At 62.5% G+C, this 56747-nt stretch carries 54 protein-coding genes and 1 tRNA gene (2 of these 55 running past the window's edge); 32 read left to right on the top strand and 23 right to left on the bottom strand.

Annotation, left to right across the window (positions count from 1 at the left end; translation table 11 throughout):
• From AB0O81_RS04485 to AB0O81_RS04475, 3 genes are all read right to left on the bottom strand, one after another.
• On the bottom strand, nt 1-521 hold the 5' portion of the coding sequence (locus AB0O81_RS04485) for a DUF1684 domain-containing protein (RefSeq protein WP_363581649.1). 175 nt of this gene lie to the left of the window's left edge; 521 of the gene's 696 nt are visible here — the first part of the coding sequence; the start codon lies at nt 519-521; its stop codon lies beyond the left edge, outside the window.
• Between the two features lie 314 nt (nt 522-835).
• Nucleotides 836-1222 (bottom strand): hypothetical protein, encoded by a 387-nt coding sequence (locus AB0O81_RS04480; RefSeq protein ID WP_363581647.1) that lies wholly within the window; start codon nt 1220-1222, stop codon nt 836-838.
• Nucleotides 1223-1285: 63 nt separating this feature from the next.
• Entirely contained in the window at nt 1286-1807 is a 522-nt protein-coding gene (locus AB0O81_RS04475; protein WP_363581645.1) for a TetR-like C-terminal domain-containing protein, read from the bottom strand.
• Between the two features lie 345 nt (nt 1808-2152).
• Here AB0O81_RS04475 and AB0O81_RS04470 point away from each other — a divergent pair, with 345 nt between their 5' ends.
• Nucleotides 2153-4888: an AAA family ATPase gene (locus tag AB0O81_RS04470; RefSeq protein ID WP_363581643.1), complete on the top strand. Its 2736-nt coding sequence runs from the start codon at nt 2153-2155 to the stop codon at nt 4886-4888.
• 379 nt (nt 4889-5267) lie between these two features.
• Here the strand turns inward: AB0O81_RS04470 and AB0O81_RS04465 are convergent, their stop codons facing one another.
• From AB0O81_RS04465 to AB0O81_RS04455, 3 genes are all read right to left on the bottom strand, one after another.
• The gene (locus AB0O81_RS04465; protein WP_363581641.1) at nt 5268-6539 is read right to left on the bottom strand and encodes a DUF4143 domain-containing protein; all 1272 of its coding nucleotides are present in this window, start codon (nt 6537-6539) and stop codon (nt 5268-5270) included.
• A 245-nt stretch (nt 6540-6784) separates the two neighbouring features.
• Nucleotides 6785-7792: an Abi family protein gene (locus AB0O81_RS04460; protein ID WP_363581639.1), complete on the bottom strand. Its 1008-nt coding sequence runs from the start codon at nt 7790-7792 to the stop codon at nt 6785-6787.
• Between the two features lie 394 nt (nt 7793-8186).
• Nucleotides 8187-8702, bottom strand: a complete 516-nt coding sequence (locus AB0O81_RS04455; RefSeq protein ID WP_363581637.1) for a class IV adenylate cyclase — start codon at nt 8700-8702, stop codon at nt 8187-8189.
• Between the two features lie 156 nt (nt 8703-8858).
• Between AB0O81_RS04455 and AB0O81_RS04450 the strand changes: the two genes are divergently transcribed.
• From AB0O81_RS04450 to AB0O81_RS04435, 4 genes are all read left to right on the top strand, one after another.
• Nucleotides 8859-9344: a tetratricopeptide repeat protein gene (locus AB0O81_RS04450; protein ID WP_363581635.1), complete on the top strand. Its 486-nt coding sequence runs from the start codon at nt 8859-8861 to the stop codon at nt 9342-9344.
• Nucleotides 9345-9414: 70 nt separating this feature from the next.
• On the top strand, nt 9415-10080 hold the full coding sequence (locus AB0O81_RS04445; RefSeq protein ID WP_363581633.1) for an SDR family oxidoreductase: 666 nt from the start codon (nt 9415-9417) through the stop codon (nt 10078-10080).
• A 530-nt stretch (nt 10081-10610) separates the two neighbouring features.
• Nucleotides 10611-11126 (top strand): winged helix-turn-helix domain-containing protein, encoded by a 516-nt coding sequence (locus AB0O81_RS04440; protein WP_363581631.1) that lies wholly within the window; start codon nt 10611-10613, stop codon nt 11124-11126.
• The gene (locus tag AB0O81_RS04435; RefSeq protein WP_363581630.1) at nt 11119-12381 is read left to right on the top strand and encodes an MFS transporter; all 1263 of its coding nucleotides are present in this window, start codon (nt 11119-11121) and stop codon (nt 12379-12381) included. The genes AB0O81_RS04440 and AB0O81_RS04435 overlap by 8 nt, the downstream gene beginning before the upstream one ends.
• A gap of 883 nt (nt 12382-13264) precedes the next feature.
• On the opposite strand, the gene AB0O81_RS04430 is transcribed toward AB0O81_RS04435, so the two are convergent.
• The 3 genes from AB0O81_RS04430 to AB0O81_RS04420 form a co-directional block, all read right to left on the bottom strand.
• The gene (locus tag AB0O81_RS04430; RefSeq protein ID WP_363581628.1) at nt 13265-13675 is read right to left on the bottom strand and encodes a hypothetical protein; all 411 of its coding nucleotides are present in this window, start codon (nt 13673-13675) and stop codon (nt 13265-13267) included.
• 94 nt (nt 13676-13769) lie between these two features.
• On the bottom strand, nt 13770-14129 hold the full coding sequence (locus tag AB0O81_RS04425) for a hypothetical protein (RefSeq protein ID WP_363581626.1): 360 nt from the start codon (nt 14127-14129) through the stop codon (nt 13770-13772).
• 81 nt (nt 14130-14210) lie between these two features.
• Nucleotides 14211-14726, bottom strand: a complete 516-nt coding sequence (locus tag AB0O81_RS04420; RefSeq protein ID WP_363581624.1) for a hypothetical protein — start codon at nt 14724-14726, stop codon at nt 14211-14213.
• A gap of 243 nt (nt 14727-14969) precedes the next feature.
• On the opposite strand from AB0O81_RS04420, the gene AB0O81_RS04415 reads away from it, so the two are divergent.
• Nucleotides 14970-15236 carry a hypothetical protein gene (locus AB0O81_RS04415; protein WP_363581623.1) on the top strand — a complete coding sequence of 89 codons (267 nt, stop codon included), beginning with the start codon at nt 14970-14972 and terminating at the stop codon, nt 15234-15236.
• Between the two features lie 403 nt (nt 15237-15639).
• On the opposite strand, the gene AB0O81_RS04410 is transcribed toward AB0O81_RS04415, so the two are convergent.
• A complete protein-coding gene (locus AB0O81_RS04410) occupies nt 15640-15798 on the bottom strand; it encodes a hypothetical protein (protein ID WP_363581621.1) in 159 nt (52 codons plus the stop codon).
• A gap of 211 nt (nt 15799-16009) precedes the next feature.
• Complete coding sequence (locus tag AB0O81_RS04405; RefSeq protein WP_363581619.1) at nt 16010-16180, bottom strand: hypothetical protein; 171 nt, start codon at nt 16178-16180, stop codon at nt 16010-16012.
• Between the two features lie 142 nt (nt 16181-16322).
• On the opposite strand from AB0O81_RS04405, the gene AB0O81_RS04400 reads away from it, so the two are divergent.
• The 3 genes from AB0O81_RS04400 (at nt 16323) to AB0O81_RS04390 (ending at nt 18694) form a co-directional block, all read left to right on the top strand.
• Nucleotides 16323-16541: a hypothetical protein gene (locus tag AB0O81_RS04400; RefSeq protein WP_363581617.1), complete on the top strand. Its 219-nt coding sequence runs from the start codon at nt 16323-16325 to the stop codon at nt 16539-16541.
• Between the two features lie 698 nt (nt 16542-17239).
• Entirely contained in the window at nt 17240-17776 is a 537-nt protein-coding gene (locus tag AB0O81_RS04395) for a helix-turn-helix transcriptional regulator (protein ID WP_363581615.1), read from the top strand.
• A 375-nt stretch (nt 17777-18151) separates the two neighbouring features.
• Nucleotides 18152-18694: a GrpB family protein gene (locus AB0O81_RS04390; protein ID WP_363581613.1), complete on the top strand. Its 543-nt coding sequence runs from the start codon at nt 18152-18154 to the stop codon at nt 18692-18694.
• Between the two features lie 97 nt (nt 18695-18791).
• Here AB0O81_RS04390 and AB0O81_RS04385 read toward each other — a convergent pair whose 3' ends face one another.
• Together AB0O81_RS04385 and AB0O81_RS04380 are read right to left on the bottom strand one after the other, a co-directional pair.
• A complete protein-coding gene (locus AB0O81_RS04385; RefSeq protein WP_363581611.1) occupies nt 18792-19346 on the bottom strand; it encodes an adenylyl-sulfate kinase in 555 nt (184 codons plus the stop codon).
• 421 nt (nt 19347-19767) lie between these two features.
• The gene (locus AB0O81_RS04380; protein ID WP_363581609.1) at nt 19768-19980 is read right to left on the bottom strand and encodes a helix-turn-helix domain-containing protein; all 213 of its coding nucleotides are present in this window, start codon (nt 19978-19980) and stop codon (nt 19768-19770) included.
• A 94-nt stretch (nt 19981-20074) separates the two neighbouring features.
• Between AB0O81_RS04380 and AB0O81_RS04375 the strand changes: the two genes are divergently transcribed.
• Both AB0O81_RS04375 and AB0O81_RS04370 read left to right on the top strand, forming a co-directional pair.
• A complete protein-coding gene (locus AB0O81_RS04375; protein ID WP_363581607.1) occupies nt 20075-20743 on the top strand; it encodes a hypothetical protein in 669 nt (222 codons plus the stop codon).
• A complete protein-coding gene (locus AB0O81_RS04370; protein ID WP_363581605.1) occupies nt 20730-21878 on the top strand; it encodes a tyrosine-type recombinase/integrase in 1149 nt (382 codons plus the stop codon). Before AB0O81_RS04375 ends, AB0O81_RS04370 begins: the two co-directional genes overlap by 14 nt.
• Nucleotides 21879-21891: 13 nt before the next feature.
• On the opposite strand, the gene AB0O81_RS04365 is transcribed toward AB0O81_RS04370, so the two are convergent.
• Both AB0O81_RS04365 and AB0O81_RS04360 read right to left on the bottom strand, forming a co-directional pair.
• Complete coding sequence (locus AB0O81_RS04365) at nt 21892-22329, bottom strand: hypothetical protein (protein WP_363581603.1); 438 nt, start codon at nt 22327-22329, stop codon at nt 21892-21894.
• 209 nt (nt 22330-22538) lie between these two features.
• Nucleotides 22539-22614 (bottom strand) — tRNA-Met (locus AB0O81_RS04360).
• A 137-nt stretch (nt 22615-22751) separates the two neighbouring features.
• Here AB0O81_RS04360 and AB0O81_RS04355 point away from each other — a divergent pair.
• From AB0O81_RS04355 to AB0O81_RS04330, 6 genes are all read left to right on the top strand, one after another.
• Nucleotides 22752-25772 carry a hypothetical protein gene (locus AB0O81_RS04355; RefSeq protein WP_363581601.1) on the top strand — a complete coding sequence of 1007 codons (3021 nt, stop codon included), beginning with the start codon at nt 22752-22754 and terminating at the stop codon, nt 25770-25772.
• Nucleotides 25773-26028: 256 nt separating this feature from the next.
• Nucleotides 26029-28707: an ABC transporter substrate-binding protein gene (locus AB0O81_RS04350; RefSeq protein WP_363581599.1), complete on the top strand. Its 2679-nt coding sequence runs from the start codon at nt 26029-26031 to the stop codon at nt 28705-28707.
• A complete protein-coding gene (locus tag AB0O81_RS04345) occupies nt 28707-29699 on the top strand; it encodes an ABC transporter permease (RefSeq protein ID WP_363581597.1) in 993 nt (330 codons plus the stop codon). Before AB0O81_RS04350 ends, AB0O81_RS04345 begins: the two co-directional genes overlap by 1 nt.
• Nucleotides 29696-30556, top strand: a complete 861-nt coding sequence (locus tag AB0O81_RS04340; protein ID WP_363581595.1) for an ABC transporter permease — start codon at nt 29696-29698, stop codon at nt 30554-30556. The genes AB0O81_RS04345 and AB0O81_RS04340 overlap by 4 nt, the downstream gene beginning before the upstream one ends.
• On the top strand, nt 30553-32139 hold the full coding sequence (locus tag AB0O81_RS04335; RefSeq protein WP_363581593.1) for an ABC transporter ATP-binding protein: 1587 nt from the start codon (nt 30553-30555) through the stop codon (nt 32137-32139). Before AB0O81_RS04340 ends, AB0O81_RS04335 begins: the two co-directional genes overlap by 4 nt.
• Entirely contained in the window at nt 32132-33193 is a 1062-nt protein-coding gene (locus AB0O81_RS04330) for a peptidase C39 family protein (protein WP_363581591.1), read from the top strand. The genes AB0O81_RS04335 and AB0O81_RS04330 overlap by 8 nt, the downstream gene beginning before the upstream one ends.
• On the opposite strand, the gene AB0O81_RS04325 is transcribed toward AB0O81_RS04330, so the two are convergent.
• Complete coding sequence (locus tag AB0O81_RS04325; protein ID WP_363581589.1) at nt 33190-33582, bottom strand: YccF domain-containing protein; 393 nt, start codon at nt 33580-33582, stop codon at nt 33190-33192. The genes AB0O81_RS04330 and AB0O81_RS04325 overlap by 4 nt on opposite strands.
• A 108-nt stretch (nt 33583-33690) precedes the next feature.
• On the opposite strand from AB0O81_RS04325, the gene AB0O81_RS04320 reads away from it, so the two are divergent.
• The 4 genes from AB0O81_RS04320 to AB0O81_RS04305 all read left to right on the top strand — a co-directional run bounded on the left by AB0O81_RS04320 (nt 33691) and on the right by AB0O81_RS04305 (nt 38943).
• On the top strand, nt 33691-36174 hold the full coding sequence (locus AB0O81_RS04320) for a UvrD-helicase domain-containing protein (RefSeq protein WP_363581587.1): 2484 nt from the start codon (nt 33691-33693) through the stop codon (nt 36172-36174).
• Between the two features lie 87 nt (nt 36175-36261).
• The gene (locus tag AB0O81_RS04315; protein ID WP_363581585.1) at nt 36262-37389 is read left to right on the top strand and encodes an SseB family protein; all 1128 of its coding nucleotides are present in this window, start codon (nt 36262-36264) and stop codon (nt 37387-37389) included.
• 47 nt (nt 37390-37436) lie between these two features.
• Nucleotides 37437-38462, top strand: coding sequence for a non-homologous end-joining DNA ligase (ligD, locus tag AB0O81_RS04310; protein WP_363581583.1), 1026 nt, complete (start codon nt 37437-37439; stop codon nt 38460-38462).
• The gene (locus AB0O81_RS04305; protein WP_363581581.1) at nt 38455-38943 is read left to right on the top strand and encodes a nitroreductase family deazaflavin-dependent oxidoreductase; all 489 of its coding nucleotides are present in this window, start codon (nt 38455-38457) and stop codon (nt 38941-38943) included. Before ligD ends, AB0O81_RS04305 begins: the two co-directional genes overlap by 8 nt.
• Here the strand turns inward: AB0O81_RS04305 and AB0O81_RS04300 are convergent.
• Together AB0O81_RS04300 and AB0O81_RS04295 are read right to left on the bottom strand one after the other, a co-directional pair.
• Nucleotides 38940-39983 carry an ATP-dependent DNA ligase gene (locus tag AB0O81_RS04300; protein ID WP_363581579.1) on the bottom strand — a complete coding sequence of 348 codons (1044 nt, stop codon included), beginning with the start codon at nt 39981-39983 and terminating at the stop codon, nt 38940-38942. The two genes, AB0O81_RS04305 and AB0O81_RS04300, sit on opposite strands and share 4 nt — an antisense overlap.
• A gap of 51 nt (nt 39984-40034) precedes the next feature.
• Nucleotides 40035-41210, bottom strand: a complete 1176-nt coding sequence (locus tag AB0O81_RS04295) for an AI-2E family transporter (RefSeq protein WP_363581577.1) — start codon at nt 41208-41210, stop codon at nt 40035-40037.
• 159 nt (nt 41211-41369) lie between these two features.
• On the opposite strand from AB0O81_RS04295, the gene AB0O81_RS04290 reads away from it, so the two are divergent.
• From AB0O81_RS04290 to AB0O81_RS04275, 4 genes are read left to right on the top strand one after another with little or no spacing between them, the layout of a single operon-like run.
• Nucleotides 41370-42140 carry an SDR family oxidoreductase gene (locus tag AB0O81_RS04290; protein WP_363581575.1) on the top strand — a complete coding sequence of 257 codons (771 nt, stop codon included), beginning with the start codon at nt 41370-41372 and terminating at the stop codon, nt 42138-42140.
• 27 nt (nt 42141-42167) lie between these two features.
• Complete coding sequence (locus tag AB0O81_RS04285; protein ID WP_363581573.1) at nt 42168-42752, top strand: TetR/AcrR family transcriptional regulator; 585 nt, start codon at nt 42168-42170, stop codon at nt 42750-42752.
• A gap of 34 nt (nt 42753-42786) precedes the next feature.
• Entirely contained in the window at nt 42787-43785 is a 999-nt protein-coding gene (locus AB0O81_RS04280) for an NADPH:quinone oxidoreductase family protein (protein WP_363581571.1), read from the top strand.
• A gap of 10 nt (nt 43786-43795) precedes the next feature.
• Nucleotides 43796-44539 carry a glucose 1-dehydrogenase gene (locus AB0O81_RS04275; protein WP_363581569.1) on the top strand — a complete coding sequence of 248 codons (744 nt, stop codon included), beginning with the start codon at nt 43796-43798 and terminating at the stop codon, nt 44537-44539.
• A 10-nt stretch (nt 44540-44549) separates the two neighbouring features.
• Here AB0O81_RS04275 and AB0O81_RS04270 read toward each other — a convergent pair whose 3' ends face one another.
• From AB0O81_RS04270 to AB0O81_RS04250, 5 genes are all read right to left on the bottom strand, one after another.
• Nucleotides 44550-45764: an acyl-CoA dehydrogenase family protein gene (locus AB0O81_RS04270; RefSeq protein WP_363581567.1), complete on the bottom strand. Its 1215-nt coding sequence runs from the start codon at nt 45762-45764 to the stop codon at nt 44550-44552.
• A complete protein-coding gene (locus AB0O81_RS04265; protein ID WP_363581565.1) occupies nt 45764-46798 on the bottom strand; it encodes a phosphotransferase family protein in 1035 nt (344 codons plus the stop codon). Before AB0O81_RS04265 ends, AB0O81_RS04270 begins: the two co-directional genes overlap by 1 nt.
• A gap of 95 nt (nt 46799-46893) precedes the next feature.
• Nucleotides 46894-47352 (bottom strand): MaoC family dehydratase, encoded by a 459-nt coding sequence (locus AB0O81_RS04260; protein ID WP_363581563.1) that lies wholly within the window; start codon nt 47350-47352, stop codon nt 46894-46896.
• Nucleotides 47349-48098, bottom strand: a complete 750-nt coding sequence (locus AB0O81_RS04255; protein ID WP_363581561.1) for an SDR family oxidoreductase — start codon at nt 48096-48098, stop codon at nt 47349-47351. The genes AB0O81_RS04260 and AB0O81_RS04255 overlap by 4 nt, the downstream gene beginning before the upstream one ends.
• 84 nt (nt 48099-48182) lie before the next feature.
• The gene (locus tag AB0O81_RS04250; RefSeq protein WP_363581559.1) at nt 48183-48857 is read right to left on the bottom strand and encodes a TetR family transcriptional regulator; all 675 of its coding nucleotides are present in this window, start codon (nt 48855-48857) and stop codon (nt 48183-48185) included.
• Nucleotides 48858-49032: 175 nt separating this feature from the next.
• Here AB0O81_RS04250 and sucC point away from each other — a divergent pair, with 175 nt between their 5' ends.
• From sucC to AB0O81_RS04215, 7 genes are all read left to right on the top strand, one after another.
• Nucleotides 49033-50196: an ADP-forming succinate--CoA ligase subunit beta gene (gene sucC, locus AB0O81_RS04245; protein WP_363581557.1), complete on the top strand. Its 1164-nt coding sequence runs from the start codon at nt 49033-49035 to the stop codon at nt 50194-50196.
• A gap of 30 nt (nt 50197-50226) precedes the next feature.
• Nucleotides 50227-51129, top strand: a complete 903-nt coding sequence (gene sucD / locus AB0O81_RS04240) for a succinate--CoA ligase subunit alpha (RefSeq protein WP_363581555.1) — start codon at nt 50227-50229, stop codon at nt 51127-51129.
• Between the two features lie 91 nt (nt 51130-51220).
• Complete coding sequence (locus AB0O81_RS04235; protein WP_363581553.1) at nt 51221-51661, top strand: nitroreductase family deazaflavin-dependent oxidoreductase; 441 nt, start codon at nt 51221-51223, stop codon at nt 51659-51661.
• Between the two features lie 89 nt (nt 51662-51750).
• Entirely contained in the window at nt 51751-53028 is a 1278-nt protein-coding gene (locus tag AB0O81_RS04230) for a DUF6350 family protein (RefSeq protein WP_363581551.1), read from the top strand.
• 4 nt (nt 53029-53032) lie between these two features.
• Nucleotides 53033-53632 (top strand): phosphoribosylglycinamide formyltransferase, encoded by a 600-nt coding sequence (gene purN / locus AB0O81_RS04225; protein ID WP_363581549.1) that lies wholly within the window; start codon nt 53033-53035, stop codon nt 53630-53632.
• Nucleotides 53633-53663: 31 nt separating this feature from the next.
• Entirely contained in the window at nt 53664-55268 is a 1605-nt protein-coding gene (gene purH, locus AB0O81_RS04220) for a bifunctional phosphoribosylaminoimidazolecarboxamide formyltransferase/IMP cyclohydrolase (RefSeq protein ID WP_363581547.1), read from the top strand.
• A 114-nt stretch (nt 55269-55382) separates the two neighbouring features.
• Nucleotides 55383-56747: the 5' portion of an AlkA N-terminal domain-containing protein gene (locus AB0O81_RS04215; RefSeq protein ID WP_363581787.1), read on the top strand. Its footprint extends 141 nt past the window's final position; only the first 1365 of its 1506 coding nucleotides appear in the window; the start codon lies at nt 55383-55385; its stop codon lies off the right edge, out of view.

Below are 56747 nucleotides of genomic sequence, written 5' to 3'. Positions count from 1 at the left end.
GCGGGTCGCTCCACGAACAGAAAACGCCCGGGCCCGTAGGTCTCGGAGCCGTTGGTCGCATCGCCGAACACGAGCAACAGCTTTCCGCCGTCGTCGAAGGCGGCGACGGTGAAGCGCTCGCCGTCGATCGTGACGGTGATGTCGCCGGGAACGATGAGATCGCGAGTGCTGCCGTTGTCGCGGATGTGCTCGAACGGAACGGTGCGGTCGCCGTTGACGGGGGCAAAGTGGCCGCTGATCACCCAGGCAGGGTCGTAGTCGTACGTGTCGATGTGTTCAAACGCGCGGATCGCTGGTGAGTCAGCATCCCAGCGACGCAGGCCGTGCTCGACCTCGCCGTTCTCGATGGAGGTGCGCTTGAGTTCGGTGATCGCGACACCGGCGACAGCATTTGCGCGCTCGGTGGCGATGTCGGCTGGCGCGCCTGTCCATCGGGTCTCTATGAGTGCCAGGTTCCCGGTCGGGGCTGTGACAGCGCGTGCACGCGTTGCGCGCCAGGAGGCGTGATCGGTTGCAGACATGGTGGAAGCAATCTTGTCGCGGACGGGGGGGAGTGCAGCGCGTTGGCTACCACCGAAGAAAAGGCGTTGTCGCGCGCCGGTATTCCCGCGCACCCGCGTTGTGTTTCGTTGTGTTGCACGCACCGACAACACAAGAGCCGTTTTCTTCATCAGAAAGCGGTGCATCGACCAGCCCGATGCCGACTGCCTCGTGACTTGGTTCTGGCTCGTTCGTGTCAGTTTTCTGCGGCGTGATGATTGAAAGCAGAACAGCGTCGCACCGACGGAACAAACTGCGCCGGCCGCCTCACGAGTGAGGGCCAGCGACGCGGGAGCTATTCGGAGACGTTCACAGTGAAAACGAGGTCTTGAATTCCGCCCCCGCTGTTCTGCATCGTGACTTCAGTTTCGCCGACGCCGACACCTTCGACGCCAGGGTTCATCTCGGCGCTTCCGCCCGATTCGCCGGCAATGAACACTGCGACGGAATCATCTGCGGTTTCGCCCGAATAGCTGTCTGTGGCGAGAGAGCCGGTGTTGATGTTGAGAAACTGCCCGACAACGAGGTCTACGGTCGCGCCCTGCAAATCGTTGGCTTCCATCGTCACCGGCGCGATCACATCTCCACCAATCGGGTCGTCCGAACTACTTGAGGTGCACGCACCGAGTGAGACTGCGAGGGTCGCGATAGCGGCAGCGGAAAGCAACTTTGCAAGTTTCATGCGGCCAGTATCGCAGACAAGCCGTGCGCGCTCGTGAAATCTGCCGGCTGCGAATCGCCTTGCTTACGTTGCGCTCCAGCTTGCGAGTGCCGTCACGACGCTGTCGGTAAGCAGGCTGTAGCTCTGGTCGACATCGACGGCTAGTTCGAATCCGCCAGTCGTTTCCAGCGCGATGAATCCGTGCAGCGCGGAGCGCAGGAACCGCGTGGCGTGAACGGCGTCGTCGCCATGAAGGTCGTAGCCAGACAGGACGTTGTAGATGACGTCGGCGATGGCGGTGGATGCTTCGAGATCCTCGTCGTCGTCGGCTTGGGCGGCGCGCATGGTCAGCGAGTACTGTCCCGGGTGAGCGCGTGCCCAGTCGCGGTAGGCCAACGCCATGCGCTTGACGGCGTCGTCACGGGAGCGCCCGATGGCAGCGTGGCCAAGCGCCTGGGCAAGGCGGGATTTCGCGTGGATCATCACTCCGCGCCGGATGCCGGGCATCCCATCGACGTGTTTGTACAGCGATGGCGCCCGCAGCCCGAGGCTCTCGGCGATCGCAGCGAGGTTGTGTTCGAGTCGGGCGCACGCTTGCCGCCGCATCGCTACCGGCTAGTGCGATTCTCTTGGCTTAGTACCACCTGACTCCCGGAGGTCCGCAGCGCCCGCAGACCGGTCGCTCTGCGCACACCTTTGACTCGCACCGATTGGGCTCTGCAAGACCCACTAACGACGGATCGGGCCGTCTCAATAGACCGGCACTAGTTCAAGCACGGTGAACCCACGACATATGCACGCTCAAACAACCGCCGCCGCGGCCCGTGAACGCTAGGTGCAAGGAGCGCCGACATGACTCGGCACGACAAGAAAAACAATGCACGACAAGAAAAACAATGCACGTAGGCACCATGCCTGGTGGTGACACGAGTACGCATGTATCCTGGTCGCATGCGCGGCGGACTGCGGAGCTGGAAGCGGGGAGTCGACTCCCGCGGCATCCGCAATGCCATCTCATACGCATTCGACGGAACCTGCGACGCTCACCTTTCCGAATCTGCCGGCGCGGCTGCGGCGGCGACCTACAGCGAGGGCGGCTCGGTCACGCGATTCACCGTCGTACACGGAATGATCGCGCGCGACAGTCTCGACCCTGTCCGCCTGCGTCGATGGATTGAAGGAGCTGAGCCCATCACGGGAACGCAGCGCGGCAGGCCGCACTGCACCGACAACGCGGACCTGCTTCTCGACGGCACGATCAATTTTCCAAAGTCGTACAGCATCGCGGCTCTGCTGGACCCTGCGCTTGCGGCTGAGTTCGAAGCGTTCCAGGATCGCATGCGCGATCAGACGATCACACTGTGGCAACGTGAGCTAAATGCGCGGCGTGGGCATGGCGGCAGCATCCGCGAAGATATTGCACGGCTCGAGGTCGTCGAGCTACAGCATCGACGCTCGCGCGCGCTCGACCCTCACATCCATCGACACTTGTGGCTGAACATGAAGGTGCAGGGCGTCGACGGCAAGTGGTCGAGCCTAGACTCACGCGTCGCGATGAAATTCCACACAGTCGTCAACGCCGAAGGCGAACTCGCAGCCAGAACCGATCCGCGATGGATCGCCGCGCTCGCGACTCACGGATACACCCTCGATGACGACGGTGAGATCGCCCAACTTGCGCACGTGGTGCGCCCGCTCTCTCGTCGCTCCAACAAGATCGAGGCCAACCGCACTCGCCTCATCGCGACTTGGCGAAACGAGCACCCTGGTAGCGACCCAAGCATTCATGACCTTCACCACATCGACGCCCTCGCATGGGCGCAAGAACGCCCGGCCAAACCCGCCCACCTCGATGAGGGGGAGTGGCAAGACCGAGTGCGCAGTGAACTTGCCGACATCGACCCCATCCTGCTCTGGCATCGCCACAATGCACTCCTTCAGTCAACGCCACTCGCCGACCTCGACCGTGATCACCTGGCGCAGATGGCAATTGTGGATGCTGATGCGCGGTCTGTCTCGAGCAGTGGGCGTTTCTCACCCTGGGACATTCGCGCGGGAGCGATCCGCGCCATCTCACGCAGCGGTATAGCTGCGGATCGCGCATCGCTCGATGAACTGATCGATGACGTCGTTGCGCGGGCGCTCGACGACACCTTCGACCTCGTGCCCGCGGATCCCGCCAAGCCGCCGCACATCAAGGCGCTAATGGCCTCGGAGACCGTGATGCTCAAGCTTCGCGTCGGCAACCGCTTCGCGAGCCTCGCGGCACCCGGCGCGTTACCAAACCAGAAACAGATGAGACAGATCGCGGGGGAGCACAGCCAACTCGACGCTGCGCAGCTAGCGGCAGCATCCACCATTGCAAGCACAAGCCGACTTGTCTCGGTGACCGGCCCCGCCGGATCTGGAAAGACGACGCTGCTCCGCGTCGCGCGTGACGCGCTCGCCCGCCAGCGCAGGACCATGATTCTCGTCGCCCCGACGAAGAAGGCGGCGGTCGTCGCCGAGCGAGAGGTGGGCGTTGCAGCATCAAGTCTGCACGCATTGCTCGCGGACTACGGATGGCGCTGGGGAGATGATCCAGTAGCCGGTCAGCGATGGTCGCGCCTGGGCGTTGGTGAAATCGACGAGGTCACCGGGCGTCGCTACGTCGGACCACAACGTTTTGCGCTGCGTGCTGGCGACCGCGTCATCGTCGATGAGGCCGGCATGGTCGACTTGCAGAGCGCGGACGCACTCGGGTTGGTTCTTGCGGAGACCGGCGCGGGGATGGCGATGATTGGTGACCCGCGTCAAGCTGCGCCGGTTGGCCACCTCGGGGCGATGGCGCTACTCACACGTCACGCCGACCATGTCGTCGAGCTGCATGCCGTGCATCGCTTTGCGAATCCGGAATATGGAAAGCTCACGCTGAAGCTACGGCAGGTTTCGACTCCGGCGGAAGCTACTGAGGTCGCCGAGATGCTCGAGGCAGGCGGTCACGTCGCGCGGGTCACAAGCACAGACGCCGCGCACGACGCGATGGTCGACGCATGGTTCGAACGAGCCGGTCGCGGTGAGCGCGTGGCGCTCGTGGTGGCGACCAACGACGACGCCAACGCGATCAGCGCCGCCATCCAACAGCGCCGGATCGACGCTGGAGAGCTGGTGATGGATGCTGTCGCGCTCGGTCGCGACGGACAACGGCTGTTCGTGGGTGATGTGATCCAGACCCGCCGGAACGACAGCGTGGCCGCTGTGCAGAACCGCGCGAGTTGGATCATCACCGGGATCGATGGCGACCGTCTCGCCGTCGCAAATCTGGCAGACTCGACGGAGACGCGCACGATCCGCGCCGAGTATGCGGCCGATCACGTTCAGCTTGCCTACGCTTCGACCGTGCACGGGATTCAGGGTGAGACTGTCGATACATCCATCGTGGGCCCGGGCGTCGACGCAGCGGGGCTCTACGTCGGGCTCACTCGCGGTCGCCGCTGGAACGAGACAATCGTCGTTGCGGGGTCTGCCCGCGCAGCGCGCGAAGAGTTGGCCGACGCGATGCGGCGGGGCGTCCCGGAGCCAACGATCGAGGAGTCTCGGAAGGGCGCTCAGGTCGATCTCAGCAGGGCGGCACTCCGGGTTGCGCCACCAGCAACCACGGCGCCGATCTCTCAGCCAGCAGTTTGCTCTGGTGGGATCGGCGTATGAAATCCCACGGCACACAAACGATGATGCCACGCTCAAAGAAATCCAGCCCACACCGGAGGGTTCCGGGCGGGCTGAACGATTGACAGCAATCTAGCACGCTCAGACGACATTGGGATCGGAGCAATAGCCTCAGCCGCTAGTCAACCAGGCCACGACCTACTCCGCCGCTGTGACCGTGGCGCCGGACATGATCAGGCTAATCATGGGTGTGGAGTTCCGCGCTCTTAAACGGTGTTCTGTGATCGCCGGTGTCTCGCAACCCATGGGATTCGAGACAGTTGCCCTGCCCCGTGGGATCGGCTGATGCACACGAGTGTTGAGGACTTCGGGCAGAAGTGTCGACGACTTCGGACATCGACACCTGCGGCGCGGGGCGTTCTCAGGAGGTGAGCAACGCGAGCGGGACAACCGCCACGCCATCCTGTCGACGATAGGCGTGGGCGCCCGTGTTGATGACGACGAGGTCGACGATCTGGTCGGGGAGCGACTTCTTCAGCCAGAGCAGGTGGCGAACGTCGTGGTCGGTGATCGCGGTTTTTAGCTTCACTTCAACACCGACAGCTTCTGCGTGTCCTCGGTGGATGATGAAGTCAATCTCGTGCCGCCCATCATGGTCACGGAAGTGGGACACCTGCGCGTCGTTCGCTGCCGCATAGGTCTGGAGGCTGAGGGCGACGAGTGCTTCGAAGAAATCGCCGAGGCGAGTTCGATCCCGGTTGTTGGTCACCGGTTGGGCGGCCGACAACAGTTTGACCTCATTGAGATTGAGTAGGCGCGCGGAGAGTGCCGGATCTGCGAGAAAGTGCTTCGGCGCGAGGGCAGTTCGCGACAGGAGCTTTTGACTGGGTGACCAGGCGTCGACTTGGTCGAGCAGGTAGAGGCTGCTGAGGACGTCGCGGTAGGCGATCGACGTCTTCTTCGTCGGTCCAGTTGGTTCACCTGGGTCGAGACTGGCACCGATCTTCGCGAACGTGGTTGCGGAGGCCGTGGCCGCGGCGTAACCCCGCAACCAGCCGCGCAGCAGTTCAGGCCGACGGATGCGGTGCCCCTGTTCCGTGAAGTCATGAGTGATGACTCGCTCGATGTAATCATCCAGCCAAACTCCGCGGGCACGATCACTCATTTGCCGGGGTTGCGGGAATCCTGAGGTGACGATTTCGCGGACGTAGTCGCGCAGTTCGACGTCACTGGACCCGTGGATGTCCGGGACGTCTGCGCTGAGCAGATCGCGGACTCGGACGGTGGGTATTACCAAGTTACGTTCCGCGATGGAGAGAGGTCGCATCCGGAATCTGATGATGCGGCCGGCGCCGGAGTGGAGGTGGGTGCCAACGGGGGCGGCGCTGCCGGCCAAGATGAACCGTTCGCCGGTCGAGTCACTGTCGACAAGGCGGCGGACACGGTCCCAGACCTCGGGGACATGTTGCCATTCATCGATGAGGACGGGAGTGTCTACTCGGTTCAAGTGCTTTGGATCCGCTTGGATCAACTCCCGCGTTTCGGGGAGATCCAAATCAAGAATTGTCTTCGCTCGCTGCCTCCCAGTGGAGGTCTTCCCGATCGCGCGAGCTCCATCGATGGAGATTGCAGCGAACGAAGGAAAAAGCTCGTCGATTGAGTCATCGATGATCCGTCTCTTGTACCCGTCCATAGTGATGAATCTCCCACCCACCTCGACTAGTACACCATCTTGATCGTTTCCAAGCTACCATTATGGGCACGCTTAGTCCACCGTTTTGAGCCTTCCTAGTACACTAATTTGATCCCGCTCCAGCCATAAACGACTGCGACAAATCGACGCCTCAAGGGAACCGCGTCGGCCGACTGCGTGTCTCGCAACCAAGGTGTCTCGAAATCCATGGGATGCGAGACCCAGCCGCAACGGCCTGACGACCACTAGTGCGTAGTATCTCCGGGGAGGTTCCAGAGCGGCTCGCCCTCCCAGCCAGCAGGGAATCCCATGCTGTCGATGTTGAGGTGTGGCGAGACGGGGAAAGTCGGGATGAGTGCTCGGAGCTGTGCGACCCATTCCGAGTATCCCGAGATGCCGCGTAGGAGGTACGCCATGATCGATAGTGCGTTGTAGAGGCCGAAGTCTTGCTTCGGGGCCGATTCGTGGCGAAGGTGATTCAGGAGCTGGATGGCACCTTCCTTGGGCCGGGTGGGGGCGACGACCAATTTCCTGTTGAACAGCCGCGCTTGGTGGGCTGCGACGTTCCGAACGTAGTTGATGCTCGAGATCCAGCTCGCCAGTATGGTCTTGGTCGGCACCTCGTAGTGACGTGCGATCCGAGTGGCGAGGTCGTTCTGCAAGCCGCCATACAGCGTGGCCAAGTTTCCCAGTTCCAGAATCTCGGTAAGAGCCCAGATCGGCATCTGATTGTCGTACTTCGTTCGGAAGTGTTCGACGAACGCTTCCTTCGAACTTGTGCGTCTCTCGTCCACTCGTGAGATCCACTCAGCGTGCTTGCTTGTCTCGATGTCCGTCTTCGGATTGAGATATGGTGCGACGAAACTGGGAACGAAGTTACGCTCGTTGAGATGCGCAAACGCTGATTCCGCGCCCAGGATGTAGCCGACCTGAGTTCGCAAGGAGACTTCGATGCGTTCGACGGCGTCGAGGACGAGAAGGCGAAGTTCGCGGTCGAATGCAATCAAGGCAGCTGCATGCTCGATGTAGGTATCCGCGCGATACGTGTTCAGTATTTTCGTGCGTGTGCGGCCCTGCGCGTCTACATATTGTTCAGACTGCCGGGCTGGGTACAGATAGCCGGTGAGTCGGTAGTAGCCGACCTCTTGTAGCAGGTTGGACGCGCTGGTGACGTCGCCGATCAACAAGCCGCGGTCGCGCAACTGTGCGATCTGTTGATCGATGGACAGCCACGGCTTTGTGTAGTCGACCACGTGTCTCCTAAAAGAAAATCAGCCCGAGCCGTGAGGCGAGCGGGCTGATCGTGATGAATCTAGGATACCACGCTCATCCCATGAGAGCACCGGCGGTGCCGGCGCTGTCCGCAGAGTTTCTGGGTCCAACCCGGCTGACACGTTTGATCCTTTGAACGGATCGTCACATCACTCCAGTAGGCGGGCCGCCGAGGTGTCTCGTAACCTCCGTGTCTCGAATCCCATGGGTTTCGAGACGCTTGGGTTCCGAGACAGTTTGACGCGGCGAATCGTCCCTGCGCGGATCGGTCAGTGAGATGGCCCTGTGATCGAATAGCGACGCTCGATTGACGCCGTCATCCGGCCCCACTCGCTGCTTACGACACGCTCTTAACGCGCCCGGAAAATGTACGGCCTATCGGGAGTCTTTGGCGAGGTCGACGTAAGCGGTCGAGACGAGCTGGGACGACTCGATGCCGAGAGTCGCCATGATTGACTGCGCCTCACTAGTTGCACCGTCGATGTCTGCAGGGTCGTCGATCGCCACTTCTAGTTCGATGAAGTCACCAAGGTCTTCGACGCGATCCAAATGGATACGGGTTCGACCGGCGACAAACGCAACGCGGTGCTTACGAACTCGGCCAGCCGAGCCGTACGCGAGGGTGAGCGTTTTGCGAAGCCCGTCAGGATCACTGGTCTCGGTTGCCGTGTAAAAGGAAGTGCGGGGTCCCGCCTCGTTGGGGCGTTGGTAGAAGATGAGCTCGCCGCGATTCTCATGGAGTGTTCGGAGCTTTAACCGACCGGCGCCGCAGCGGAAGAACGTATCGTCTTGCGCGATGTCGATGCGGGGCGATGTGGCAAACCGTGCAACCCGGTCGATGAGTGCGTCCCGATCGACGACGCGTGCTTTGATCTCGATGTTCGAAGGCATCAGACGATCAAAGCAGAATCCGAAGCGCTCGCATCTCACTGGATTCGGACTTTCGCTGACGGATCCGCATAGGTGCAGTGTCCGTGGGTGGGCATGGTGCGCGTGAACACTGCGATCACGCCGGTATGAGTGAGTGCGGTCAACCATCATTGCCACGTGAATGAGAAGGCTGAGTGGGATTCCCGGGTTGCGGCGTTCTGGGAGACTTTCGATGACAGCAAGCCTCAGGACATGCTGGCCGGCATGCGAGCGCTCGTTGAAGAGCGCCCCGAGGGAGGCGCACGAGCGCTGGCCGAGTGGGGCGGCGTTCATGATGCGCTCGATCTCGGCGCCCAAGCTGTCGAGCCATATCGCCGTGCGCTGGACGCTGGTTTGGGGCTTGAGGAACAACACCAGGTCACGCTCCAACTCGCGAGCACGCTGCGAAACCTCGGCTTCGTCGACGAGTCGATCGGCCTGCTCGAGCAGCTCGATGCTCCCGAGCTCGGTGATGCACCTGCCGCATTCCTTGCTCTTGCGCTTCACATCGCGGGTCGGCCCAACGACGCGTTGCGGACCGCGCTGACAGCCCTTGCCCCGCATCTGCCGATGTACGGTCGCGCTGCTAGCGACTACGCCGCGGAACTGGCGCCCGACGTATAGTCCGAGGCTGTCGACGATCCGCTTGCGCGCGTGAAACACCGGCGCAGGAAGCTGAGGATAGAGTGCGGTCATGGTCCTTGTTCTCGTTACCGGCGCGGCACGCGCCAACAGCATCGCCGCCGGCGTAGTCCCACGCCTTATCGCCGACGGATGGGAAGTCGTGACCAGCGACCTCCACGCCGGAGACTACCCATGCGATCTATCAACTTCTGAGGGCCCATCCGAACTCATCAAACGGGTAACCGAAGAGCGTGGCAAACTGAGCGGCCTCGTACTCAGCCACGCCCATGACGTCGAGTCAGGCATCCTTGACACGACGGCAGCGAGCTTCGATGCCCACGTCGCCGTGAACGCCCGAGCATCCCTCCTCCTGATCGCCGCCTTCGCACGACAGGCCTCACAGAGCGGCGGAGCCATCGTGGCGTTCACGAGCGATCACACAACCGGCAACCTGCCCTACGGCGCCTCCAAGGGTGCACTCGACCGGATCGTCATCTCCGCCGCGCGGGAGCTTGGACCGATCGGCATCTCCGCGAATGTGGTCAACCCCGGGCCGATCGATACGGGATGGATGGATGACGACCTGCGCGACGGCATGACTTCCCATCACCCGCTCGGCAGGATCGGCACTCCCAAAGACATTGCCGCGGTGACATCGTTCCTTCTCTCGGAGGAGGGCCGATGGGTCTCAGGCCAGCTACTCAAAACGGACGGCGGTTTCTCCGCCAGATACTGACGCCGAGTATTCTGAGCCTGCGATGAGGGATCCCTCGGTGATCGGACTTCAAAGTTTCCGTGACCAACCAGGTCAGGTCGATCGGTTGAGTGACAGGGAGGTCGATGTCAGTGGGGTCTGGCTCATGCATCCCGTTGCCCCGCCTCCCTGTTTGACTCGATCGTCGCTCGAATCGCCCCCCTCGCCATTACCAGCGGTGAGCGCGAGGTAGACGGCTTCCTCACGTTGGAACTGTGCGCCTCGCATTCCGTCTGTTTCCCGCTTGACCCGCCCGGTTCGGATTCGCTCACCCTGCGTTACACGCGACACTGAGTTTGTCTTGCAACCCTAGGGATATGGGGCGTCTCGCCAGTCCCTGCGGTGGCACACCGCTGGGACGCGACTGTGCTGCATCTCATGGGTTTCGAGACGCATAGGTTACGGGACACCCATTTCACTCGACGATCCCTCCCCGGACCACCTCAGTACGTGAACCGCGCCGGGCTTCCTCCTGGCTTGCTTAAGTGTCGGGATTAATCGACACTTAAGCGGTGACGGAAGAAGAGAGCGACACAGGCAACCGCGCGGCGCCCGTTCAGTTGAAGGCCTTGGCCAGCGAGCGGCGGCGGCGAATCATGTTCGTCTTGGCGACGGGGTCAGCTAGTGCCGCGGCTCTGGCCGAACAGCTTCGCGCCCCGAAAGGGAGTGTGATCTACCACCTCGAGGTGCTCGAGCGGGCGGGAATGGTCGTCCGAAATGGAACGCGCACCGTTCGCGGTGGGACTCAGGTGACGTGGCGTGTGGCCGCTCCGGCCTTCGAAGGGGAGACGGGCGAGGCAGGGATCCGTGCGCGGGTCGCAGTGCTGCACTCTTTGGCGACGCAGCTGGGCCAATCGAGCACCCCCCGGCTCTTCATCGGGCAGATGAGGCTCCACAATGCCGGGCGGGAGGAAGCGGCCGCGATCTTGAAGCGCGCGCTCGCGGAGATCCGAACGCTGGAGGACCCAACGGGGACCATGACGACAGTGTCTTCCTTCGTGTTCGGGGAATCCCCCGACGATGCCTGAACCGCGCCTTGGCCGCAACTTCCGACGCCTCTGGGCGTCATCCACTCTGACCGCTCTAGGGGACGGTATTCGACTGGTCGCGCTTCCCCTGCTCGCGACCCGTCTCACGGATGACACATCGCTGATAGCCCTGGTGACCGTGTGCACCTTCCTGTCGGCGCTCGTGTTTGGACCGATCGCTGGCGTGATCGTGGATGCCACGCGCCCTGTGGCGATCATCGTCACAGGGCACCTCATCCGCGCGGCGACCCTGGTCATCCTCGCCGCCACGATCCTCACCGGTGCGGCCTCCATCGCCACTCTCTGCGTCGCCGCCGTGGTGTACGGCATCGCCGAAGCCTTCGCCGACCCCGCTACCCAGACGCTCATCCCGCGCGCTGTCCCCAGGGATTCCCTGTCGCGCGCGAACTCGGATATTCAGACGGGGATGATCGTTGGGGAGATGTTCCTTGGCCGCGCTTTGGGAGGCGTGCTTTTCGCCCTCGCGACGGGCCTACCCTTGGCCGTCAACGCTTTTCTCCTCCTCGCCGCGACTCCGTTCGCCATCGGGATCCGCGTCACCAATACGCCCGCCCGCGACAAGATCGGAACCCGTGTTGGCCGGTTCTTCCGCCAACTACGTGAAGGGATCACCATCGTCCTCGACTCACGGCTCCTTGCGCGCATGTCGATCCTGTTGGCCGTGTGGGGTGCAGCCGCAGGCTCCTTCTGGGGCATCGCCGCGGTCTACGCCGCGACGATTCTCGACTCGGGCCCCTCCGGTTTCGGAATCATGCTCGCAATCGCCGCAATCGGATCACTTCTGGGCGCCCGTCTTGCCGTCCCCTTCACCCGCAAGTTCGGCGGGGCCAGCAGCGCACTCGTCGCACTGATCCTGAGTTCCTGCGCCATTGCCGGGCTGGGCCTCACGAACGAGCTCTGGATCGCGTCCGCCCTCTTGGCCATCAACGGGTTCGCAAACACGACTTGGAACGTGATGAGCGTCACAGTTCGACAGGCCAACATCCCCGAGCATGCCCTAGGCCGAGTGACGAGCACATACCAGGTAGTTGCCCGCGCCGCGGCACCTCTCGGCGTGGCCGTAGCTGGCGTGCTGGCACTGACCATCCCCGTCGGGGCCGTGTTCCAGATCGGTGCCGTGACCTACGGCCTGGTTGGCACTGTGATGTGTGTTCTGCTGTGGCGCGACCTGCAGGCAACATGGCCCGCTGGTCAGCGCAGCGCTCAACTCGTACCTGCCCAGGTGGTCCGGTAGGGGATCCGCTTGCGCGACTGAAAGCGTCGCGATCAGGGATCGGCTTCCGGAGCGGCCTATCGTTGTTTCGTGAGCGACAGCACCAAGGTGATTGTTCGAGAGGCGGTGGTCTCGGATGCCGAAGGCGTTGCCCGTGCTCACGTGGAGAGTTGGCGCGAGACGTATTCCGGGATTCTGGACGATCGTTTCTTCTCAGAGGAGGTCTTCGCGCAGCGGCTGACGTTCTGGAGTCGCTACTTGTCGCGGCAGCCAGGGCCCGACCGAATTTCTGTGGCGTTGCAGAATGAGAGGGTTGTCGGCTTCGCCAACGCTGGCGACGCGAGCGGCCCCGATGCCGAACACGGGTTCGCACCCGCACGTCCGCTTCACCTGTTTCCCTCTACCTCCTTGCTGCCGCTCACGGCAGCGGCGCGGGCCAGGCCCTTCACGACGCAGTGCTGGGCGAGGAACCCGCGCAACTCTGGGTGCTCCGCGGCAACGCCAGAGCTATCGCGTTCTACGCGCGCAATGGATTCGCCTTCGACGGGACCGAGTACACAAACCCCGCAGACCCGAACCTCGTCGAGCTCCGGATGTTGCGCTGAATCGAACCGCCTCCGACGAGCGGGGCTGGCACTGTCCGAAAGGCGGTCACCCAGCGGACACTCCCGCACGGTCTCTGGGATCTAAAGGTCGATGTGCCGGAAGGTGTCGCGTATACCCCGCCCGTTGAAGATTCGCGCTCAGGTACCTCTTACGCAACACCAGCTCGCGGCTGCCGGCAGTCTCATAACCCTAGGGATATGGGACGTCTCGCCAGTCCCTGCGGTGACAGACCGCTGGGACGCGACTGTGCTGCATCGTATGCGTTACGAGACAAAAAAGTTACGAGACAGCGGAACGCTCAGCGGGACGACTCAGGAGGAGTCTCAGGGAAGTTGAGCCAGCGCCACGATCGATCCCGGAATAGGAGGAAGCGATGCCAGTAGTTGGACCAGAACCACAAGGCGTCTATGTCGTCGAAGCCCTGGGGCGGAAGTTGAGGCGTCTCGAAGTCGTCGGTGAAGAACCGGCCAGGTAGTACTTCATCGAGCGGGACCAAGAACAGATGCCGCTCGGAAACGTCAGAAGTCTTCCTGACCTTCTCGATGTGCGACGCGATGTGAGCTTGGCCGTGCCAGCTCTCCACAACCTTCGAGAAATCAGCTGGTGCGGAATCCAGAAACTCGCTACGGATGCTCGGGTAGACCGCAACTCCCGCACTGAACAGCGACCGCCGCAGAGTTCCCGTTCCATTGGCAAGGAACGTGTTCACATCGGTCTCTGTCGCTAAGACTTCCGCTGGGAGGTTTTCAGGGGTGTCGACTGACCATTCAGACCGGGCTGAGTGCTCAATAGCAGATCGAGGTCTAGCTACGTTTGGGCAGCAGCTGCAGCACTGAAACCATCACCATGACGGCGCCCACGATCACAGGGTAGGCGGTGACCGCGCCATAGGGAATCGTGTTCAGCGGGTCCAGCCAGTCAGACGGCGCAGACGACCATCTCACTCGCATTGCGGCCATTACGATGACCACGAGAATGATGAGAATTCCGGCAGACAGACCGACGATGGGCCAGCGCCACGCGATGACGACCGCGCCGGCGCCGACGAGGGCGGTCAAGGCGAGAGCCAGGGGACTGAATATGAAGTTCTCTGGGACTCGCACCGTCGAAGCCACGGTAACGAGGTAGTACATGACGGCCCCCGTTACGAGACCGATCACCACCGACAAGCCAACCTTGGAACCACTCGCTCGTGCTTTCCCCAATTCAGTCGGGGATACCGATCCGGACATCATCTACGTCCCTCAGACGCTGCAGGCCAGGTTCACGCTTGGTGACGACGCGACCAAGGATGAGCCGATGGCATTTTCTCCGAACCAACCCGTGCTCGCGGTGCCCGTGCAGGTTCTGGACGTTTGCCAGTAAGTGGTGTACCCAGGATTCACCGTCACCGAAATACACGCCCGCTGGGCAGGCCAAGGCCATGCGGAGGAGTAGAGGATGCCGTTGACCCGTGTAGCGGAGCAACCTGCACTGAGCCCATGAGAATGGGACACCCGCGCCTTGCCAGTGGCGACGTACGCGTTACTGACGGTCGATGTCGCAGTGCATGCAAGCGTGACGGCCTCTTGTACCACCACCCCGTCACTGTAGATCAGCTTCGCAGTTTCTCCGGCTGCCAGCTTGACGCCGGCCGGCAGCGCGGCTGGGGTATAGACCCCGACCGTCTCTCCCGATGATTTCAGCGATGCCGTGTCGGGTGCGCCGATCGGCATCTTTTCTGAGGTCAGGTAAAAGACACGGACCGAGCCGGCATCCACAGTGCCACCACCATCCTGGTCGCCGGTAGCTGCGTTCGCTGGAGTTGCAGCGAACGCCAGCGTGCCTGCTACCAATACGGCAGCGGATATCGCAGCAAGCCCACTTCTTACAGTTTGCAGTTTCTTCCTTCCCGGGGCCACGCGAGTCAGCCTTGACTCGGTCACGCGACACCCATTTGATCAAGGGATTTCAACCGTATATAGATTGCGCCTTTGTGCACAAGACATCCGAAAGGACGACTCGTGTTTGGTGTAGGCCTCCCGCTCATCGGACTGGACCGAGTCGATGTTCGAGCTCGACGCGAGTTGCCGCGCGACACCGCGATCAGCCGCGGCCCCGAGCAGCCAATCATCCCAGTCGATGTGGACCTGGTCGGACTTATCGAGCGCGTCTACGTAGCGCCCGATGCACCCGAATGGATCACGAGCGTCGTAGACAACGTCACGCGACGCTACGGGTTCGAGTTCCCGGTCTTGCAGTGGGATCTCGCGACCGACCCGATTGCTTGAGAAGTGACATCGAACGGATCGGTCGCGAGACGAGCCTGCGAGCCGATCGGTCACCAGCGACCACGTCGATGAGGTCTTCGGATACCTTTTGAGCTATGTGGAATTCAGTGAAAGTCGTCAGACGAATTCAGTTCGTCACGCTCGGTCTGTGGGTGGTCGGGCTGGCACTTTCGCTGCTACCTGTCTCGGAGGGCCTTTCTCGCGCAGGGCTCGCTGTGTGGATCGTCAGTATGACCATCTTTTTCATTGCGTTCGGCCGGGCGATGTGGTTGTCGTCGACGGAGAGTGAGCGATCGTAGACGGTTCTCGGCGCAGCCCGTAGCTTTGATGGAAGCCCGGAAGCCGCTCCCTAGACGGACAGCCTCATCGGGCGTGCGCGCGCCGAATTGTGAAGCGTTGCCCGCTAGCGGAGGTCTTGCACTGGCGCCTCTGGGCGCCAGTACCGTGCGCCGACTGCGAAAGTGACACAGAGCGCCACAAGTCCTGCGACGACCAACGGGTGGACTTCGGCTCCGGACGGGAACAACGAGGGAATGAGCAAGATGACGATGCTCGCGCTCACGGAGAATCCAATGATGCACAAAACACTCAGTGCGGTCACACTCGGCCACCAACGATTTCTGGAACGGTCCATATCAACGACCACCTACGGGCCCAGCAGCTCAAGTACCACCAGTCGTGCTAAAACACCCCACGACTACAAGGAACTTGAATGCTGCTGTGCCGCTTCGACGCGATGGCCGGATAAGCACCTGACGCCTGAGGAGCCTGCCCTAGGCGCTTCCACCGATGTTGCGACCCCAAGGAATATCGAAGCGCTTTCTCGTAGTGGGATCCTTGTCGCCAGCGGCGCGTGCGGCACGAATTTCTTCATCGCTCATCGGCCGACCGGTGAGCAACCACTTCAAGCGCGTCCGCAGCGAGGGCTTCTCTTGGTTATCCATAGCAACCTCCATATTCAGGTCTTATCCCACAGTGCCTTAGCTCCACTCACCTGTCCAGATCGACGTATCCATCCAATTCGTCGAGCGTCTCAAGTGCATGCGTGAGCGTGCGAGATGGGGGCGCAGGTGAGAGCATGGCATCGTGACCGCACCAGTTCGATTTGTCGTCGACGGCGAGGCGTTTGACGTGGTGAAAGATGGCGACTCAATTCACCACACCTGGGTCAGTGGCCCGAACGCGAATTACGGGTTCTCGGTTGGCGGATCGGGCGCTGCTTCGCTCACGGACGACGACATCCGCTCCGAGATCCGTGCGTTCCTCGCTGAGATCGATCCGCGCACCGGCTTTCTCATCGATTGACGGTCGCCCAGCGGACACTCCCGCACGGTCACTGCGATCTACAGGTCGAGGTGCCGGAGGGTGTCGCGCATGCCCCGCCCGTTGAAGATTCGCGCTTCGGTACCTCTTACGCAACACCAGCGCGCCGCTGCCGTCCGTCTCGCATCCCATGGGTTTCGAGACGCTTGGGTTACGAGACTGTTTGACGCCGCGGATCGTCCGTACACGGATCCCCTACTGCGAGAGCCGGCGCCGCCCGCGCGCGCGACCACGAACGTGACGCACACTACGACGGCAGTCGCGGCGAGCCACAACCAAACACTTGAGTCGATGCCCATGAGTGACCTCTGAAATGACCCACAAACTGAGGTACCCCCGGCGGGCGCGTCTGCGCACCAGCCTCCGGTGACGATCGGAGCAAATAGGACGGCTACTGCAAGCACGCCAAGTGCGCCGAGCCAGATTGTGGCCGTGGCAGACTTCCGTCGATGAGTCATGAAGACAGTCAACCAGCAGCAACCCTTCGTCATGATGATCGATGCCGAGTCGTGAGGGTAACGGCGATCACGCGAGGTGAAGCGATAGCGCGCATGAGGATGCGCTCTCGCGACCGGTTGCTCGCGAGAGAATGAGTGGCGGGGCGATGGCGGCTGACTGGCGGGGCGATGGCGGCAGCGTGACGTGGTGCTGACGTAAAGGGTAGAGCGAGGATGAATCGTATGAACCAGACACGAATTATTGAACTTCGGCAGGCGCAGGGCTGGACCCAAGAGCGACTTGCGACAGCGAGCGGCGTCGGCCTCCGAACTGTCCAACGGCTCGAAGCTGGCCAAGACGCCAGCCTGGAAACACTGTCCTTGGTAGCCGAGGCACTGCAGGTTCCTGTCCGGGATCTTTTCACCACGATTGACAATGCCGCCCTCAATAGTCGCGTGGATTCACTGCAGGGCCGCGCTGACGATCAACAGGCGGCACGCGACCGGGTCACCGGCGCGTGGCGATCGCTCTTTATCGGTATCGGCGTAGTCGCGACCCTGCTGAGCTTCACCTTCGCGCAGGGGTTGGTCTTGTTTCTTGGGTACTGGATCGGCGGCTACATTATTCTGATTGCGATTCGTAGGCTCTACCTCGAACCGCACCTCGAGGAAAAGTACCCGCTGTCGCGACCCAAGGAGTCGCGTCGCTCTCGCCGGGAGAAGCTGCGCGAGACCGCAGCGCCCGCAGCTGTCGAGGCCATCCCCGCAACGGATCAGTGAGCACCACGGACGAGCGCGATCTGCCCTTGCCCTGACAGAAAGACGTCTGCCTCGCCCACAGGCGGATCTTTCTTCGCGAATGCTCAGTCGCGCTGGCCGATCGCCTAACTGTCACCCACCGCTATTGCACGACCTATCTGGCGCGTCTGTTTCCCGCTTGACCCGCCCGGTTCGGATTCGACCACCCCTGCGTTAGACGCGACACTGAGTTTGTCTTGTAACCCTAGGGATATGGGGCGTCTTGCCAGTCCATGCGGTGGCACACCGCTGGGATGCGACCGTGCTGCATCTCATGGGTTTCGAGACAACCGAGTTACGAGACACGTAGGGCAAGCGTCGAACGCGACAAGTGACCGCGTGTGGGAGCATGTCGAAATGCCCGTAGAAGTCGTTCCGTATACCGAAGAGTGGCCCAAGCGTTTTTCCAGCGTGGCGAGCGATCTTCGCCTGGCACTCGCGACTGTGCCAGTGGCGTCGATTGAACACGTCGGCTCCACTGCTGTGCCGGGCCTTGCGGCTAAGCCTGTCCTCGACATTGACATCATCGTGGAACGCCAGCACGTCGCAGATGCCGTCGCAGCACTCGCGGCCGTGGGCTATCTCCACCGCGGCGACCTGGGTGTGACAGACCGTGAAGCACTAGATGCACCCGATGAACATCCGGCGCGCGACGTATACGTCTGCGTGAGAGGCACGCTGCATCTAAGGAACCACTTGGCTGTGCGTGATGTGCTTCGGCGGCGCGATGATTTGCGTGATCGATATGGTGCAGTCAAGACCGAGCTGTCCGGCGACCCCGCCATCGATATCGACACTTACATCTCGCGAAAGTCGAACGTGTTGCAGGAGGTGCTCGCAGCCTCAGATCTGTCCACCGAGGAAAAGGCCCTCATCTTCGACTTGAACACTCAACGTTGAGGCTCCGCCGGACCAGGCGAAAGCCGATCGATTCGTTCACCAACACTGCCTCGCATTCCACGGGTTACGAGGCACATCGCCGGTTTAAGGCGTGTTGCTAAATGCTCGGGCGATCGGTCCCCGCTGAGCTGACCAGCCAACCAGCTGCCGAGAGCATCTCGCGGGCGATGTCGGCGGTGGAACGGTTATCGGTGATTATCGTGTGCGCGGTGTTCGCGGCGTCTAGTCTCGCAGCGGCGAGGTTGCTGCGTTCGATGTGCTCTTCCAGCGCTGACCCGATCTCGCGTTGAGCAAGACGCTGGGCCGCGGTAGTGTCGGTCGCGGTCAACAGCGCGCCGAATGAGCGGACGTCTGGACCAAGAGCAGCGACCAGCGTAGGGATCTGCAACACGCTGACGGTGTTGGTGTAGATCAGTCGGGAGTACCCGGCCGACCGGTAGTTCCTCCACATGGCCGCAAGGTTTTGCTCTGCAAGGTCGATTCCGTTGCGCCACGGTTCTGGATATGCCTGATCAAGGTTGTCGCCTTCGATGACGGCGTGACGGATGTCGGCACGTGCCAATATGTGCGAGGCCTCAGCGGCGACCGACGACTTGCCGACGCCAGAGCGCCCACCAATGAAGATCACATCCGTAGAGATATCGACTTGCATCCACCCATCTTGCTACGAGTAGTCAGATTGCAGTTCAAGTGTCTCAAAACCCTACATTTTCGGGACGTTCCAGAATCGACTGAGCAACCGCGGCGCTTCCAGCGACGTTCCACATGATCGTCAGTCCCGCAACTATGCGTCATAAGTTAGGGCTTGGATTCGAGTACTCACCATTAGTTATGGGACACCAAGGCAGCAGGTATCGGGAAGCTGATTGGTAGGCGCGAGTATCACCGCGTCAGCAGTCAACGGACCGGCAAGAAGCAGACCGCCTCCCGTTCCGCGTTCTATCGCCGCGCAGCAGAAATCACGCCCTGATCACACACGCCACGGCGGCGGGGCGACACGGAGCGATCACAGAACACGGCCATAGAGCGCCGAGCTCCACAGCCTCGGGCGTAGCGGAGCGCACGATGACGCTCTAGCGAGAAACAAATACGTCGTCCGTTCGCGAGCATGCGCGGCTCTCCATCCACGAAACGATCTCGGACCGCTTGTAAAGAATCGTCTTCGCGGACAATCGATAGAACGTCGGACCGCCACCGCGATACCGCAGCTGTGCGATCGCCGCTCGTGTCATGCGCATCAGCGATGCGGCCTGGGGGAGTGTGAGCCACTCATCATCAGCATCCATTTCCACCTCCTGCGTCGCCATGTCACCGATACGCAAACACTAGAGCGATTGCGTACCCATGTCAATAGCGCGCAACATATGGCATGATGTGCACATGCAGACAGCGTCGTTCAACTCATCCGGAGCTACCATCACCGTGCCACCGGGAATCGCCCTGCGCCCAGTCGTGGACGGATGGACTGACCTCAGCATCAGCGACCTCAGCCCGGTCGGAGACGAGCGCCCAGCGCGAGCCACGTTGCGCCTTGAGTACTCCGAGAGCAAAGGTCTCTTCGAGGTCGCCGCGTTCGGAATCGACCGCGGCGACCTGCCTTTCGAAGTATCAGGTGCGTTGCTGCGCACCGTTCGGGTGCACGCGATCGCACGCGACGCGATCTTTGCTGCGCTCCCGTCGTGGTTGCGCGAGATCGCTCAGTTGCGCACTCTTGGTGCGCGCGGGGGCCTCCGCAGTTTTGCCGAGTTCGACCTCTCCGGCGATGACGCAGTGCTTCTGACCGCCCTGGTGTACAGAATTGCCGAGATCTCGGGGGAGAACCCGGCGCTGGCTGTTGCGGAATCAATCGGCTTAAAGCAACGCACGGCGACGAACTGGGTTCAGCGTGCCCGCACCGCCGGCTTCATGACAGACATCGACCACGGCAAGGCGGCGCGTCGAGTCGCTCAGGCGATTAAGCCTCTCTGGAATGCGCACCTCAGCGAAGTATTCACGAGCCTGAAAGCAGGCGAGGGTACAGCTAGCGAGGCAACTCATGGGAACGATTGACGCATACGAGACTGCGCGCGGTAAGCGCTACCGCGTTCGATACCGCACGCCTGATCACCGACAGACCGACAAGCGTGGGTTCAAAACGAAGCGCGATGCTGATCTGTTTCTCGCTACGGTCGAAGTGTCCAAAGCGACGGGCGAGTACATCGAGCCGGCGCGAGCCCGCACAACGATCGCCGAACTCGGCGTCGGGTGGCTCGAAGCCAAGCGATCACGACTGAAGCCATCGAGCTACCGCGCCCTCGAAGATGCCTGGCGCGTCTATGTCATGCCCCGGTGGGGGACTACGGCCGTATCGGCGATCACCCACAGCGATGTGCGCACATGGGTTGCGCAGCTGTCGGCCGGCACTGCGAAAACTAATCGGCGCGAGCATGCGCGCACCCGCGGGCAAGGTGCGCGCCCGAAGAGTGCGACCGTCGTGATTCGTGCATACGGTGTACTCGCCTCGGTGCTCGACATCGCAGTCAAGGATCGCCGCATTCCTCACAATCCCGCTCGCGGCGTCGACAACCTTCCGCGCAAGCAACGCAAGGCGCATCAATACCTCAGTCATGTCGAGATCGAACGCCTCGCGGCTGCCTCTGGCGAGTACTCGACTCTCGTCTACATCGCGGCTTACACCGGATTGAGGTGGGGTGAACTGACCGCGTTGCGCGTGCGCGACGTGGACGCCCTCCGTCGACGCCTCGCCGTTAATGAGAACGCAGTACGCGTTGGTGCTGACATTCACGTGGGATCGCCTAAGACGCACGAACGGCGATCGGTGCCTTATCCAGAGTTCCTCGCTCTGCCCATCGCGCGGCTGTGTGAAGGAAAGGCGCGCGACGGTCTTCTGCTTGGTGATGGGATCGACTACCTCGGTCGTCCGCGATCGTCAGGCGCTTCGCGTTCGTGGTTCATGACTGCTTTGGATGCTGCAGAGCTCGAGCGAATGACCGTGCACGACCTTCGGCACACCGCCGCTTCCCTCGCGATCAGTTCTGGCGCGAACGTCAAGGCCGTGCAGCGGATGCTGGGGCACGCGTCTGCCGCCATGACCCTGGACGTCTACGCGGATCTCTTCGACGACGATCTCGACACGGTGTCGGCATCGTTGAACGATGCGCGCGCGGCCGCGATCGCTCGCTGAGGAGGAACGCATCTCACCTGCGTCGTTGCTCTGCGCGAATGTCCCGCAGCACTTCGGACAGTCCCAGCTGCGCCTCTAGCGCCCACTTCTTATACTCAGGGAAATCTGGGTCGTCGAAGTGCGCTCGCAACTTGGCGTCGTCGCCAACCCGTTCTGCCCACAGATTTGGTAGTCGTTCAGGGCTTAGTGCACCGATAAGGGTGAGTGCCTCCGCACCCATGCGTTTTGACTCTTGCGAGTCAGCCGAACCGCCGCGGTTGAAGTTCTCAGAGAGGCGAGTGAGGGTCTGCAGCTCAAACATCAGGTGAGCATGTCGCAGTGCACTCGCTCTATCTGCGTCGGCGATGTCTCGGGCGTTTCGACGATCGAGAGCGGAGATCACGAGGGCAACAATTGCAGCCGCCACGGCTGCGAGCACTGCGCTCAGCTGGATGGCATCAGATGGCGTCATGCCGTGAGCGTAGTGCGAGCTTGCGACACCAATCCCGTGAGCAAGCGGCCAAATTCACCCTACGAGCGCTCCAATGGTGCTGTCCAATGTGGACGAGACCAAGGTCGAGTGCTACGAAAGTGTGGGCAAAATGTGGGCAAAACGCGCATTTACGAGTAATGAACAACTCGGAATATATGCTCTGACCAGGGCATTTTTGGGAAATTAGTTGGACGCGACGGCGGGAGTCGAACCCGCACCGCTTCCGGGTATGAACCGGAGCCCGGGACCACCCGGATCGCCGCGATTACTCCACGCTACGACGGAACGCGGTGCCGTGGGGGATGAATGACGCGGGATTTCGGATTGCGACGATCTGTGACGTCGCGCGACCCCTCGAATGGTGGCCAGGTCGGCCCGACGCCGACCGTTATGCTTCATCCATGACAACGGCGACAATACGCGGCACCTTCGCCGCGGTCGCAGTCATCATTCTGCTCGTGCTCGGCCTCGGAGTCAGCAGCGTTGTCGCTGATGAGCTCGGAATTCGCACCGAGCCATCTGTGCAGATGCAACCGGCAGCTCCAGTTGTGGCGGCTGTGGCTGAGCCTGTCGCCCCGCCAGAGCTGACCCTCGTCGATGCACCGGATTCATCGCGTGTTGATGCCGCCGTAGCCTATCTGATGGATGCGACAGCGGCCGTCGAGACGGAGGGGTCAGCATCCGTCTCATTCGACGTGCCTTCCGACGGTGACCTCGATGACGACTCCTACACGCTCACCGGCTCCGATGCAGCTTTGACGATTGACGCGGCGAGCTCGGCTGGTGCAGCGCGCGGCCTCTATGACATGGCCGCCGCTGTGCGCACGGGAAAGTCGATCACGGCCAACCTCGGCGAGGAGATGACCTGGCGGCTTCCGCTGCGCATGGTTGACTCTGGTGCGGTCGGTATCGAAGCCAATCCCGAAGAGTGGGAAGCAGGCACCAACTACTCTCACGTGGGTGGTTCGTACCAAGACGCACTTATACCTGAAGCGCCATATGTCGACCAAGACCTGCTCGACGAGTATTACGCCGAATGGGATGCGCACCTGCAGCACGTCGTAGCACTCGGGTATAACGGCATGACGTGGGGCCGCTTCATCGAGTACGTCACCATGCAGTCTGCCCCCTACGGCCCGGTGTATCCCGACAACGATCCGCACGTAGAGCGTGCGCTCGCGCTGCGCGAAGCTTTCACCCCGTTCTGGGAACGTGCCGAAGAGCTCGGTGTGAAGCTGTTCCTCTCGACCGACATGCTCTCGCTCACCCCTGAGCTGGCCGAATACTTCGATGAGCACTACGGCGGCACTGACGCTGAGAACCCCGCCATGTGGGATGTCTACACCGCTGCGCTCGACGAGATGTACCACGCGGTACCCGCCCTCGAAGGAGTGCTCATACGTATCGGTGAGGCCGGCGCGATCTATGACGCCGAGGGCTGGGACTACTACTCCGAGCTCGGCGTCACGAACGTGGACGAAGCGCGCACGATGCTCACCGCATTCACCGACCAGGCAGAGACGCGCGGCAAAGAAGTGATCTTTCGCACCTGGTCTGTCGGCATCGGCGAGGTCGGCGATATGCACACTGATATCGACTCGTACGAGAAGCTTCTCGGCGGCCTCGACTCCCCGGCGCTGATCGTGTCGACAAAGTACGTGCTCGGCGACTTCTACAGCTGGCTACCGCTCAACGACACGCTTGAGCAGGGCGAGCAGCGCCGCATTGTTGAGTTTCAGAGCCGCCGCGAGTTTGAGAACTACGGCGCATTCCCGAATGATCTCGGGCCGCAGTTTCAGTGGGCGATGCAGCAGCTGCTCGAAGCGAACCCGAAGATCGAAGGCGTCTGGGTCTGGGCGCAGGGTGGCGGCCCGCTTCGCGCAGGCCCGATGACGCTCCATGGAAAGGCCGGCTTCTGGGAGCTGTACGAGCTGAACACTCTGCTCGGCGCAGCGATCGCCCGTGACCCGAGCGCTGATGTCGCCGACGTCACCGCGGACTGGGCATATGAGTACTTCAGCCATGATCCCGCGACCATCACGGCGATTAGCGAAGCGATGACCTATTCTCGAGATGCCATCGAGCAGGGGCTCTACATCGAGCCTTTTGCCGATCAGCGGGGCTTCGCCATTGGCCTCGAGCCACCACCCATGATGTGGATCTTCGAGTGGGACATTCTCACCGGCGATACCGCAGTGCTCGACGTCATGTACTCCATCGTGCGCGACAGTGAAACTGGCGTCGACGGAGCGATCATGCTCGGCGACCAAGCAGTCATCGCCGTGGAGAACATGCGCGAGATCGTGGCGGCGACAGATCCCGCCTCTTGGCACGACCCGGCGATGCACTCAGACCTTGTTGACACCCTCGATTACGAGAGCAACACGCTGCAGATGCTCGCGGCGTATCGGGCTATGTTCCTGCACCAGGCCCAGTGGCACGACACCCTGTCGCCGGAAGCATACGACGCGTGGGTGAGCGATCGTGCTCAATTCACCGCGCTCGCCGATCAGCACCTCGCCCTATATGAGGGCAACATCGACTATCCGTCATACAACGTGACGCCCGCGCAACTCGGAGTCGATCGTGGGGAGCGTGACCCGGCAATGGCCTGGGTAGCGCGCATCCTCCTCGTTCTCACCTTGCTCTGGATCTTCATCGGCATTCTTGCCGCGGGAACGCGACTCGTTCGGCGCCCGGGGGCGGCAGCGGCGCGCGCGTCGTGGCTGGCTTCGACCAGGCCTTGGCGAGCTCGCGAGTCGACCCTTGGCATGTTGCCGCTTGACCGGTGGCTGATGATCGGTGTTCCGGCTGCGCTGCTCGTGGCCACGCGTCTGGTGCAGACTTCGTTCTTGTCGTGGACTCACCCCGCGATAGTGCTCGGCGCCTGGCTGGTTTTCGCACTCGTCGTGCGCATTCTCGTCGGCAGACGTTCGCCGTGGCCAGTAATGGCAGCGGTCGGCGGTGCGATTGTGTTCCGCTGTGCTCTCACGCTGTTCGCGCTGTCTTTCAGCGGTCCCGGTGGGTACTGGTTCGCGTTCTGGACCGATCCCACGCTGCGCACGGTCTACATCTGCATCGCCTTCGCTCTGTTCGGCTGGGTATTCGTCGCTGGTGGCTGGGCGCTGGTCGCTCAGATCGGTGCACGTCGTGCCATCGGAGCGGTCGTGGCGGCCCTCGGCGCGGGACTGATGATTCCCGCCTCGATCATTGCCTTCGTCGGCATCGAGACAGCGCTGACCGTATGGAACGACGAACTGGGGCTGTTGCCGTGGGCGCTCTCTCGCATTCTTGGCATCACGACGTTCCTTGAGATTCCTCTCGACTCGGCATGGTGGGTCGCTGGAATCGGCGCGGGATTGTTCGCCATCGGCCTGGTGCTCTCGATTCATCGCCGTGAAGGCGCGACAGGCGCAATGTAGCGAGGACGCTGAACTGCGCGAGGCCGAGGGTAAAGCCTTTGGCCTCACGACCTTCGCTGAGAATCTCAGCGACTCGGCCTGGTAGACAGCGGGATTCGGCGCCGGACTGCTCGTTGTCGAGCTGACGCGGCTAGATGCCGTATACCCGCGCCAGTTCTCCGCTCGGGCTGCCCTCCTTGTCGCGTTCCGATTGGCATGCTCTTGTTCGTTATATACCGTTACACCATCGAAACATGAACTTACATAGCATGGGCCTATGGATGGTTCGGTATACGAAGAGATCGACGCTCTCACCCGCGTACTCGATGTGCACTCGTTGCGCATCCTTGCGGCCATCGACCAACATGGCTCAATCAGCGCGGCGGCGCGTGCATTGGGCTACTCGCAACCGACCATCACGCAACACGTGCAACGACTCGAAGCCAAGCTCGGCACCAGCCTCGTCGCGCGAAGCGCCCGATCCGCCCGCCTCACCCCGGTCGGCACTCTCCTTGCACAGCACGCACCTCGTATCGATGCGAGCCTCACCGCGGCAGCGACGGAGCTGGCGCGAGCGCTTGGCCACCGCGCAGGAATGGTGCGCTTCGCCGCGTCGCCGGACTCAGTATCAGCGATCGTTGCGCCCACTATGCGTCAGCTCGCCGACGCGGTCGCGGGCGTCGAGCCTTCGGTGCTTGAGGTCGACAGCGATACCGAGGCGCTGGAGCTCATCCGCACGGGACGCGCTGACATTGCGCTCACGACATCATTTCGAGCCAGTGGAATTCGCCGTGCGGCACCGCGGCCCCGGGGCATGCGCTCACACTTTCTCTTCGCCGAAGAGCTCATCGCGCTGGTTCCTTCGGCGCTAGATTCTCAGCTGACGCGCGACAGTGACGGGCGCATCGATCCCGCCGAGCTGGTCGGTGAACCGTGGGTGCGCGGCTCGGGAACTTCGAGCGACATCATTGCGGCGATGATCGAACGCGCAGAACTCGGTGCCGACTCGATAGTGACGCAACCGGCTGCTGCCGCAGCGCTCGTAGCAAACGGGCTTGCCACAGCGTTCGTGACCGAAACGACCCTCGCATCGCTCGCTCTACCGGCGGGGCTTGTCGTGCACCGTCTCGCACCGTCATTTGTTTGCCGTACCTCTGCGGTCACTCTGGTCGAGGCAGCAGCGATTCCGGCTGTCGCCGCAGCACTCCGCCTTCTTGCCACACGCAATCCCGTCGTTGATTTCGACTCGGCCATCAGCTTCCGTCGACGCAACGCCAGTCACCGCGCGAGATTTTACGCGGCTTTTCCTGCTCCACCCATCGCCCCCACCTCTGAGGAGAACACCATCATGCCGTTCCCATCCGCGAGTCGTCTCGCGAAAGCGGGCGCTGTCGCGACTGCGAGTGCACTCTTGCTCGCCGCTTGCGCCAGCACCCCGACAGAATCCACCGCTACGACCGATGTCGACACCGGTGCTGAAATTGACAGCATCACCGTGGCCATGCCTGGATCGTTGTCAAACCTCTACGTTGGCCAAGAGTCCGGCATTCTCAACTACTACATCGCCGCAATCACCCAGGAAGGACTCGTCTCGGTTGACGCCCAGGGCGCCATTCAGCCTGGACTCGCGGAGTCGTGGGAACAAACAGACGATGTGACCTACGTGTATGAACTGCGTGATGACGCGGTCTTCCAGGACGGCACACCGGTGACCGCCGAAGATGTGGTGTTCAGCCTTGAGCAAGCACGAGACGAGACGAGCTCGCCGGGTCTGGCGTACTACCTCGGCAATGTCGACACGGTGGAGCAGACCGGCGATGCCGAAGTGACCGTCACCCTCACCGCTCCCGACGCAGCTTTTGCTGCCAACATGAGCACCGGTGGTGCGGCCTTCATCACATCGAAGGCATTCTGGGAGGCCAACGATGGAAACGTCGGCACCCCCGACGCGCTGCTGCTCGGCACTGGTCCGTACGAGGTCACTGAGTTTTCACCCGACTCTCACGTGACGTTCGAGCGCGTCGACACCTGGTGGGGCGAGCTGCCTGCGGTGAAAGAGATCGTGATCAACTTCGTTCCCGACGAGTCGACTCGACTTCTTGCCGCTCAGGCAGGCGATGTCGACGTCGCGTTCAATGTTCCGCTCGCACAATCGCAGCAGTGGGAAACCCTCGACACGATGCGCGTTGACTATGTCAACGATCTGTCATACGTCGGCTTGTACTTCAACACGACCGTCGCTCCGTTCGACGACCCGAAGGTGCGGGAGGCTTTTGCTCACGCTGTCGATCGCGAGGCTTACGTTGACAAGCTGCTGCGCGGCCACGGAGAGGCAGCAACAGCCATCATGACCCCTGAGTCTTTGGGCAAGGTCTACGGCGCAGACGAAGCACGCGACGTGCTGAATGAGATTCCGCAGTGGGACTTCGACCTCGAAGCAGCCAAGGCTGCGCTTGCCGATTCCACAGTTCCCGAAGGATTCGAAGTTGACCTGCTCAGTCCGAACACTGGTCCGCAGCTCGGCACCGCAGCGCAGGCGCTCGCGCAGAACCTGGCGGAGGTAGGGATCACGGTCAACGTTCGCGAAGTTCCCATCGAAGAATGGCTTGCGAGCCTCGATGTATCGAGCGATTACGGCGTGAACTTCATGTGGTACTTCTCGACTCTGGGTGATCCTGCAGAAATTCCGAGCTACCTGATGGGCGAATACAATCCTGCGGCCTACGACAACCCCGAGATCGTCGATCTGCTCGCCCAGGCCGGTGCGGAGTCTGACCCGGCAGCGCGCATCGACCTGCTCGTTCAGGCGGAGTCGCTGCAGGCTGAGGACGCCATCAACATTCCGCTGTGGTGGGGGCAATCCGCTACCGCATTCGCGAATGATCTCGGAATGAACGACTACAGCTCGTTCGCGTTCATCTCGTCGTGGCCCACGCAGTTGTACCGCGCTGGCTGATGACAATTTCCCCCGCTCGAGCACGCGCATCGCGCAATCGGTCTCTGGGCCGGATGCTGCTGGTGCGCGTGCTCGGCACCATTGCCGTGCTTCTCGTGCTGTCGATGCTGATCTTCTCGCTGATGTATCTGGCGCCCGGCGACATCGTGAAGAACCTGCTCGGCAATCGGCCGAGTTCGCCGGAGGCGGTCGCGGCAGTTCGCGAGCAGTACCGTCTTGACGACCCGCTTTACGCGCAGTACCTGCATTGGCTAGGTGGTTTCGTCACGGGTGATCTGGGTGAGTCGATTCGCTTGCAGGTACCGGTGGCCGATGCGATCGCACAACGCATTCCATTGACGCTTACCCTCTGTCTGCTCGCGTTCGCCATAGCGATCGTGATCGCAGTGCCGCTCGGCGTGAAAAGCGCGGTCCGCGCTGGCGGTCTCGCAGACCGCTCCGCTAACGGTTTGGCGATCGTTGGTCTGAGCGCTCCCACCTTCGCTGTCGGACTGCTCCTCCTCTACGTCTTCGCCTACTACTTGCCGATCTTTCCGGTCTACGGAGCGGGATCCGGCGGCTTTGACACGCTGTGGCACCTGGTGCTGCCGGCGGTAACTCTCGCCCTTGGCCTGGGCGCAATCGTGCTCAAGCTCACGCGCACCGCAATGATCCGCGAACTTGAGACTGATTACGTGACTTCGGCTCGCGCGCGTGGGCTGTCTCCTGCGAGTGTGCAGCGCATCGCGCTGCGAAACGCAGCCATCCCCATCGTCACGGGGGCTTCTCTTGTGTTGACTTTTCTCGTCGGAGGCACGGTGCTCGCTGAAACTACTTACGCGCTGCCTGGCCTGGGCACTTTGCTTCAAGGGTCGGTGCTATTCAAAGACATCGCTGTTGTACAGTCGCTCACCTTGCTCGTCGCCGTCATCATCGCCGTGATCGCGCTGCTCGCCGACCTCGCCTACATGCTGTTGGACCCCCGCATTCGTCAGGCAGGAGGCCCCGCGTGACCGCCGCGATTCAGCTGATGCAGACGCCCAACGAGAGGCGCCGCCGCGCGCTGCCGGTGATGGTTGTGCTGTCTGTCACCATTCTCGTTCTCGCGGTGCTCGCCGCGCTCTTTGGCAACCTGCTCTACCCCGATGCCATGAAGCAAGACATTTTGTCGGGCCTGCTGCCAGCGGGAAGTCCCGGCTATCCGCTCGGTACCGATGAACTCGGGCGCGACATTCTGGCGATGACTGTCGCTGGCGCCGCGTCGGCGCTCGTCGGGCCGGTATGTGTCGCGATCGGTTCGATGATCCTCGGCGTGCTGTTGGGCACACTGGCCGGCTACGAGCGGGGCTGGCTCGACTTCGTGGTGAGCAGGTGGACCGACCTGCTTCTTGCGCTGCCGGTATTGCTCGCAGCGATTGTGGTGTCGGGCGTGCTCGGCGGCGGCTACTGGATCACGGTGGTCTTGCTGATTCTGCTGTTTTCCCCTTCCGATATTCGTATCGTGCGCGCTGGGGTGCTTGAGCAGACCGCGCGCCCGTATATCGAGGCGGCGCGCATGCTGTCGCTGTCTCGATGGCGCGTGATGTTTCGCCACATTCTGCCGAACGTGTCAACCCTGGTGCTCACCAACGTGATGCTCAACGTCGCGTTTGCCCTGGTTGCGTTCTCGTCGCTGTCGTTCTTGGGTGTAGGAGTAACTCCGGGCACCGCCGACTGGGGGCGTCAGCTCACTGACAACCGCGCGATCATGTTTGACAACCCCGCCGCGGTGCTCGTGCCAGCGCTGCTGATCATCCTCGTCGCTTCTGCGGTCAACCTTGTGGGTGACTGGGCAGGGCAACGTCTCGCACAAGTTGGAGATCCTGCATGAGCGGCGTGACAATCGAAGGCCTCAGCGTGTTGAGGCAAGACACTCACATGGTGGCTCCGATCGATCTGGTCATCGAACCCGGACGAACCCTCGCGATCATCGGCGAATCCGGTTCGGGTAAGACGCTCACTGCCAAATCCTTGGTCGGGTTGCTCCCTCGTGGGTTTCACGCGTCGGGTACGGCAACGATTGGCGATTCGACGACCGCGTTGGATGCGGCTGCCTCCGCGTGGCGCAAGGTGCGCGGCCGCACTGTCGCGTTGTTGCTTCAAGACCCGTTCACGAGCCTCTCGCCGGTACACCGCTGTGGCGCACAGATCGCATGGACGATTGAAGCCGCCGAGGCACGGAAGCTCACACGCCTCGAGAAGGACGCAGCAGTCGCGGCGCGCCTCGCCGAGGTCAAGCTGCCTGCCGAGGTCGCTCGCGCGTATCCTCATCAGCTCTCAGGAGGGATGCGGCAACGTGTGGCAATTGCCGCCGCGCTCGCCGCCAACCCATTGCTGTTGATCGCTGATGAACCAACCACAGCCCTTGACGCATCCAATCAGGCCGAGATTCTCGATCTGTTGCGCGCGATTCAGCGTGAGCGCAACCTCTGCGTGATTCTCATCTCTCATGATCTGGGTCTCGTGCGCGGCCGCACCGATGATGTGCTGGTGATGCGCCACGGCGAAGTGGTCGAGCGCGGCGCCACATCGTCAGTGCTTGCCGATCCGCAACACGCCTACACGCGGGCGCTCATCGAAGCGGATCCGGTGCTTGCCGTGCGTTCAGTCGCCCCGACGGCATCGGCAGCGGAAACACTGCGCAGCGCGCAGTCGGTGCCGATCGTGAGCGCGATCGGCATCACCAAACACTTCGGCGACCGCACCGTGCTCGATGATGTGTCGCTGGGTATCTCGCCCGGAGAAATCGCTGGGGTAGTGGGCGAGTCGGGGTCAGGAAAGTCGACGCTTGCGCGCTGTATCGCGGGCCTCGAACGCGAGGATGGCGGTATTGTCACGTTCGCCGGCGCGGAGCTCGCGCCTGGCCGTGCTTCACGCACGCCCGATCAGATGCAGATCGTGTTCCAAGACCCGTATTCGTCGCTCAACCCGATGATGTCGATCGGGGCGATTCTGCGTGAGGCGCTTCACGTTGCCGGACGCTCGTCGAGCGAGGTCGATGTGCTGCTCGAAACCGTGGGGCTTCCTGCGGAGTTTTCGCGCAAACGCCCGGCCGAGCTTTCGGGTGGGCAACGTCAGCGCGTCGCGATCGCTCGGGCGCTCGCACCACAGCCGCGTCTGCTCATCTGCGACGAGTCAGTCTCTGCTCTAGATGTGTCGGTGCAAGCGCAGATTCTCGCCCTCATTTTGCGACTGAGAGATGAGCTTGGCATTGCAGTGCTGTTCATCTCACACGATCTTGCCGTGGTGAGAATGCTCGCCGACACCGTGACCGTGCTCTGGAACGGTCGGGTCGTCGAGACGGGCACCTGCGCGCAGGTATTGAGTGCTCCCCGTCACGAATACACCGCACTGCTGGTGGCTGCGGCGCACCGGGAGAACACCACCCACCATGGAAACGAATCACATGTTTGACACACTGCTTGTTCCAGCCGACGAGGTGGCGCTCGCCGAGGTTGCCGAGCTCATCTCAGGCACCCGCGCAGACCGCTGGCGCATTGACCGTTCGCTGTATCGCCCAGAGCTCGGCGTTATTCGAGATCGTGACGGTGCGCTCACCGCGGCAGTGCTGACGACCGCACGGCCCGCAACGGCGGCCACCAAGATTGTGGATCTTTGGTACGTCGATGCCGTTGCCGGTGAAGCGTTGCTGGACGCAGTGGTAGACCTTGCGCGTTGGCGAGACGACGTGGCCGTGAAGTGGGAGCTGCCTGAAGGTGTTGCCGAGCCGTCATTCGCGACCATGTTCACCCCCATGCGGCAGCCATGGGCGGCCGTGGGGACTGAGTTCGTGCGCGGACTTGTGCTCTGGTTGCGTCACGTTGAACACACTGAGCCGGGGTATTACGCGCAGACGACGCTGTTCACGTGCGGCGCGGTTGCGGCTCTGATCGCCGCTGATGCGTTCGGACATGGAGCGCTTTCGGGCGATGCCGGCGATCGCGAACGCGAAATCGAGTTCTGGCGACGCGCAAGCAACTACCCCGCGTGCGAGCCCGTCGGATTGGCGGTAGCGCTGCGCGAGCACCTCGGTGACGTACCGATCGAGGTTGCCCTCGACCACGACGGCCCAGTGCTGCTTGAAGACGTGTCGGGGTTCGACTACGACTTCCGTGCGGAGCTGCAGGCAGAGTCATGGCGTCAGGCAGCGGCGTTGGGCGTGCCACTTCGCCGCGACCGTGTGAGCATCGAAGAGATCCTCCGCCGGGTGGAAGCGGGCGAGCTCGCACTCTTGCTCATCGATGAAGCACCAATGCACGGCGAGACGGGACCGCATTGGATCACCGCTCACGCAGCATCCAACGGCATCGTTCTTCTGCAAGATCCGTGGGTGACCGTGGCCGCGGGCGAAACCTGGGTCGATACCCATGACATGCCGATGCGTAGCGCTGAGCTTGAACAGCTCGTGCGCTGGAGTGACGAAAACTACCGGGGAGTGATCTTCACCGGAAAGCGGCCGAGCGTCTAATACTGAGCGCGTATCGAATCGCTCGGCACGATCTCTTTGCCGAGCGGCGCGAGCGATACCGGCACCATCTTGAAGCTGGCGATGCCCAGCGGAATGCCGATGATCGTGATGCACATGGCAATACCGGTGCCGATATGTCCGAGAGCAAGCCACCAGCCCGCGAGGATGATCCACACCACGTTGCCGAGGAATGAGCCGACGCCCGCTGTCGGCTTCGACACCACGGTCTGGCCGAAGGGCCAGAGCGCGTAGACACCGATGCGGAAAGATGCGATGCCCCACGGGATCGTCAGGATCAGGATGCAGAGCACAACGCCCGCGAGCATGTAGCCGAGAAACATCCAAAAGCCCGACAGAACGAGCCAAATGACATTGAGGAGTGTGCGCACGGGATGATTCTCTCAGGAAAATCCTGAGCGTTCAGCATGACTGGGGAGCCTCGCAAGAGCTACCGCGGCGTGGGCACTGTCAGAGCAGACGCCTAGACTTGTCGGGCTATGACCGACGCCTCTGCGGCCGCCTCTCGCGCGGCATCTGTTCCTGTCGTTGTTGACCCCTCAACGAATGCCAGCGGCGGTCGCCCGGGCGACGATTTGCTTGCGGGCCTGAACGCCCCCCAGCGCGAAGCGGTCACCTATCGCGGGCCCGCTCTGCTGATTGTCGCCGGTGCCGGCTCAGGAAAGACGAGTGTGCTCACGCGCCGTGTGGCATCCCTTCTTTACAGTCGAGAAGCCTGGCCGAGCCAGATTCTGGCGATCACCTTCACCAACAAAGCCGCGGGCGAAATGCGCGAGCGGGTGGAACAGCTGGTGGGCGATTCGGCTCGCGGAATGTGGATTTCGACCTTCCACTCTGCTTGCGTGCGCATTCTGCGCCGAGAGGCCGAGCAGTTCGGGTTCACGAAGGCGTTCACGATCTACGACTCCGGCGATTCGCGGGCACTGCTCAAACGACTGGTGAAAGAGCACGAAGCTGACGCATACGGATTGACTCCTGCGGCCACACAGTCGCGCATTTCGAAGCTCAAGAATGAATTGGCGGATGCTGATTCCTACGCGCGACAGGCGAATATGAGCGACCCCGCCGAGCGCATCTTCATCGAGGTCTTTGCGGCGTACCAACGCGAATTGCAGAAGGCGAATGCCTTTGACTTCGACGATCTCATCGGTCAGGTTGTCTATCTGTTTCGGGCGTTTCCGCACGTGGCCGATGTCTACCGCCGCCGCTTTCGGCACATTCTGGTCGACGAGTATCAAGACACGAACCACGCCCAATACGCCCTAATTCACGAGCTGACGCGTCCGGTCGGCTCCGACGCCGCGCCCGCTGAGCACTCCAGCGGCATGATGATCTTTGAACCGGAGCCGGCGGCGAGCAGCGATGCGGTAGGCGCATCGCTGACCGTCGTCGGCGACTCTGACCAGTCGATCTATGCTTTCCGCGGTGCGGATATTCGCAACATCAGCGAGTTCGAGCGTGACTACCCGGGCGCCAAGGTCGTGCTCCTCGAGCAGAACTATCGCTCGACCCAGAACATCCTCTCGGCAGCCAATGCCGTCATCGGTCACAACTTCGACCGCAAAGACAAGAAGCTGTGGACCGACGTCGGCGAAGGCGAAAAGATCATTGGCTTCACCGGCTATTCGCAGCACGACGAAGCACAGTTCATCGCCGACGAAATTGACCGCATCCACCGCGCGGGCGTGGATTACTCCGAGATCGCCGTCTTCTATCGCACGAATTCGCAGTCGCGCGCGATTGAAGAGATCTTTATTCGTTCGGCATTGCCCTACAAGATCATGGGTGGCACGAAGTTCTACGACCGCGCCGAGATCAAAGACGCGATGGCATATTTGGTTGCCGTAGCGAACCCCGCCGATGAAATGGCGATGCGACGAATCATCAACCGGCCGCGGCGCGGCATCGGCGACGTGACAGTCGAGACAATCGCGAGGTTCGCCGCCGAGCACCAGATGACCTTCCGCGATGCACTCGCAAACTCCACCGCACTCGGAGTCGGACCAAAGATTCAGAAGGCTATTGCTCACCTCGACGATGTGCTGGTCGAAGCCACCGCCCTTATGCTTCCCGCCTCGGGAGAGCTTGCCCCGCCGACGGCAGTGGCAGCCGGCTTGCAACTTCTGCTCGCAAAGACGGGCTATACCGATGCCCTGCGGGCCACGAAAGATGCGCAAGATGAGGCGCGCGTCGAGAACCTTGACGAGCTCGTCGCCGTCGCGCGAGAGTTCGCGCGAAACAACCCCGAGGGCACCGTGATCGACTTCCTCTCTGAGGTTGCGCTCGTCGCCGACACCGACGACCTCGAAGATGCGTCGGGCACGGTGTCACTCATGACGTTGCACACAGCCAAGGGGCTGGAATACGACGCTGTGTTCGTCACGGGCGTCGAAGAAGACCTCATTCCGCACCGCATCTCGGCGGGTGAGCCCGGCGGACCGCAAGAAGAACGTCGCCTCTTCTACGTCGGCATCACGCGGGCACGCAAGCGCCTGTACTTGTCGCTCGCGATGACCAGGGCACAGTTCGGCGAAGTAACCGTCGCGATGCCCAGCCGCTTTTTGCAAGAGATTCCCGCAGAACTGCTGCACTGGCGCCAGTCGCCCGGAGACGTCAATTCGCGGGGCGGAACGCAGTCTCGCGCGCTCAATGCCCGTCGCCCCGGTGGCGGCTTCGGCGGTTCAGGTGGCGGTGGCGGCCGCTACGGCGACGACCTCGTGCCGCTGCCGAAACGCGCCCCGAGCCCGGGCATTGAGAAGTTCGCCAACCGCATTCCCGCGAAGGTGCGAGACAACGGCGACATGGTGCTCGGCTCAGGCGACCGGATTCGCCACGATGATTTCGGTGAGGGCCGCGTCGACGCCGTCACAGGCGAAGGCGCCAAACGCGTTGCGCATGTGCGATTCGAAAAGGCTGGCCCTAAGAAGCTGCTGATCAAGATCGCGCCCATCGAGAAGCTGTAGTTCGCGGCTGCCGGAACGCGAGTCACACGGCGACGCAAGGATTGCAAGCGCGGTGCGAACTCTTTGTCAGGCGCGTAGGCTCGAACTATGGCACTCTTCTCGCGCCGTCCAAAGGACTCCGCTGACCAGACCGATGCTGAGCCCGACGTGGCTGACGGTGAAGCCGCTGGCAGTTCAGTCGAAGAACCAGCAGCAAACGCGGCAGTCGATGCGCCCGAACAAGGCGCAGCGGCCGTAACTGCTGAAGCAGATGGCTCGGTCGATGAGGCGAGCACAGCTGCCGCCGAGCCCACAGCATCCGTTGGCATCTCTATGTCGTCGTTTGGTGGTTTCGGAGCTACCAAGGCAGCTGCACCCGCCGAACAAGCTGCTGCACCCGCGCCGCCTCAGGCCGCGCCCCGTCCGCCAGCGCCCGAAACGGCGCCGCCGCCCAACGAATCGATTCCGGGGCTGCGCGACAATGTTCTCGTTCGCACCGCGCTCGCTCAAGTCAGCGCGCCGGCCACGGCCCCCGAAGTGCTCAACGTCGTGCGGCAGATGCTTCAGGGTCACCTCTATCTGCGAGTGAAGGGCGATGCCCGCGCGCTGATTGCTGAAAGCAAGCCGTTGCCGCTCGCTATGGCCACAATCGGTGAGAAGAACTACGCTCTCGCGTACAGCAGCGGGGCGGCGCTCCAAGAGAGCGTTCGAGCCGACGGTGACACTGCCACTTCGGCTATGGGGCAGCCCGTGCTGGGCGTTATTCGGCACGTGCTCTCGGGTACCTATGCCGGTGTGATCATCGACCACGCCTCGGGCCAGGCGCGTGTCACGCTGCCTCGTGAGCTGCTTGAGAAGGTCATCGCGCAGATGGACCCCAAGCTTGCGCTCAAGACCCTCTTGGCGGCTGAGCGCACCGACGAGACGGGTGCAGCGGTCGTAGCAGCGCTCGCCGAGGCACCGTTGTGGGTTGCGATCGGAACCACAGCAGACGATCGCCCCGGCGTCGCCGAGGGGCGCTCTGAAGATGGATCGCGGTTCCTCGAGGTGTACTCGCACCCGCTTGAGGTTGCCGCTGTTGGCCGCGGAGACAAATCCGCGAAAATCACGACAGCTCAGCTGGCGAAAGCAATTCAGGGCGACCAGGGCCTCTCAGGAATCGTTGTGGACCCGGCAGGGCCGTGGATCCGCGTGACGCGAGACGAGCTCGCGCCGTTGCTGACCGTCGAGGACTGACCGAATATCACTCACGCCCGGTCGAGCATCAGGCCTAAAGTCGAGACATGGCTTCCGAGCGAACGACGTTGACAATCGCCGGGCCCGACGGCGACCGCAAAGTGGGGTTGTCGAGCCCGAATCGTGTGCTGTGGCCCGAACTTGGCATCACCAAACACGAGCTCGCCGAATATCTCATCGCCGTCAGCGAACCATTCCTCAGCGCCAACGGCAACCGGCCAGTGTCGTTGGAGCGGTTTCCTGGCGGTGTCGATGGCGAGCGTTTCTACTCGAAGAATCCTCCCAAGGGCGCCCCAGACTTCATCGAGTCGGTGACGGTCAAATACAACAGCGGGCGAAGGCACCCGCAGCTAGTGCTCACCGAAACGGCGGCGGTCGTCTGGGCTGCGCAGATGAACACCATTGTCTTTCACCCATGGGCGTCGTTAGCTGCCAACACCGATAATCCGGTGGAGTTGCGCATCGATCTTGATCCGCAACCCGGAACTGACTTCTCGGATGCCGCAGCGGTGGCTCCTGCGCTGCGCGAAGTGCTGACAGAGGCGGGCCTCGATGCCTTCGTCAAGACGAGCGGCAATCGCGGCATCCATATCTTCTGCCCGATTGAGCCCACCCATGAGTTTCTTGACGTTCGCCACGCGGTGATTGCGGCCGGCCGCGAACTCGAGCGCCGAATGCCCGACAAGGTCACCATGAACTGGTGGAAAGAAGAACGAGGCGAGCGAGTCTTCGTCGACTTCAACCAAGCCAACCGCGATCGCACCATGGCAGGCGCCTATAGCCCGCGCGCACTTGCCGAGGCAACCGTGTCGACGCCCCTTGGCTGGGACGAGCTTGCCCACGTCGACCCGGTGAGCTTCACCGTGCGCTCGGTGCCGGCGCGTCTCGCAGAGGTCGGCGACCCTTGGGCCGAGATGCCAGCGAACCCTGGGCGCATCGACACTCTGCTCGAGTGGTGGCAGCGCGATCTCGACGACGGCCTGGGCGAGTTGCCCTTTCCGCCAGAGTTTCCGAAGATGCCCGGCGAACCGCCGCGGGTGCAACCTAGCCGAGCAAAGAAAACTGATGACTGAACGCAACTACGCTGCCGAGTACGCCGAGCGCATGCTGCGCACGCGGTGGCTGATGCGCGCCCCCATCCTGCTGTATCGAGCCAGATTGGGATGGATGCTGGGGGAGCGGTTCGTCATGATCGAGCATCAGGGCCGCAAGTCGGGTCTGCCACGATACGTCGTGGTCGAGGTCACCGATCGTGAGCGCAATGTGGTGCGGGTGGGCTCAGGATTCGGAAAGCGTGCGGACTGGTATCGAAACATGGCGGCCAACGGGGTTGCATACCTGAGCACTGGGCGCGTGCGACGAGTGCCCGCCCACGTGCGAATGCTCGATGAAGCGGAATCTGCTGCCGTACTCAAGAAGTATGCGGCGCGGCATCCCGAGTCATGGGACATGCTTGAGCCTGTCATGAAGGAGCTTTCGGGCGAACCAGTCTCACCCGTTGTGGAGTTCACTCCGCCCGCCGGTTGGTCGCCTCGTTCCCAAGCCCGCTCTTAGTCGAGTACGTCGCCCAGGTCGTAGGCGGCAACCTGGTCTAGCTGCTCGTATGTGCACGATTGCGCTTCGCGATCAGGCCGCCAGCGCTCGAACTGCACCGTGTGCCTGAAACGCCGACCCTCGAGCTGGTCGTATCGCACTTCGAGTACCCGCTCGGGCCGTAGCTGCACGAAAGAGACATCTTTCGAGCCACTGAATCGCGAACGATCGGTTGCTCCTTTCGACGCATTGCCATCAGCATCCCGATCAACCAATGGCTCAAGCTCATCGATCAGTTCGAGCCGACGCTTGTCGCTGAAGGCAGAGACCCCACCCACCTGCGCCAGCGTGCCGTCTTCGTTGTAGAGGCCCACCAACAGTGATCCCACGCCCCGACCAGACTTGTGCACCCGGTAGCCGAACGCCACGACGTCGGCTGTGCGGTGGTGCTTGATTTTCAGCATGGTGCGCTTGCCAGGGGCGTACGGCAGGGCGAGAGGTTTTGCGATCACGCCGTCAAGGCCCGCACCTTCAAACTGCTCGAGCCACTGCGAAGCGATAGCAGGGTCATCGGTGGTGCGAGTCACATGCACCGGGTGGGGCACTGCAGTGAGCAGATCAACGAGTTGGGCCCGGCGCACGGAGAACGGCTCGTTCTGAAGCTTGCGATCGCCGCGCGCGAGAAGATCAAAGGCGATGAACATCGCGGGTGTCTCTTCGCTCAGCGTGGTGATGCGCGACGCTGCTGGGTGGATGCGCTGGCTCAGCGACTCCCAATCGAGCTTCTGTGAGCCAGGGGCACCAGTCGGCACGACGATCTCGCCATCTATCAGACACGGCTCGGGCAGAATCTGCGCGAGCGCAGCCACGAGCTCGGGAAAGTAGCGGGTCAGCGGCTTGGCGCCGCGACTCGCGATCTCAACGGTCTCGCCATCCCACGAGATGAGGGCCCGAAACCCATCCCATTTCGGCTCGAAGCTCAACCCGCCGGCAGTCTTCGCGGGATCAGGGATCGCTGGAACGGCCTTCGCGAGCATCGGCGCGGGGATGTCGTATGGCATGAGACCATCTTGTCGTTCTGCGCCGATGCGCAACAGGTTCGGTTCGCGGACCTATGTGGATATTCGTTCTTTCTTGCGCGCCCAGCGTGCCGGAAGATGCGGGCCGTCCCACACCTGCACGACGCCCCATGCCGCCGCGGTGATGGGCACCGCGAGAATGGCGCCGAGAATGCCGCCGACCACGGTGCCGACCGTCAAGGCCACCAGAATCACGAAAGCATGCAGCTTCATGGTGCGGCCCATCAGCACGGGTTGCAAGAAGTTTCCTTCGAGCTGATTGACCAGCACGACGACGCCGACCACGAAGAGGGCATTGACCCAGCCGTTTGAGACCAAGGCGACGAGGGCGGCCAGAATTCCGGCCAGCGTCGCGCCGACGAACGGAATGAACGCCAGCAAGAAGACCAACACTGCCAAGGGCAGCGCGAGCGGCACCTGAAGAATGAGCAGCCCGATCAAGATGCCGATCGAGTCGGCCAAAGCAACCGTTGCCGTGCCGCGCACGTAAGAGCCCAGCACGGTGACTGTCTTGTCACCGATACGGCGGGCTCGCTGATAGTGCGCGCCACGGAGCGGACGAAGAATGAACTCCCACATGATGCCGCCGTCCTTCAAGAAGAAGAACAGAATGGTCACCATCAAGATGAAGCCGGTGGCGAAGCTCGCTACCGCGCTCACGCCCGCGATTGCACCGGAGCCGAATTGGGCGCTGGTGACGAAGTCGAGCACGGTCGCCGTCCACTCGTCGATCTGCTCGGTAGTGAGGAATTCGAACGGGAGAGTCTGCACCCAAGCCAGAACATCTTGGAAGCCCGCTTGCGCCTGTTCGGCGAGCTCGTCCCACTGGTCGCGGACCGCCCAGACGATCAGCCAGCCGAGCAGACCGAGAACGATCACGATGCTCAGCATGGTCAGGATCGTCGACGGCAGTCGTGGCATTCCGCGCCGAGTGAGAAATGCCATCAGCGGGGCGAAAGCACTCGCAAGAATCAGTGAGATCGCGAGCGGGATAGCGACCAGGGTGACTTGTTGCAGGCCAACGACAACCGCGGCGAGCACGATGAAAACCACGATGATCTGCACCGCGCGAACGCTGAGGCGGCCGAACCCGTCAGCCCACAGGCTCCACGGAGCGTGCGTGGCCTTCTGCTCAATATCGCCCGGTTCCAGCGGGATCGCCGTGGACTCAAGACGAACCGTCTTTGGTGTGCTGCGGAAGAGACCCATAGAGCGAGGGTAGTGGTCGCGCAGCGGATCTGCAGAGAGAGTGGTCAGCGGTCAGGTCGCGGTGTACGCTGGCGGGCGCATTTGCTGTCGATCCAGCGCTGTCGCGTGCTAAAGTGTCAAAACCGACCAGCCGGTATGTCGCAAGGAGGCGTCATCGCTATGCAGAGTCCCCCCACGTTTGAGCCAACCGCGCTTCGCCGATTTGAAGGCACCGTCAGCGTGATCACCGGCGCAAGCCGCGGCATTGGTTTCGCTATCGCACAACGCCTTGTCGACGAGGGCGGGTCGGTGATCATCACCGGCCGCAAACAAGAATCGCTCGATGCGGCCGTCGACCAACTGGGAAACGCGGCCGTCGGTATTGTCGGACGAGCCGACGACGCCGAACACCGTGCTGCCGTCTTTGCTCACGTCGCCGAAACACACGGGCGGCTCGATCACCTCGTCAACAACACCGGAATCAACCCGATCTATGGCCCCATTGTCGACGTGGATGCTGCCGCTGCCCGCAAAATTCTCGAGGTCAACGTCATCGCGGGTCTCGAGTGGACGCGTGCCGCACTCGCGGGCGGACTCTCGAAGTCGGTTGTGAACCTCGCCTCCGTGGCAGGACTCGGTGCAAGCCCCGGCATCGCGTTCTATGGAATCTCGAAGGCAGCCGTGATCAACATGACCATGCAACTCGCATTTGAGCTTGCTCCTGCGATTCGCGTGAACGCGGTGGCCCCCGCGGTCATCAAAACAGACTTCGCTCGGGCCCTCTATGAGGGTCGAGAAGCAGAGGCATCTGCTGCCTACCCCTTGGCGCGATTGGGAGAGACCTCCGATGTTGCCGGTCCCGTGGCATTTCTGCTCTCTGACGACGCGGCGTGGATCACCGGGCACACGCTGCCGATTGACGGTGGTGCGGGCATCCGTCCGTTCTTGTGATCCGTGAAACGGGTGAAAGATGAGGGTATGAAAGATTCTCATGTCGCGGTCGATGTCAAGCGCGCCGCCGTCGACCTCTTTTCCACGCGTGGGTACGCGAACACGAGCGTTCAGCAGATTGTCGAAGCCGCTGGTGTCACTAAAGGCGCGATGTATCACTACTTCGAATCGAAAGATGATCTGCTGTTCGGCATCTACGATTCATTGCTCTCGATGCAGAAGGCTCGCCTCGACGAGATCCTTGCGCGCGAAGGCTCCGTCGATGAGGTGCTTGGGGCGATCTGCATCGATGTGATCGAGTCGTCGATTGATCACATGGCCGAAGCAACGGTCTTCTTTCGCAGCGTGCACATGCTGTCGGCGGAGCGACAACGTGAGGTCACGGTGCGGCGACGTGAGTATCACGACGAGTTCGCGGGCCTCATCGAGCGCGGTCAGGCAGAGGGGCGCTATCGCACCGACATTCCGCTCGCGATGCTCGCCGCCCATTTCTTCAGCGACGTGCACTACCTGTCGCAGTGGTATTCGCCCGACGGCCCAGAGAGCAAGTCGCTCGTCGCGCGCCAGCTGACCGAACTTTTCTTAGCCAGCCTGAGTCCCGTCGCGACATAGCGCGAAGCGGGATGCCCCGACAAAGGAGTTGTGGATGTCATTGCCCGAAACCATGCGTGCTTGGCGCGTGACCCAACTTGGCGAGCCCGTCGACGCGCTCTCGCTCGAGTCGATCGCCATTCCGGTGGCGGGTCCCAGCGAAGTCTTGCTGCGGGTGCGCGCGGTCGCCGCGAACTTTCCAGATGTGCTGTTGTGTCGGGGCGAATACCAGGTCAAACCCGAGTTGCCGTTCGTGCCCGGCGTCGAGCTCGTCGGCGAGGTGGTGGCGGTCGGTGCCGAGGTTGATCAGTTCGCCATCGGTGACCGCGTGATGGGTTCGAAGATCGGTGTGCTGGCCGAGTATGCGGCCGTGCCAGCTTCCGATGTCTGGGCGGTGCCTGCTTCGTTGACAGATGCTGAGGCGTCAGGAGTGACGATCGCATACCAGACCGCGTGGTTCGGACTGCATCGGCGGGCATCGCTGCAGTCAGGGGAATGGCTGCTGGTGCACGCCGCAGCCGGCGGCGTAGGGCTCGCCGCGGTGCATCTCGGCGTCGCTGCGGGCGCTCGCGTGATTGGCGTGGTCGGTTCGCAGGAAAAGGCTGCTGTCGCACGTGACGCTGGCTGTGAGGTCGTCATCGTGCGCGGCGAGGATGACATCGCATCGGCAGTCAAAGCCGCCACCGCGCGGCACGGTGCCGACGTCGTGTTCGATCCTGTCGGCGGCGCGGCTTTTGACGCATCTACCAAGTGCATCGCTTTTGAGGGGCGAATCGTTGTGGTGGGTTTCGCGGGTGGATCCATCCAGCAACTGCCAGCCGGTCATGTGCTGGTGAAGAACTACTCGGTCGTCGGGCTGCACTGGGGCCTGTACCCGAGCGTGCGACCCGATCTCGTCGACGAGGCTCGCGCAGCGTTGACCCGCCTCGCAGATGATGGCGAGCTGCATCCCGTGGTGGACCACGTCGTGCCGTTCGATGAAGCGCCCGCGGCGCTCACTTCGCTCGCTGCCGGAGCCACCGTAGGGCGAGTGGTCATCGCGGTGGCAACATGAGGATGACATCATGACCACGGTGATCGACCTCGACGGCCGCGTTGCGCTGGTCACCGGCGGCGCGCGGGGGCTCGGCGAAGCCTATGTGCGTGCCTTGCACGCTGCGGGAGCCCGAGTGCTCATCGCCGACATCCTCGAAGAAGCGGGCAGCGCGCTCGCTGTCGAACTCGGCGAAGGCGCACGGTTCGTGCTTCTCGATGTCACCGATGAAGCCCAGTGGGATGCCGCGGTGGCCACTGCCCTCGACGCGTTCGGCTCGATAGACGTGCTGGTGAACAACGCGGGCATCGTCAACGCGGCGCCCATCGAGCACCTCACCACGGCAAAATGGAACGCTGTGATCGCCGTGAACCTCACTGGCGTGTTCTTTGGTTGCCGAGCGGTCGTGCCGGTCATGAAGGCGCAGTCGCGCGGGTCGATTATCAACATCTCGTCGGTTGAAGGCATGCGAGGCAGCCCTGGACTGCACGGTTACACGGCGTCGAAGTTCGGCGTGCGGGGTCTGAGTCAGTCGATGGCTGTTGAACTTGGCTCCTTTGGAATTCGGGTGAACTCGGTGCACCCCGGCTTCATAGAGTCTGAGATGAGTAGCCGCATCGATCCCGCGCGTCTAGACATTCCCCTCGGCCGCGCGGGGGTGTCGAGCGACGTTGCGGGCACCATCGTGTTTCTTGCGAGCGATGCCTCGGCATTCACCAGCGGTGCGGAGTTTGTTGTCGATGGCGGCATGATCGCGGGAATTCCTCACAAGTAGGCCGCCATGCTCAGCGACGCAGCTCGTTTCGGCCAAGGCTTGCAAGGTGCACCTCGTCGGGCCCGTCAGCGATGCGCAACGATCGAATGCCCGCATACAGTTCGGCCAGGGGCGTGTCTGAGGAGACGCCAGCTCCACCGTGCACTTGAATCGCGCGGTCGACGATCGTCTGCATGGCGAGAGGAACCGCGATCTTGATCGACTGAATCTCAGTCATCGCTTTGCGATTGCCGACCGTGTCCATGAGCCACGCAGTCTTGAGCACGAGCAAACGCAGCGCTTCAAGCTGAATGCGCGATTCAGCCACCCACTCGCGCACAACACCCTGTTCGGCGAGTGAACGCCCGAAGGCATGCCGTTCGTTGGCGCGTTGCGTCATTAGAGAGAGCGCTCGCTCGCCCATGCCAAGAGCCCTCATGCAATGGTGGATGCGCCCGGGGCCGAGCCGCGCTTGGGCAATGGCGAATCCGCTGCCCTCTTCTCCGATGAGATTCGCTGCTGGCACGCGCACGTCGTCGAAAGCCACCTCGGCGTGGCCGCCATGGTCGCGGTCGTCGTAGCCGAAGACGGAAAGCGGCCTGACGATGCGCACACCGGGGGTGTCTCTGGGAACGAGGATCATCGACTGCTGACGGTGGCGATCAGCATCCGGATCTGTCTTTCCCATGACGATGAAGATCGCGGCGTCAGGATTCATCGCACCCGTCGACCACCATTTGCGCCCCGAGATCACGTACGAGTCGCCGTCGCGACGAATGCGGGTGCCGATGTTCGTCGCGTCTGAAGAGGCGACATCAGGCTCGGTCATGCAGAACGATGAGCGGATCTCGGCACGCAACAGGGGTGCGAGCCACTGCTGCTTTTGAACCTCGGTGCCGAACTCGTTCAGCACTTCCATATTGCCGGTGTCGGGAGCCGCGCAGTTGAAGGCCGCGGGGGCAAGCTGGGGGCTCCACCCCGTGACCTCAGCAACGAGTGCATACTGCAGGTTGGTCAAGCCCGCAGCGCCGGTTTTGGCAGGGTCTCCGGGGAGGAACAGGTTCCACAACCCCTCGTCTCGCGCCCGCTGCTGCAACTCGCGCACGATCGGGCGGGTAGACCATTCGTCTGGGGTTGCCGCTAGCTGTTGTTTGAGTGTCGGCTCGGCGGGGAGCACGTGCTGGTCGACGAAGGCGCGGGCTCTGGCGGTGATCTCTTCGGTGCGAGCGTCGGGGGCGAAATCCATCAGCGGACCTCCAGTCCTTTGGATGCGAGTGGCGCCACGAGGGCACCGATGCGGTCGAAGCCTTCGCCGACGGTGTCGCCGGCTTGGTAGCGAAAGTGGATGCCCTCGAGGATCACGGCGAGCTTGTACGCGGCGAAAGCGCGGTACCAGCGAAGATCGGGGATGCCGGTGCCTGCCCGCTCTGCGTAGATCTCAACGAGTTCTTCGAACGAGGGATAGCCTGCGGCGGCGTCGACCGCGCTCGGCACGGCGCCGCTGGCGCCGGGCAGATCGGCGATCTCCCAGTAGAGCGCGAAGATGCCCAGATCGACGAACGGGTCGCCAAGCGTGGCCATCTCCCAGTCGAGGATTGCTGAAATATGGGGGCTATCGCTGTCGCCGACGACGAGGGCGTTGTCGAGGCGATAGTCGCCGTGCACGATCGACGCGCGGGTGGCGACGGGGGTGTCGTTCGCGAGCGAGGCTTGCAGTGCGTCGAGCTCGGGGGTGTCTCGCGATCGGGATGCGTCAAGCTGCCGTCGCCATGTCGAAAGCTGGCGCTCAAGGTAGCCGTCCGGGCGGCCGAAGTCGCCGAGGCCGACTGATGCCGGCTCGATCGCGTGAAGATCAGCAAGGTCGCGGATGAGTTCTTTGCTGAGCGCACGAAGACCCGCGGGGGAGTAGTTGGCGTTCTGCGCGGGATGCGCGAGCACTCGACCAGGCGCGCGCTGCATGACGAAGAACGTGGTGCCCGTGACGAGATGCTCGTCAGTGTCGTCGACGACGTCGATCGCCGCGGGAACGGGAACAGCACTGCCTGCGAGGGCGGAGATCACCCGATGTTCGCGGCGCATGTCGTGAGCGCTCGAGAGCACATGGCCGAGCGGTGGACGCCGCACGATCAGGGGCATCGACGCGCCCTCAACCGCATAGGTGAGGTTGCTGCGCCCGCCCGCGATGACAGTGGCGGTAAGTTCGTCGCGTGCCAGGTCGGGATGGGCCTCATCCAGCCATGCAGTAAGCCCGGCGACGTTCAGTCCTGGAACCTCGGTCATCTGCGACCTGCCTCTCTCGCATCCCGGCGATGGGTGCACACGTAAGCATACCGGATGGTCGGTTTGCGAGGAAGCAGCTCGCGCTGCCACGTGCGTTAGGCCTCGGGAACGAACAGCGCGAGCGTCTCGGCGATGAGGGCGGGTCGTTCAGCGCCGTCGAGCTCGATGGTCGTCTTCAGCGAAACCCGGTAACCCTGCGAGGTGGACTCGACACCGCTGATCTCAGTGATCGCACGCACTCGTGCATCAACCGGCACCGGTTGCAAGAAGCGCACCTTGTCGAGGCCATAGTTCACGACCATCGCTGTTCTGCCTACTTCAAGCAGTCCGGCGGTCAGCCGCGGCAGCAGTGACAGCGTCAAGTAGCCGTGGGCGATGGTTGAGCCGAAGGGGCCGGATGCTGCTCGCTCAGCATCCAGATGAATCCACTGCCAGTCCTCGGTCGCATCGGCAAACGACTGGATGCGTTGTTGGTCGATCGTGAACCATTCACCGGTGGCGGCTTCGCCGACGCACGATGCGAGCTCGGCGGGGGACTCGGCCACAATGCTCATGCGCGCGGACCACCGGCGACGTAGAGCACCTGACCCGAGGTGAAACTCGCGCCCTCAGAGCAAAAGAATGACGCCGCCGCGGCAACGTCTTCGGGGTATCCCGGACGCCCGACCGGAATCTCCTTTGCCGCGCCCGCAAGAAAGTCTTCGAATGAGATGCCCATGCGCTCGGCCGTCGCCCGTGTCATATCTGTTGCGATGAAACCTGGGGCAATCGCGTTTGCGGTAACGCCGTAGCGGCCAAGTTCGATGGCCAGCGTTTTGGTGAGACCCTGCATGCCTGCCTTCGCTGCGGCGTAGTTCGCCTGACCGCGGTTGCCGAGGGCAGAAGTGCTCGACAGGTTCACAATTCGGCCCCATCCGGCCTTGACCTGATGGGTCTGGACCGCCCGCGACATCAAGAAGGCGCCGCGCAAGTGCACGTTCATGACCGCGTCCCAATCGTCATCGGTCATCTTGAACAGCAGGTTGTCACGGAGGATGCCCGCGTTGTTCACCAGGATCGTCGGAGCGCCGAGCTCAGCGGCTACACGGGCAACAGCGCTTTCCACCGCCTCGGCGTCTGCAACATTCGCGCCAACGGCGATCGCGCGCCCACCCGCCTCAGTGATGGCCGTTACTGTATCGGCGCACTGCGCTTCATCGAGGTCGAGCACTGCAACGGCGTAGCCGTCGGCGGCGAGGCGCAGGGCAGTGGCGGCACCGATGCCGCGGGCAGCGCCGGTGACGATAGCGGTACGAGTCATGGGAGATTCCTTTCTTAACCGACCATTCGGTATGTGCGCGAGCGTCGCGTGACTACGGTTCATCTTCAGCCTAGGAGGAGTGCCCTAATCAGCGTCGAGCTGCTCACGCAGTCGGCGTGCCACCTCGGCGGTGGGCATCGTGCGGGGAAAGGTTGCCACGACGAGATCGTCCGGTGCACTGGCGTCTGTGTCGGCGACACCGAAACGGAGCATGGCGTCGTCGAGCGCTCGGCGCAGCACCGACACCGGTACGTGCTTGTCACCGCGAAGGAGCTGGCGCAGTACATGGTTGTGAATGGCGGTGACGAGTGCGGCGAAGCCCACCGCGTCGATAGGGTCCAGGCCGGGCAGCGCATTGCGCAGATACTCATCGAACAGTCGTTCGTACCGCACTACCGTCACGATTTCGCGCTCGCGAAGTGCGGGCACCTCACGCACCACGGTGTAGCGCCGCCGTGCGAGCTCGGGGTCGGCGGCGAAATGTTGGTACACCCGCAGCGACGCTTCTCGCACCGCGACCCACGGGTTGTCGTGCTTGCCGCCGAGAAACGCGCGCAACTGGTCGAGAACTACCTCGTGATCGGCGAAGATGACGTCATCTTTTCCGCCGAACTGTCGAAAGAATGTAGAGCGTGAGACCCCGGCTGCTGCGGCAATCTGCTCGACCGATGTCTGGTCGAAGCCTTGAGTGGCGAACAAGTCCAATGCCGCCGCTACAACGGATGTGCGCGCGGTGGAGGGTGTGGATGGTTCGCTCATGGCAGTTGAGCCTACCGATCGGGCGGCGAACCGCATGCAGAACCGCGGTGCAGTATCCGCCGTCACGACCACTTAGTCAGCGGTAGTAGGCTTGGGTGTCGGTTGAGATTTCTCTCGACATCAAGACGTTTTTGCGTCACCCACCACCACATCGCCCCCAGCGAAGGAATGCACTGTGGATCTGTACGAGTACCAGGCACGAGACCTTTTCGAGAAGTACGAGGTGCCGGTTCTCGCCGGTATCGTCGCGGATACGCCGGAGGAGGTGCGGGCAGCCGCCGAGAAGATCGGCGGAGTTGTCGTCGTCAAGGCGCAGGTCAAAGCTGGCGGCCGAGGCAAAGCCGGTGGCGTGAAGGTCGCCAAGACACCCGATGAAGCTTATGAAGCCGCGCAGGCGATCTTCGGCCTCGACATCAAGGGCCACGTCGTCAAGCGAGTAATGGTCGCCCAGGGCGCCCGCATTGCCAAGGAGTATTACTTCTCGGTGTTGCTCGATCGAGCCAACCGCTCCTACCTGTCGCTGTGCAGCGTCGAGGGTGGCGTTGAGATCGAAGTTCTCGCTGTCGAGCGCCCCGAGGCGCTTGCCCGCATCGAGGTCAACCCGAATGCGGGTATCGACAAGCAGAAGGCCGTCGAAATCGCCGAAGCCGCAGGTTTTGACACCGACCTCGTTGACAAAGTGAGCGACGTCTTCGTCAAGCTCTACAACGTCTACAAGGGTGAAGACGCGACGCTCGTCGAGGTCAACCCCCTCGTTCTCACCGAAGAGGGCGAGGTCATCGCACTCGACGGCAAGGTATCGATCGACGAGAACGCTGGCTTCCGTCACCCCGAGCACGAAGCGCTCGAAGACACAGATGCCGCTGACCCGCTTGAGGCGAAGGCCAAAGCGAACGACCTCAACTACGTCAAGCTCGATGGTGAGGTCGGAGTCATCGGAAACGGTGCAGGCCTTGTGATGTCAACCCTCGACGTCGTGGCCTACGCCGGTGAGAAGCACGGCGGCGTGAAGCCCGCCAACTTCCTCGACATCGGCGGCGGAGCCTCGGCGGCAGTCATGGCTGCTGGCCTTGACGTGATTCTCGGCGACCCACAGGTCAAGAGCGTCTTCGTCAACGTCTTCGGTGGCATCACCGCGTGTGATGCTGTTGCCAACGGTATTGTCGGCGCCCTTGAGACGCTCGGCGATGCCGCATCGAAGCCCCTGGTTGTTCGCCTCGATGGCAACAAGGTTGAAGAGGGTCGCGCGATCCTCAGCAACGCCAACCATCCCCTCGTCACCTTGGCTTCGACCATGGATGAGGGCGCCGACAAGGCCGCCGAACTGGCCAACGCCTGATCGCCCGCGAGAAACAAGGACTGTAGAGAAATGTCGATCTTCCTCAACAAGGACTCCAAGGTCATCGTCCAGGGCATCACCGGCGGCGAAGGCACCAAGCACACGGCACTCATGCTGAAGGCGGGCACCAATGTCGTCGGTGGCGTGAACGCACGCAAGGCTGGCACCACGGTGTCGCACTTCGCGGCTGATGGCTCGAGCGTCGAACTTCCGGTGTTCGCATCTGTCGCCGAAGCGATGGAGGCGACGGGTGCAGACGTGTCGATCGCGTTCGTGCCCCCGGCTTTCACCAAGAACGCGATGGTCGAGGCGATTGACGCCGAGATCGGTCTGCTCGTCGTCATCACCGAGGGCGTTCCCGTCGGCGACACCGCTGAGGCGTGGGCATACGCGCAGAGCAAGGGCAACACGACCCGCATCATCGGTCCGAACTGCCCCGGCATCATCACCCCTGGTGAGTCGCTCGTCGGCATCACCCCGGCCAACATCGCTGGCACGGGCCCGATCGGCCTCGTGTCGAAGTCGGGCACGCTGACCTACCAGATGATGTACGAACTGCGCGAGATCGGCTTCTCGACCGCAATCGGCATCGGCGGCGACCCGGTTATCGGCACCACGCACATCGACGCGCTGGCTGCGTTCGAGGCAGACCCCGAGACGAAAGCCATCGTCATGATCGGTGAGATCGGTGGCGACGCTGAAGAACGTGCCGCAGACTTCATCAAGGCGAACGTCACGAAGCCGGTTGTTGGCTACGTTGCTGGCTTCACCGCCCCCGAGGGCAAGACCATGGGCCACGCTGGCGCCATCGTCTCCGGCTCGGCGGGAACCGCTCAGGCGAAGAAAGAAGCGCTTGAAGCTGCGGGCGTCAAGGTCGGCAAGACGCCGTCCGAGACCGCAGATCTCATGCGCGAAATAATCGCAGGTCTGTAACCACGTTTAGAAAGCGGGGTGGATGCTAGGGCATCCACCCCGCTTTGTGTGTGCATGTTCCATGCTGGCTCGACGCGACTAACATGAAGGCATGCCGCTGACCGGAGAGTACAAGCCGTCCACGTCTGAATGGGCTCGCACCCAAGCCGAGAAGTTCGAAGCATCGGGTGGCACGGAAGCCAACACGATGCGGGGTGTTCCCATCATCGTTCTGACCACCGTCGGCGCGAAGAGCGGGGCACTGCGCAAGACCGCGCTGATGCGGGTTGAACACGAAGGCGAGTACGCCGTGGTCGCCTCCATGGGCGGGGCACCCCAAGAGCCGGCATGGGGCGGAAACATGCGCAAGCAGCCTCACGTAGAACTGCAAGACGGCGCAGATCGTCGTGACTACACGGCGCGAGAGCTCGAGGGCGAAGAGCGTTCGCTGTGGTGGCAGCGTGCCGCTGCGGTGTGGCCCGACTACAACGAGTATCAGACGAAGACCGATCGACAGATCGCGGTCTTCGTGCTGGAGCCCCGCGACGCGTAGATCGGGTGCGCAGGGCCGGGCGACGCGGCGTTGCTCATTGTGTGGATCTCCGAAGATGACCACATGGGCAGAGGTAGGGTCGTTGAGGCATGAACCGACTGATCGTCCTCCTCCTCGCCGCCGTTGATGCCACCATCGCGGTGGCCGTTGGTATTGCAGCGATCCTGGCTCCGCTCACGGTGCTGTGGGTCGTCGCTCTGCCGGGCGCCGACTGGGCAGCACTGTGGCCCACGACAGCGTCGATCTGGCAGTTCGCCATGCTGGTGCCGCTCAGCATCCAACTGCCTGCTGAGTACTTGACCGCCACTGGCATCGATGCAGCGGCCGCCTCGTTTACCCTTTCGTTCGCACCGCTCGCTTTCGTGACCTTCGTTGTCGTATTCGCGGCACGCTCGGGAATGCGCGCGTCGAACGCCGAAGCCTGGATCACCGGCGTCGGCACCGGCACTGTTGCTGTCGCGGCGTTCGCGAGCGTGATCGCACTGACCTCTGTCAATGACACTGCCGGTGTAGAGCTGTGGCAAGCAGTGCTCTTTCCTGCGTTGTTGTTCGGGCTGCCGGCCGTTGCTGGCGCGATAGCGACAGAGTGGCGTGACGCCGGTCATGGTGCGACCGCCTCAGTGCGCGAATGGTGCGGACGAACGAGCGAAGAGTGGGCGCAAGTGCCCGGCTTGATCGTTCGCGGCACGGCAATCGTCATCATGGGGCTGGTCGGCGCCGCCGCGGTGCTGACGGCTGTCGCTCTGACTCTTCGAGCAGGCGAGATCGTTGCGCTCTACCAGTCAAGCAACGTTGACGCTCTGGGCGCGGTCATGGTGACCCTTGCGCAGTTCGCGTATCTGCCGACGCTCATCGTCTGGGCGATCGCCTTCATCGCGGGGCCAGGTGTAACTCTCGGCGCGGGATTTGTCGTTGCGCCAGCGGGAGTGACGTCGGGAATCATGCCAGGAATTCCGCTTTTTGGGATGCTGCCAGATGACGTTTCCGGCTGGTTGTTGTTGTTGGCTCTCGTCCCGGTCGCATTCGGTGTGTTTGCCGGATGGGTCGCGCGGTCTCGGTTGGTCGTGACGCAGGAGAGTATGGGTCATGCCGATGCATCTTCGCGTGAGCTGATCGGCCCGCGATTAGCGATCGCTGGCGGTATCGCCGTGTTGTCTGCGGCAAGCTGCGCCGTGCTGGCTGCTATGGCGTCGGGCTCGTTCGGCCCAGGAAGTTTGGCGCAGCTGGGTCCTGAGGCTGGGCCAGTAGCGCTGGCGATCGGCCTGGAAGTCGCGCTGGGCGTCAGCATTCTGCTGTTGTCGCCACGCCGCGAAGCCACAGCTGATCTCCCCTCGAATGAAGCGCAACTCACCGCGCCACTAGACTGAACTCGTGCTCACGGTCGCCGTTCTCATCTCGGGCACAGGGTCGAACCTTCGCGCCCTGCTCGATGAAGCCGCCGACCCCGATTTTCCTGCGAGAGTGGTCGCCGTCGGCGCCGATCGCGAAGCGCCAGGCTTCGCACACGCCGAGGCCTACGGGATTCCGACTTTCTTCGTACCGTGGGTGCAGTTCGACTCTCGCGAAGCGTGGGGCAAAGAGCTCGGTGAGCAACTCAAGGTATGGCAGCCAGACCTCGTCGTGCTGAGCGGACTCATGCGTCTGCTGCCTTCTTCGTTGGTTGATGAGTGGTCGCCACGCATCATCAACACTCACCCCGCGTACCTTCCTGAGTTTCCTGGTGCCCATGGCGTGCGGGATGCCTTGGTCGCAGACGTATCGCAGACCGGAGCGAGTGTGATCGTCGTCGACAACGGCGTTGATTCGGGGCCGATTCTCGCGCAGGAACGTGTTCCCGTGCTTCGCGGTGATGATGAACACGCGCTGCATGAGCGCATCAAGCCTGTTGAGCGCCGACTGCTGATTGATGTTGTACGTCGTGTGGCCACCGGTGACCTAGATCTCGCCACCGTTTCTGACAACCATTCCTGATTTTCCACTCGTCTACCCCGAGGAGCCTCATATGGCCGGCCCGAGCCACGACCCCGCCCTTTACCGTCACCGCGATGCCGTGCGTATCTCTCGCGCGCTGGTCTCGGTCAGCGACAAGACGAACCTTCTTCCTCTCGCGAAGGCGCTCGCTGATGCAGGGGTAGAGATCGTCTCAACGGGGTCGACTGCCGCCACCATCCGCGACGCTGGCTACGACGTCACGGACGTCGCGAGCGTCACGGGCTTTCCTGAGTCGTTGGGCGGACGGGTGAAGACACTACACCCTGCTGTGCACGCCGGCCTGCTGGCAGACCTGCGCCTGGAAGACCACGAAACGCAGCTGAATGAGATGGGCATCAAGCCGTTCGAACTGGTTGTCGTGAACCTCTACCCGTTCGTGGAAACCGTGCGCTCGGGCGCGCAGGGCGACGAAGTTGTCGAGCAGATAGACATTGGCGGACCAGCAATGGTGCGTGCCTCCGCCAAGAACTTCGCAAACGTGGCCATCGTGGTCTCGCCGGAGTCCTATCCCGCAATCATCGACGCTGTGTCAGCGGGCGGCACCACGCTCACCCAACGCCGTGACCTCGCGGCGCGTGCTTTCTCGCACACGGCCGAGTACGACAGTGCCGTCTCCACATGGTTCGCCGAAGAGACGCTCGAGGGCGAGGGGCTTCCGCAGCACCTCACGATCAAAGCTGAACGACTTGAGACCCTCCGCTACGGCGAGAACTCCCACCAGCGCGCAGCAATCTACTCGCGCGTGGGTGGCCACGGCATCGCGCAGGCCACGCAACTGCAGGGCAAGAGCATGTCGTACAACAACTACGTCGATGCCGATGCCGCGCTTCGCGCCGCGTTCGACATGGTGAAACCCGCCGTCGCGATCATCAAACACGCAAACCCCTGCGGGATCGCGGTGTCAGCCCCGAACGCCCTCGACCCGATTGCCAGCGCTCATCTTCGTGCCCACGAGTGCGACCCCGTATCGGCCTTCGGCGGAGTCATCGCGGCGAACCGCACGGTGACATTGAAAATGGCAGAGAATCTGCGCGATATCTTCACCGAGGTGATTGTCGCGCCTGACTTCGCGCCCGAAGCGCTCGAGGTATTCAAGCTCAAGAAGAACCTGCGTGTCTTGCAGCTGCCCACGGACTGGCAGCAGGAGCGCATGGACGTGCGTCTGGTTTCTGGCGGATTGCTGCTGCAAGACGCAGACCGCTTCCCCGACGACATCGAATCAGTTGCCAAAGACTGGGAGCTGGTCTCGGGCGAACGGCCCGCAGAGGAAGACATGACCAACCTCATCTTCGCGTGGAAGTCGTGCCGTGCGGTCAAGTCGAATGCCATCGTGCTCGCCCACGGTTCGGCCACGGTCGGTATCGGCATGGGCCAGGTGAACCGCGTTGACTCGTGTCGACTCGCCGTCGAGCGTGCGGGCGATCGAGCGGCGGGCTCGGTCGCAGCATCCGACGCGTTCTTCCCCTTCGCCGATGGCCCTCAGGTGCTCATTGACGCGGGTATCAAAACGATCATCCAGCCGGGCGGATCTGTCCGCGACGCAGAGGTAGTCGATGCAGCGAAAGCAGCCGGTGTGACGATGTTCTTCACCGGGGAGCGTCACTTCTTCCACTGATTCGTCACGGCGCGGTTGCGTGAGTGAGCGATAAGGTCGCGCAACCGCAATGTCCGATTTCCGCGAGTGGATGCTGCGTCCCCGTGTCAGGCTAGACACGTGAGCATCCCGAGCATGACCTTTGACGAGCGATACCGTGCCATTGACGCGCGCGATACTCGCTTCGACGGACAGTTCGTCACAGCGGTGAGCTCGACCGGCATCTATTGTCGTCCGAGTTGTCCCGCTCGCACGCCGAAGCCGTCAAACGTCTCGTTCTTTCCCACCAGCGCGGCAGCCCACGAAGCCGGATATCGGGCTTGCAAGCGCTGCCTTCCTGAAGCGGCACCGGGGTCGCCCCAGTGGAACCTGCGTGGGGATACGGCAGGGCGTGCCATGCGGTTGATCGCGGATGGGGTGGTGGAACGCGAAGGTGTTCCTGGTCTATCGCGCCGCCTCGGGTATTCGTCGAGGCACCTTTCCCGACTGCTGACGACCGAGCTCGGCGCGGGCCCGCTTGCCCTCGCACGCGCGCACCGTGCTCACACGGCCCGGTTGCTGCTCGTCGGCACCGATCTGCCTACCGCCGACGTTGCATTCTCCGCCGGATTTGCAAGCGTGCGCCAGTTCAACGACACCGTGCGTGAAGTGTTCGGCATGACGCCGAGCGAGTTGCGTGCTCGGCGCTCGCGCCGGCAGTCGCCCGCACAAGAGGTAGCGCCCGGCGCGATCGATCTCGCGCTTGCGTACCGGGGGCCGCTCGATTCGACCGGGATCTTCGCGTGGATGTCGGCGCGCGCGGTACCGGGCGTCGAGACAGCTACCGACAGCTCGTTCTCGCGTAGCTTGCGGCTTGAGTCGGGGCCTGCGTGGTTTGAGATTCGCGTTGATTCAGAGCACCGAGTGCGTCTGCGCGCGAGGGTCACCCAGCTTAAAGACCTGCCGGTGATTGTCACGCGCGCGCGTCGGCTGTGCGACTTGGACGCTGATCCGATTGCGATTGATGCGGCACTGGCGCAGCATCCCGAACTGACGGCGGCTGTTTCCCGAGTGCCTGGCATTCGTGTTCCGGGAGCGGCTGACCCGCACGAAATGCTGATCCGCGCGATGATCGGGCAACAGATCACGGTGGCTGCCGCCCGCACCGCCTTGACGGCGCTCACTGACGCGCTCGGTGAGCACATTGACGACGGCTTCGAGAACACGCGCCTGTTTCCGACGATGGCGGCCATTGCCGAACACGGGCACGAGGTGCTGCGTGGGCCAGCGCCCCGAATTCGAGCTGTCACCGGCGCGGCAGCGGCTCTCGCCGACGGCACGCTGACTCTCACAACGGGTGACGACGGCGCTGACCAGCGCGCAGCGTTGCTGGCGATGCCGGGTATCGGACCATGGACTGCCGATTACGTGCGTATGCGCGTGTTGGGAGACCCCGATGTGACGCTACCCGGAGACGTTGCTGTTCGAGCGGGCGCTGCCGCATGTGGCGTTCCTGCCGAG

Source organism: Microbacterium sp. NPDC076911 (genome assembly GCF_040687125.1).
GTDB lineage: Bacteria > Actinomycetota > Actinomycetes > Actinomycetales > Microbacteriaceae > Microbacterium.
This window is presented reverse-complemented; position numbering and strand designations above follow the sequence as displayed.

Bases quoted from the DNA above. Each gene is read 5' to 3' on its own strand.
- AB0O81_RS04385 (WP_363581611.1), bottom strand. From the start codon at position 19,346: ATGCAAGTCGATATCTCTACGGATGTGATCTTCATTGGTGGGCGCTCT.
- AB0O81_RS04235 (WP_363581553.1), top strand. From the start codon at position 51,221: ATGCCGCTGACCGGAGAGTACAAGCCGTCCACGTCTGAATGGGCTCGC.
- AB0O81_RS04405 (WP_363581619.1), bottom strand. From the start codon at position 16,180: ATGGATAACCAAGAGAAGCCCTCGCTGCGGACGCGCTTGAAGTGGTTG.
- AB0O81_RS04295 (WP_363581577.1), bottom strand. From the start codon at position 41,210: ATGGGTCTCTTCCGCAGCACACCAAAGACGGTTCGTCTTGAGTCCACG.
- ligD (WP_363581583.1), top strand. From the start codon at position 37,437: ATGGCTTCCGAGCGAACGACGTTGACAATCGCCGGGCCCGACGGCGAC.
- AB0O81_RS04280 (WP_363581571.1), top strand. From the start codon at position 42,787: ATGTCATTGCCCGAAACCATGCGTGCTTGGCGCGTGACCCAACTTGGC.
- AB0O81_RS04345 (WP_363581597.1), top strand. From the start codon at position 28,707: ATGACAATTTCCCCCGCTCGAGCACGCGCATCGCGCAATCGGTCTCTG.
- AB0O81_RS04395 (WP_363581615.1), top strand. From the start codon at position 17,240: ATGAACCAGACACGAATTATTGAACTTCGGCAGGCGCAGGGCTGGACC.
- AB0O81_RS04305 (WP_363581581.1), top strand. From the start codon at position 38,455: ATGACTGAACGCAACTACGCTGCCGAGTACGCCGAGCGCATGCTGCGC.
- AB0O81_RS04265 (WP_363581565.1), bottom strand. From the start codon at position 46,798: ATGACCGAGGTTCCAGGACTGAACGTCGCCGGGCTTACTGCATGGCTG.
- AB0O81_RS04250 (WP_363581559.1), bottom strand. From the start codon at position 48,857: ATGAGCGAACCATCCACACCCTCCACCGCGCGCACATCCGTTGTAGCG.
- purH (WP_363581547.1), top strand. From the start codon at position 53,664: ATGGCCGGCCCGAGCCACGACCCCGCCCTTTACCGTCACCGCGATGCC.
- AB0O81_RS04350 (WP_363581599.1), top strand. From the start codon at position 26,029: ATGGATGGTTCGGTATACGAAGAGATCGACGCTCTCACCCGCGTACTC.
- AB0O81_RS04330 (WP_363581591.1), top strand. From the start codon at position 32,132: ATGTTTGACACACTGCTTGTTCCAGCCGACGAGGTGGCGCTCGCCGAG.
- AB0O81_RS04320 (WP_363581587.1), top strand. From the start codon at position 33,691: ATGACCGACGCCTCTGCGGCCGCCTCTCGCGCGGCATCTGTTCCTGTC.
- AB0O81_RS04335 (WP_363581593.1), top strand. From the start codon at position 30,553: ATGAGCGGCGTGACAATCGAAGGCCTCAGCGTGTTGAGGCAAGACACT.
- AB0O81_RS04435 (WP_363581630.1), top strand. From the start codon at position 11,119: ATGCCTGAACCGCGCCTTGGCCGCAACTTCCGACGCCTCTGGGCGTCA.
- AB0O81_RS04365 (WP_363581603.1), bottom strand. From the start codon at position 22,329: ATGACGCCATCTGATGCCATCCAGCTGAGCGCAGTGCTCGCAGCCGTG.
- AB0O81_RS04455 (WP_363581637.1), bottom strand. From the start codon at position 8,702: ATGCCTTCGAACATCGAGATCAAAGCACGCGTCGTCGATCGGGACGCA.
- AB0O81_RS04290 (WP_363581575.1), top strand. From the start codon at position 41,370: ATGCAGAGTCCCCCCACGTTTGAGCCAACCGCGCTTCGCCGATTTGAA.
- AB0O81_RS04445 (WP_363581633.1), top strand. From the start codon at position 9,415: ATGGTCCTTGTTCTCGTTACCGGCGCGGCACGCGCCAACAGCATCGCC.
- AB0O81_RS04300 (WP_363581579.1), bottom strand. From the start codon at position 39,983: ATGCCATACGACATCCCCGCGCCGATGCTCGCGAAGGCCGTTCCAGCG.
- AB0O81_RS04285 (WP_363581573.1), top strand. From the start codon at position 42,168: ATGAAAGATTCTCATGTCGCGGTCGATGTCAAGCGCGCCGCCGTCGAC.
- AB0O81_RS04380 (WP_363581609.1), bottom strand. From the start codon at position 19,980: ATGGATGCTGATGATGAGTGGCTCACACTCCCCCAGGCCGCATCGCTG.
- AB0O81_RS04475 (WP_363581645.1), bottom strand. From the start codon at position 1,807: ATGCGGCGGCAAGCGTGCGCCCGACTCGAACACAACCTCGCTGCGATC.
- AB0O81_RS04315 (WP_363581585.1), top strand. From the start codon at position 36,262: ATGGCACTCTTCTCGCGCCGTCCAAAGGACTCCGCTGACCAGACCGAT.
- AB0O81_RS04355 (WP_363581601.1), top strand. From the start codon at position 22,752: ATGACAACGGCGACAATACGCGGCACCTTCGCCGCGGTCGCAGTCATC.
- sucD (WP_363581555.1), top strand. From the start codon at position 50,227: ATGTCGATCTTCCTCAACAAGGACTCCAAGGTCATCGTCCAGGGCATC.
- AB0O81_RS04480 (WP_363581647.1), bottom strand. From the start codon at position 1,222: ATGAAACTTGCAAAGTTGCTTTCCGCTGCCGCTATCGCGACCCTCGCA.
- AB0O81_RS04375 (WP_363581607.1), top strand. From the start codon at position 20,075: ATGCAGACAGCGTCGTTCAACTCATCCGGAGCTACCATCACCGTGCCA.
- AB0O81_RS04260 (WP_363581563.1), bottom strand. From the start codon at position 47,352: ATGAGCATTGTGGCCGAGTCCCCCGCCGAGCTCGCATCGTGCGTCGGC.
- AB0O81_RS04390 (WP_363581613.1), top strand. From the start codon at position 18,152: ATGCCCGTAGAAGTCGTTCCGTATACCGAAGAGTGGCCCAAGCGTTTT.
- AB0O81_RS04270 (WP_363581567.1), bottom strand. From the start codon at position 45,764: ATGGATTTCGCCCCCGACGCTCGCACCGAAGAGATCACCGCCAGAGCC.
- AB0O81_RS04470 (WP_363581643.1), top strand. From the start codon at position 2,153: ATGCGCGGCGGACTGCGGAGCTGGAAGCGGGGAGTCGACTCCCGCGGC.
- AB0O81_RS04230 (WP_363581551.1), top strand. From the start codon at position 51,751: ATGAACCGACTGATCGTCCTCCTCCTCGCCGCCGTTGATGCCACCATC.
- AB0O81_RS04370 (WP_363581605.1), top strand. From the start codon at position 20,730: ATGGGAACGATTGACGCATACGAGACTGCGCGCGGTAAGCGCTACCGC.
- AB0O81_RS04465 (WP_363581641.1), bottom strand. From the start codon at position 6,539: ATGGACGGGTACAAGAGACGGATCATCGATGACTCAATCGACGAGCTT.
- AB0O81_RS04255 (WP_363581561.1), bottom strand. From the start codon at position 48,098: ATGACTCGTACCGCTATCGTCACCGGCGCTGCCCGCGGCATCGGTGCC.
- AB0O81_RS04275 (WP_363581569.1), top strand. From the start codon at position 43,796: ATGACCACGGTGATCGACCTCGACGGCCGCGTTGCGCTGGTCACCGGC.